The organism is Cupriavidus basilensis, from assembly GCF_008801925.2.
GTDB classification, from domain to species: Bacteria; Pseudomonadota; Gammaproteobacteria; order Burkholderiales; family Burkholderiaceae; genus Cupriavidus; species Cupriavidus basilensis.
This window is the reverse complement of sequence record NZ_CP062804.1, coordinates 623,089-680,759: the sequence shown is the minus strand read 5'-3', so window position 1 is coordinate 680,759 and position 57,671 is coordinate 623,089. Positions and strand designations below refer to the sequence as shown.

Sequence of the window (57,671 nt, the reverse complement as noted above, 5' to 3'; positions counted from 1 at the left end):
TGCGCCTCAGCCTGGAGGTTTCGGCTTCGCAGCCCCCGGCAGACGCCCCGCCTGCCGGCAATGCGGCCATCGCGCTGTTTGCGCCGGGCACCCGCGTGCTCGTCGTGGACGACCACGCGCCCAACCGCTTGTTGATGGCGCGCCAGTTGGAGCGGCTTGGCATTGCCGTGGAGACGGCGGAGAACGGCGCCGTGGCCTTGGAGGACCTGCAGCGGTGCCCTGCGGACCTGATCATCTGCGACTGCATGATGCCGGTGATGGATGGCTTCAGCCTGGCCCGCGCGATACGCGCGCGCAAGGATGCGCTGGCCAGCATCCCCATCATCGGCTGCACCGCGAGCGCGCAAAGCGAGGATCACCTGCATGCGCTGGCCGCGGGCATGAGCGAAGTGATGGTCAAGCCGGTGGGGCTAGCCACGCTGGAACGCGCGTTGCGCGGGCATCTGCGCAGCGGCACTCTCACAGCCAAGGGCAACGCTTAACCGGCCTAGCTGCCGGGAGCCCCCGTCATGGGGCCGGTAGCGATCGGGATCGCAGTTAGCGTAGAGATAGCGCTCAGGCCGCTCAGGCCGCTCGGGGGGGCGGGCGCAGCGCCGCCAGCCTCGCGTCGAGGTGCGCCAGCGTTGAGGCAAGAATCGGCAGCAAGGCTTGCGCGGTGGCAAGGTCGCCGAACTGGGCAACGGACTCGAGCCGGCCGCAAAGCGTGACCAGGGCCGCGCACTCCAGGATCCTGGCCGAGCCCTTGATACGGTGAGCCCCGCTGCCGAACTGCTGCCAGGCGCCATCCGCCAGCGCCGTGCGCATCATCTCGAGATCGCTGCGGTTGGTCTCGACCAGGCTGTCCACCAGGTCCCTGACGATATCCGCGTCACCGCCCGCGAGCGTATCGAGCAGCGTGCCGGCGGCCGCGCATTCGCCGGGCGACACCGCGACAAACCCGTGCCCGGCCAGCGCGCGCGCCAGCGCGCCGACGTTGACCGGCGCGCTCAACGTGGCATCGAAGGCGGCGCCATGGGCGGCATCAACCACGCTCGCGTCCGCGCCGGCCTGCACCACCGAAAACAACAAACTGTCCGGCGGCAGGCCGAAGTCGCCGCGCGCGAGCTCGCCGGCATGGTCATGGGCCAGCCAGACCAGTGCCAGCCTGGGCGGCTCGCGTTGGACGCGCCGCGGATCCGGGCTGGCCAGGCCCACGTGCTCGACGGTAAAGCCCAGGCCCGCAAGCAAGGCCGCCAGCCCGCTGATCTGCAACGCTTGCACGCCACTCTCGGTAGTGCTGAGTAATAGCGCACGGATCATGGTTTGGCCTCTGTGAACATTTGCATATTGTTCCCCCACCGCCGATGAGCGGCCACCGGCTGGCGTCATTGCGAAGGCGTCAGGCGGCAGCGCCGGGCTAAGTCGACCAACTCCACCAGCGAGGTGGCCCGCAGCTTGCCCATGATGCGGGTCTTATGGCTGCTCACCGTTTTATTGCTGATAAACAAAAGCTCTCCGATGGCCTTGTTGGACAAGCCCCTGACCAGCATCTGCAGGATGACGATCTCCTTGTCCGAGAGCAACGCGAGCCGCTCTTCATCCGACCGCTGGTTGACGAGCGGCAACTCGCGCTCATAGCGCATTTCAGGAAACACCGTGTAGCCGGCCATCACCCACTCGACGCAGCGCACGATTTCCTTCATGTCCTGCAACTTGCTCACGAAGCCCTGTGCGCCCGCGCGCCGCACCCGCGGCGCGAAGACGGCCTGGTCCTGCCCCGAAATCACCAGGATCCGGATCGGCGGGTAAATCCGCTTCAGGCGCGGGATCACGTCCAGCCCGCTGATACGGGGAATATCCAGGTCCAGCACGGCAACATCGGGCTCGAACTGCCGCGCGGCTTCGATCGCAGTCTGGCCGTTGTCGGCTTCCAGAATATGGCTGACCCCAAGCACTTGCGACAACTGGGCCTTGATCACAAGGCGCAGTGCGGGGTGATCGTCGACGATCAGGATAGTTGCCACTCACGCTCTCCCCCAAGACTGCCAAGAAACGAACCTACCTGCGCCGGGCGACAGCCGCCAATCGGCAGGTGAAGCGCGGATTATGTGGTGAAGTTGCCCTCGAACTGGCGCGATACTTCCGAATCAGCCGCCGGAAATTTCCCAAAGGAGGGGAGAGACTCAACCCTGCACCGTGCGCAGGCACATCGTTCCGGCCGATTGGAATGCCTTAAAAAGTACTAAATGATCACTTTTTTGGCGTTGGACCGCACAACGGATGGCGAACGAATGGCGACGTCGCTCCCCCTTGCGTTGGGAAACTTCCCAGGCAATCAGAAGAACGGCCTGGGGCGTGGGACGCCGATGACGTGCCTCGGGCTGCCGCGCGGTTTCCGGCCCGCCCCCGCAATTGCAGCGAAATGAGGAAATTTCTCAAACCAGCTTGGCGTTCCCGGCGATACAGTCAGCAGTCACAAATTCAGTACTTTCTTCGGCGCGCCGCGCCGCCATTTCAAGAGCGCAAGGAACTCTGCCATGAGCGACGTCACCCCTCTTTGCCCACGCCAGATGCCGCGGCCAACGGAGCGGCCCCCGCGATGCATGCGCTGCCGCCATTCGTGGTCGTGGACCCATGCCCATGCCGGCTAACCTCTCGCTCTCCAAATCCCACATCGTCATCGCCGATGACCATCCCGTCATGCTGCTGGGCTTGCGAGGCTTGCTGGCGCAGTTCGAGGGCATGGAGATTGCCGGCATCGCGCGGAACTCGACAGAAATCCTCGCCGCGCTCAGCCGGCGACCGTGCGACATCCTGCTGACGGACTATGCGATGCCAGGCGGCGTGCATGGAGACGGCCTGCCCATGATCGAGTTCGTGCGGCGCCGCTATCCCGCGCTGTCGATCCTGGTGGTCACCATGCTGGAAAACCCCACGCAGATCGGCAGGCTGGTCCGGTTCGAGCGCTTATCGGTGGTCAGCAAGCTCGACGATGCCTCGCATATCGCGGTTGGCCTGACGCAAGTGCTCGACGGCATGCGCTACCTGTCGCCGACGATCCGGCACCTGCTGGACAGCACCGGACCGGACATGGACGTGCGCGCCCGGTTCAGCGCGCTCAGCCCGCGCGAGACCGACGTGATCCGGCTCTACCTGTCAGGCATGTCGGTCAGCCAGATCGGTTTGAGTCTCGGGCGCAGCGTCAAGACCATCAGCACCCAGAAGGTGTCCGCCATGCGCAAGCTCGGGCTGCGCGGCGACCTGGATCTCTTCAGCTACGCTGTCTCCGTCGGCCTGCTCGGCCGGCCCCGCAAACGGGCCGCGGGCAAGCTGGTGCCACGGCCAAAGAACAGCGGCCCGCTTTAGAGCGGTAGAGCGGTACAGGGTCGAGGAGCAGGAGCGCGGGCGCCCAGGCATTGGGGGAACAAGGGACACCCGCACAGGGCGTTCAACGGATTCACTGGACTTTCCCATCAGGGGCGACGACCATGGACGGGCACGCAACCCCGCTTGACGGCTGCCGTGGCGATCCGTTGAGTCCTGTCACGAACCATTCATCCAGCAAGCGCCTGTCATGCCGCGCGGGCAAGGGGGCATCAAATGAACCGTCTTCGATACTCGGTCGACCTGTCGTACGAAGTCCTGGATGCCGAGGCTGACTTCCTGTTCAACATCGAAGCCGCCCGTACCGCCCGCCAGCGCATTGTTTCCGAGCGCCTGACGGTGCCGCCCGTGCTGCGCATGGACCAGTACACCGATGCCGTGCTATGCAACCGGCTGATCCGGCTGCGCGCCCCCAAGGGGCATCTGGCGATCCACTATGAAGCCGTGGTCGATATCGACCACCGCCTCGACGATCCTTCGACCTTGCACGAAGTGCCGATCGCGCAACTGCCCTTCGAGGTGCTGCCCTACCTGGCGCCTAGCCGCTACTGTGAATCCGACCGCCTGATGGAGTTTGCCCTGCGCGAGTTCGGCAGGGTGCCATGGGGCTACTCGCGCGTCGTGGCCATCCGGGAATGGGCGCGCAACCATGTGCGTTTCCTCTCGACTTCCACCAATGAGCGCACCTCGGCCGTGGACACGATTGTCGAGCGCACTGGCGTGTGCCGGGATTTCGCGCACCTGATGATTGCCATCTGCCGGGCGCTGAGCATTCCCGCGCGCATCTCCAGCAGCCTGGACTACGGCGCCGATCCCGCGCTCGGGCCGCCGGATTTCCATGCCTTCGTGGAAGTCTTCCTGTCGGGCAGGTGGTATCTCGTCGACCCCTCCGGCACCTCCATTCCCACGGGCCTGCTGCGCATCGGCACGGGACGGGATGCGGGTGAGATCCCGTTCGCGGCGATCTTTGGCAAAGTGGAGTCCGAGCGGCCCTTCGTGCAGATCCATGCGGTGACAGATACGGCGCTCGGCCTGGAAATGCCGCTGTACACCGACTGGGGCATCTGCACCTGGTAGGACGTGGCGGCCGACCTATTCATGCCTGGCCGGCACCTGGGGCGGCGTCAGGGGTGGCGTCAGGGGTGGCGTCTGGGGTGGCATCTCCTGCGATATGCAGGGGGGCGCATCCGCGGCCACCTCCGCCAGCAGCCAGGCAAGGAAGACCCCGACCAACGGGCTATGCCACTTGTCCTCAAGGCAAACAAAGTAATAGGACTTGGGCGAGACATAAGTGGCGTCCAGCAAGCGCACCAACCGACCCGCCTTCAGGTCCTCCCTCACCACGTAATCGGGCAACAGGGCGATTCCCATGCCGCTGAGCGCCGCCTGCAGCCCCATGGCCAGCGAGGCATAGCGCGGCCCGCGCAGGGCCCTGCGCGCCGCCATGCCGATCACGTCGAAGTAGCCCGCCCACGCTTCCAGCGCCTCCGCCTGGTGCAGCAGCGGCAGGCGCTCCAGCGCAGCCTGGGCGGACTCCGCCTGCGCCAGCAGTTCGGGCACGCACACCGGAAACAAGGCCAGTGGCATCACCTTGACGCCGACATGCCCTTCGGGCGGGCCCGTGCAAACCTGGATCGCGCCGTCCAGGCCGGACGCACGCAGATCCACCGTGCCTGCCTTGGCGGTGATGTTGACCTGGATCTGGGGATGGGCCTTGGCAAAGCCTGCCAGCCTCGGCAGCAACCAGATATTGCCTAGCGAAACCGGCACGCGCAGATCGAGCCGGCCACCGCTGCCCCTGCTTGTCAGCACCTCCAGCGTGGCTTCCTCCAGCTCGGCTATCACCTTGCGGACCGCGCGCAGATATTGCTCGCCGGCCTGGGTGGGCGAGACGGCGCCCTTGCGGCGGATCAGCATGGGCACGCCGAGGTACGCTTCGAGCTCGGTCAACTGCTTGCTGACCGCGCTCTGTGTCAGGCATAGCTCGTCGGCCGCGCCCGTCACGCTGGCTAGCCTGACGGTAGCTTCTAGCGCCACCAGGTGGGACAGCGCGGGCAAGTGCCTGCCGTTCGTGCTTCTCATGAGGCCGTTCTGGTCGATAAAGGGTGGAGAGGATGGCGGGCATGCCGTGTGCCCGCACGCATGCGCGGGCACGCGGCGGCGCCCGTGGCCGCTACGCCGGCAAAAGTCGAAGGTGGCGGGTCAGCCGATGCGCCAGGCCGGCACCGTGCCATCCTCCGGCGCGCTCGCGCGCAGGTAGTCGCTGGTCTCGGCACAGCGCTCCCGGTTGCTCCGGCGCACCTGCAAGCCATTGAGCACGCCGCCGATCACGTTCGCATGGGCCCGGTCCAGGTACTTGAGCGCCTCCACCACCTTCTCCTGCGGGGTGTTGCCGGCGCGCACGAACAGCAGCGTGGCGCCGGCTACGCGGCTGACCAGCGCGGCGTCGGCCACCGCGAGGATGGGGGGCGTATCCACGAGGACCAGGTCAAAGCCCGCGGCGCAGGTGAGCAGCACCTCGCGCAGGGCGGGCAGCATCAGCAGCTCGGATGGATTCGCCGGCCGCGTGCCGGCCGAGAGCAGCCACAGCCCGCCGACAGCGGTGGGCTGGATCGCATCATGCAGCGTGAGGGCCCCGCCCAGCAGGTCGGCCAGCCCCAGCGTGCCCTCCAGGCCGAACTGCCCGGCCACGCGGGCACGGCGCAGGTCGGCGTCGACCACCAGCACGCGCATGCCGGCCTCCGCCGCCAGCACGGCCAGGTTGACCGCGCCAAAGGTCTTGCCCGCCCCCACGGAGGCGCTGGTAATGGCCACGATGTGGTTGGCAGCGCCGTCCATGGCGAAGTGCAGCGACGCGCGCAAGGTGCGCAGCCCCTCAACGGCCGGGGCGTGCGGATACTGCCGTGCGAGCAGGTACCGGTCGTGCAGCACCGTGTCTTCATGCGCCGCGCCGGGGCGCACCGAAGCGGTGGACACGCAGTGGCGCAGGCTCGCCCGCGCCGCGTCGTCCGTGCCGCGTGCGAGCCGTACTGCCTGGCCCGGCTCGCACACGGACAAGACCGGTGCGCGCAGGGGCCGCGGCTGCGCCAGGCTCTTGCGTTCCAGCTCAAGCTGCTCGGGGCTGAACACGACCTCGCCCACCATCGGCAACGCCAGGCTCCCTTCGATCGCGGCAGCGCTCTCCATGCCCCGGGACGCGCGGCTCTTGAGCGCGGCCACCCCGGAGCCAGCCAACAGGCCCAGCAGCGCAGCCAGGCCCGTCACCAGCGCCCGATCCGGGCCGACCGGCAGCGCAGGCGCCACCGCAAGGTCCACGAGCCGCACATCGCTGCTCTGGTCGGACTGCGCCAGCGACAGCAGCTGTGCCTGCCTGCGCAATGACATGTACATGTCCTCGGCCACCTTCACGTCGCGGCTGAGCGCGCCCGACTCCCGCTCCGCCTCGGACAGCCCTTGGCGCCGGCTATCCATGCTGCGCCTGTCGCCGCGCAACTGCTCGATCTGCTCGTCGATTGCCCGCACTTCCTGGCTCTGCGGCATGAAATTGCGCAGCAGGCGCGCGCGCTCGAGCCGCAGCCCGGAGATCTGCCGCTGGTACTCGATGCTGCCGCTGAGATAGGACTGGGACTCCTGGGAAGGCTGCAATGACCCGGCGCGCGCGCGGTACCGGGCCAGGGCCGCCTCGGCCGCCTCCAGCTCGGCCTTCACGCGCGGCAGCTCGCTGGTGACGAAATCCAGCTGCTGGTTGTCCTGCTCGCGCCGATGGCCAACCTGCGTATCGACAATCGAGCGCGCCACGGCATTGACCACTGCGGCGGCATGCTCCCGGTCGGCGTCGCGCCAGGCGATGCGCACCGCGTCGGCGGCTGCACCAGCGGCGGCGCCCGCCGCTGCGCCATTCGGCGCGGTTGCCGTGGCCGCGCCACGCTGCGGCTCCAGCTTGAGCCCGCGCGCCAGCAGCTCGACCGCCGTGATGGCGTCGCGGCGCATCACCACGAACTCGGTCCCCGCGCGCGCGGTGAGCTGCGCCAGCTTGAGCGAAACGCCACTGCCCCGCGCGATGTCGCCGACCTTGCCCGTCAGCAGCACCGCACCGTCCTCGCCCAGCAGGCGGAAGCGCTGGTCGCCCTGCGCCACCAGCGTCAGTGGCTGGTTGAGCAGCGCGTCGGGCACGTTGAGGGCGATCAGGTCGATCCGCTCACCGCCCCAGGCGTAGGCGGACAGGCTCTCCAGCGGCGCAGCTAGCGGTGTAGAACGTGGTCCTGCCTGCGCGCCACCGGCAAACCGCGCCCATAGCGCGCCAACCACGGGCACCGTGCGCGGGGCCGCGGCGATATCGAGCCGGGTTTCCCGCACCACCGGCGTCAGCACCGCGCGGCTGGTCATCGCATCCGGGCGCAGTTCGTCGGCGGGCTGCCCCGCGTTGGCCGTACCCTGCGCATTCAGCGCAAGCCGCCGGGCAGACTCCGGGCGCACCAGTACGTCCGCCTCGTACATGGCCGGCAGCGACCACGCATACAGCGCGCCGCACAGCGCGCCGAACAGCGTGGCGGCAAGGATCCAGCCGGCATGGTCAAGCAGTGCCCGGACCGCGCCCCAGCGCACGCGGGAACCCGGCTGCCGCGATGCCGCAGACAAGCCCACTTCGGTAAAGGTAATCACGCTCAGCTCCCCGTCATGCACTCCATGCCCTTCATGCGCTCAGTGCGCTCAGTGCGCGTGATGCGCGCACACAGCCAGCGCACGGGCGTGTCCCAGCCGTTCCGGCAAGGCCGGCCCGCCATCCCCGTTGGACAGCAAGCGCCCGTACTCGCGCCGGACGAGGCCATAGCACTCGCAGACGTGCAGCTCCAGCCGGACCCGGTCGATCACCGTGATGTGGCCGCGGCTGTAGTGGATCAACCCGAGATCCGCCAGTTTCCTGGCGGCTTCGGTCACGCCCTCGCGGCGCACGCCCAGCTTGGTGGCGATGACCTGCTGGGTGATGGCGATCTCGTTCGAGCAAAGCCGGTCGACGGCGAGCAGCAGCCAGCGGCAAACCTGCTGGTTCAGCGAGTGATAGCGGTTGCACACCGCGGTCTGCGCGATCTGCGTGAGCAACGCCTGCACGTACAGCAGGGTCAGCCGCAGGATTGCCGGCGAGCGCAGCAGTTCTTGCCGCAGCTTGTTCGCCGCGAGCCGGTAGCCAAACCCGGGCGTGTGCACCTCCAGCCGGTAAGGCATGGCATTGCCCCCCGTCACCACCGGGATGCCAACCATGCCCTCGTTGCCGACCGTGGCGATCTCGACGGTGGTGGCGTCCTCCAGGAAGGACAGCATGGAGACGACCGCCGTGGTCGGGAAATACACATGATTGGTATGCTGCCCGCAATCGGTCAGCAGTTGCCCGGGGCGCAGGCGCACCAGTTCGAGGTGGTTGGAGATGGCCTCCCAGTCATCGCGCGGCAAGCCGCGCAGGAGGTGATTGACGTCCGGAGCTAATCGCTGGCTGTACATCACGTATTACCCCTGCAAGACCCCAACTGCCCAACTGCCTGCCCCGCCAGCCCTGGTTTATTTGCCCAGTTGCTTGGTGAAGAACAGGGTCTGGATGGTCGGCGTAATCTGCTCGAGCACCCGGTTAAAGCGCACGGCATCCGACGTGCCCACATACACCACGTCGAGCGGCTCCATGCGGAACTGCGTCGACAGCAGCAAAGCATCCACCTGTGTCATGTCAAGCCGGTACACGGCTGGCTGTGTCGGGTTCTCGCGCGCGCCGCGGATCACGAAGACCTGGCGCGGGTCGGCAGCGCGGATGTCGATGCTGTTGACGCCGGCGAGCGCGTCAGCCAGCGAGAGGCGGCCCTTGTTCATCAGCAGCGAGGTCGGCTTGACCACTTCGCCCATCACGAAGATCCGGCTGGAGAGCCGGTCGGGCACATTGATGATGTCGCCGCCCTGCAAGAGAAAATCGCCAACGCCATTGCGCCGCTCGGTCAGCGTATCGAGATCCAGCTCGTAGACCTTGTCGCCGCGCGTCAGCCTGACCTTCTGCACGTCCGCATCGGGTAACGTGCCGCCCGTGCGCGCAATGGCGTTGATCATCGAGAGCGGCACATCGGTGACCTGCAGTGACCCGGGGTTCTTCACCAACCCCGTGACGTCGACCCGGCTGTTGCGGTACGACACCACGCGCACGTCGACCCGTGGGTCGCGGATCTCCTTGGACAGCGCCGTGGAGATCATGCTGCGCACCTGCTCCACGGTCTTTCCGCCAACCCGCAGCATGCCCACGGGCGGATAGTAGACCTCGCCATTGGCGCCGACGCGAAAACCGTTCTGTTCCAGCGGCGCCTGCTGCTGCGCGCCGTCGGCGGCGCCGGGCGCGATCGGCATGGGCTGCATGTTCGCCGCGCTGGAGCTCAGCTGCGGGTTGTACAGCACCGTGACGCCCAGCAGGTCCTGCGGGCCGATGCGGTATTCGTACTTCGCGATGCTCTGGGCAAGGTCCGCGCCCGTGGCGGGTGTCACCTTGCTGTTGGTCGTGGCAACCGCGTCGATCTGGCGGGAGATCACCTCCGCGTTGATCAGTTGCACCGGGTAGGCTTGCGTGCCAGTCTTGGCGCCGATGTCGTCATGCAGGCGACTCGAGTCCAGTGCCGGACCCGGCGCCCACGCGCATCCACCAAGAACGGCAACGAATGCAAGAGCGGGAAAGATCCTGATTGCCATGGCAGCGTCTCCTTGTCGTGAACCGCATTCAAGTCGTTTGAGGGCGCTGCGCCTGCAACGATCCATCTGGGGTTCCGCCCCCGGATAGCCGCAAGATTCACGCCAATACCTGGTCTTTATGTACGTTGGGCCACGGTGGCACAGGCACGCCCACACCCAGCCGTGGCCCCCTAAGTCACTCCTCGCGCAAGGGCACCAGGCCCTGCGCTGCGGCCGCCATGCCCGCGCCCGCCAGCGTCATCGCTTGCTCCGGCTCGCGCGCAGGCGCCTTGTGCTGCGGCGTGCCGTCGCTCGCGTAGGTCGCGCACGGCATGCCGAGCTCCCGTGCGATGTGTCCGCCCAGGCGCAATGCCAGCGCAGCAATGGTGATGGTGGGGAAATTCGCGCCGACGGTCGGGAACACCGAACTGCCGGCCACGTAGAGATTCGAGATGCCATGGACGCGGCTATTGCGGTCCACCACTCCCATTGTTGGCGAATCATGCATGCGCGTGGTGCCCATGTGGTGCCAGGTACCTTCGAGCGCGGCGGGCCAGGGCCGGCCCTCCACGGGTGGATCCAGCGTGACTTGCGCCACGCCGCTGCTTTGCAGTTCCTGCGCCAGCAGCGCAAAGGTGCGGTCAAAGGTACGCTGCACCAGGCTGCCCACGCGCCAGTGCACGCGCACTCGCGGCACGCCAAGCCGGTCTCGGTGTTCGGACAGCGTCACCCGGCTGTCCGGGTCGGGATCGGCCTCCACGATAGCCTGCATCTTGACGTCGGTGATCAGCGAGCGCGGCTGCATCAGCCGCGTCAGCCCGAAGCCCACGGTGTCGACCGGGTGCGCGGCCATGGTCAGCAGGTCCCGGGCGAGGCTGTGGCCTGGCTGGTCCTTCTTCAACAGTGCCTGCTTGGTGCGGAACAGCGCCTCCGCGCCTTTGCTGCCTTCGCCGTAGAACATCGAGAAGAACCACACCCGCGCATTGAGCAGGCCTTCGCGTTCCAGCACGGCGGGCTTGAGCGCGAACTGCGAGGAGACATAGGTGCCGTTGGCACTCACGGCCGCGTTCTGGTAGTGGTACTTGATGTCGTAGAGCTTGTTGCGCGCCCATCCTTTGTTGAAGCGGACACTGCCGGACATCAGCCGCGGATGGTCCATGAAATAGCGGCCCACCAGGTCCGCGCCATTGCCCAGGCCGGCAGGCTGCACCTTGTTCGATGCCAGCAGCAGGCGCGCGTTTTCGATGCCGCCCGTGGCCAGCACGAACAAGCGCGCCGCCACCTTGATATGCCGCCCGCTGAGCGTGGCGACCGAGACCTCCGTCACTGAAGTGGCATCGGCATTGGTGCCGATGTCGACCACGTTGGCGTAGAGATACACCTTGACGCGATGCGATTGTTCCAGCGGCTCGCGGTACAGCTTGCCAAAGCGGGCCGGCGGGCTGAACTGCGAGATCGTGTCGCGGATATGCTCACCGATCAGCGGCAGGCGCCGCACGTCGGGACGGCGGATGGCGGCCTCCCAGTAAGCGGGATCGAAGTTGTTGGGTCCGAGCTTGAGCAGCGCATGGGTGCGCTCGTAGTAAGGGGTGAGCTCATCGAGCCCGAACGGCCAGCCGCTGTGCGCCACCCAGCTGCGCTTTTCCAGGTCCCACGGGTCCAGCGGGCGGCACCAGCCGCCCCAGCAATTGCTGCTGCCGCCGAGAAAGCGGCTGCGGCTGCCATCGGCGAAGGTATAGGGCAGCCCGATGTTCTCGCCGCGATAGAGGTCGCGCGTGTCGTCATCGGCCTTGTAGCCGCCACTCTCCAGCAAGCAGGCATCGATGCCAAGCCGCTGCATCTCCAGTGCCAGCGTGATGCCGGCCACCCCGGCGCCAATGATGCAGACGGTGGTGTGCACCACGGCGTCCTCTTCTAGCTTTCTGGTGTCGATAAACATCTACTGCTCCCCCTGTTGGCCGGTTTCAAGACGGATTGCCACTACCCTTCCCGCTTCCATCTTCGTACGACGCCCTCGCTCGCGTGCGCCAACATTGCGCTAACCGCGGCCAAGCACGTGCGTTGCCGGACGCATCGCGCATCCCGCATCAGGCATCGCGGCCCAGCCACTCGGGTTCCATCACGGCCTGCGCCGGCTCGCCGGACTGCAGCACGCGCAGCAGGTCGCGAGCCATGCTTTCCACGGTGAAACGCCGGTTGAACGTTGCCTTGGCGCAGGCGCGCATCTGCACGCGCTGGGCGTCGTCCATGGAGAGCCAGCGCCGCAGCAGCGCCTCGCATCCCTCGACGGTGTCGGGCGCGGCAAGTCCCGCGCCGTCACGTTCGATCTCGCGCCAGATGTTGACCTTGTCGGAGATCAGCGCGGGCACGGCACAACCCAGCGCCTCGGCCACCGCGATGCCGAAGTTCTCCTGGTGCGAGGGCAGCGCGAATACATCGCTGGCATAGAACGCGCCCCACTTCATCTCCGCGCGCAGCATGCCGGGCCAGCTCACGCGTGCGCCGATGCCACGCGCTGCGGCCTGCGACTGCAGACGGGGCACCCATCCCGCGCTATCGGGGCCCGCCATCACGAGGTGCGCCTGCGGGTCCAGCGCCGCCACGCGGGCAAAGGCGTCGATCAGCAGGTCGCAGCCTTTCTTCTCGTGCACGCGGCCAAGAAACAAGACGATGCGCTTGCCGCGCAGCTCGGGGTATGCCGCCAGGAAGCGCTCGCGCAATGCCACGCCGTCGGCGTCGTGCTCCGGGGGCGGCGACTGCGTGCCAAGGCTCACGACCGATTCCCTGGCGCGGTACAGCCAGAAAGACTGGCTGGCCAGGCGTCGCTCCTCCTCGGCGGTAAACAACACGGCTCGCGCATCGCGCAGTACGCGGTACTCGGCCCACGGCCAGTAGAGCCACTTCTTCAGGTGCTTGCGCGGGTAGGCGCGCTTGAACCAGGGATCGAGCATGCCGTGCGGGTAGACGTAGTACGGCACCTGCAGCTTGCGCAGCGCGCGCCACGCGCCAAAGCCATGGTATTGCCACAGGCCGTTGATGATGACGGCGTCGAACTCCCGCGCATGCTCGCGCAGCCAGGGCACCAGCCGGGGCGAGTAGTGGTAGTAGCCGCGCGCGGGCCCCAGCACATGCAAAGGCAAGGGGAAGTCGGCCAGGTAGGGCGCATCCGGCGGATCGAGCGACAGCACCTCCACGCGATGGCCCTGCGCGACAAGCTGGGCGCTGCCCTGGCGCACGCATTCCACGGGTCCGCCCAACCTGGGATCGATCGATGAAAGCAGGTGAAGGATGTTCATCGGTCGACTCCTTGCGGGGCAAATCGCAGACGCTTGGGCGCGCGCTCTGGCTGGTCGTTGCCGGCCGCGTTGGCAGCCGGCGCGTGGGCTATCGTTGTGAGCATTGGCGCATAGGTTCCGGGCCTGAGCGCGGGCGCCCCCGCCAGCGGGGCTCGCCTGGGCCTTCCCTGTTTGGCCTGTTGCGCCTGCCGCGCACGTTCGGCCGCCGCCGCGCCTTGCGCGGCGAGCTTCGCGGCCGTCGAGCGGGCCAGCTGCGCGTGCGTGGCCACCAGCAGGCCCAGCGCCACGCCGTACACCACGCCGGAAAAGCGCGGGCCCAGCGGATTGCCGCCGATCGACGTGGCCGGCAGCGCCGCCAGCACCAGCAAGGCGCGGCCCATCACGGCCAGGTTGGGCGCGTTCGGCGCCACGCGCCGCCAGTGGCGATAGGCCATGCTGCCGCGATAGAGCGAGAACAGCACGATGGCGGGAAACGCGATGCCAAACAGCAAGCCGCCCGCGAACAACTGGTAGACCCAGAAGTTATGTCCCGCCGTCCACTCGTTGATCGCGTAGAACTCCTTCTCGCTCATCTGCCCGGAGAGCGCCTTCAGGTAAGCGGGCGAGTAGCGATAGAAATGCCCGTAGCCTTTGCCGACCATGAGCGACGTCGTGTTCGAGGTGACCTGGTCATACTGGTCCTTGAGCTCGGCGAGCCGGGTGGCGGTTGTCGGATCGATGCCGGAAGCGGTGGCCTTGCCCGCCGCAATCCGCTGGGTCCAGTGCGCGGCGACGCTCGGGAACAGCTCCGAGCCAACCAACGCGGTGCCGCCTACCAGCACCGTCGTGATGACGACCGCGCGCAGCACCGCCTTGAGCAGATGGCGCAGCGACGCCGCGCTCAGCCACGTGGCAAAGCAAAACAGTAGCGCCGTGCCGATCAGCAAGCTGCGCGTGACGCTGAGCATTTCGATGAGCACGGTGCCGATGAACAGCAGCACGGTGAACTTGGTCACGCGCCTGGCGATGACGAACTCGTGCAGCAGCACGCCCTGCGTCGCCAGGAAGACCACCGAGACAATGCGAAAGCGCACCGTCTCCAGCCCGCCTCCCACCGCCATGCCATAGGCAAAGCTGAACAGCAGCGACGTCACCATGGCGGCGAACATCGCCGACTCGATCTGCTTCAGGCGCTCTTGCGGCCACGGATGGCGCGCGGCCAGGTAGCCGATCAGGAACAGCATGAACGGCAACAGCACGCGCAGGTAATTGCCAACATCGTTGCCCTGGATCAACTGCGGGACGATGCTGCCCGGCACGGTCAGCAGCAAGGCGGCCATGACCGTCGAGCTCAACCGGGTGCGCGTGACAAAGCGCGGCGCGATCAAGGCCAGGGCAATGCCCGCTGCGATCACCGGCAGGGTCAGCAGGATCTGCGTCAGGCGGCTACCGTTTTCATCGACGCTTTTGAAATCCACTGCCAGCGGGCATAGCATCAGCCATATCCAGATGGCCGTGAAGCGGTTGCGCATGGCGGGCCCTCCTTCATCCGTTGGAGGCTTGCACCGGCGCGGCCGGTGCCTGGGGCGCCGATGCGGGCGGCGCCCCAGGCACCACGGACAGCACTACGGGCAACACTACGGGCAGCACTACGCGCGGGCGCGCCAGCCGGCGCCGCAACTGCCGGCGCATCGGTTCCTCGACATAGCGGTAGATGGCCAGGCTCAGCAAGATGGCCAGCGCCACCGCCAGCCAGCCGGCCTGCTGGCGCCAGCCGGCCAGGTAAGCCATGCGCGCCAGCGGTACGTGAATCAGGTAGAGCGCAAAGCTGGCTTCGCCAAGCGACACCAGCCAGCGCCGGTGCAGCACGCCTGCCACCGGCCGCTCCAGCAAGGCAAGGCCAAGGATCAGCGCGCCAAAAAACGGCGCCTGCAGGTAGAAGGCGGGACTAAGCGGGCGTAGCACCGCCAGCGTGCCGACCGCGCAAACCGCCACCGCCACCAGGCCCATGCCGAGCGTGTGCCGGCTGCCGCCGGCGCCACGCAGCCGCGCGTAGGCAATGCCCGCGCAGACACCGAGCACGAACTCGAACAGGTGGGTCAGCGGAAACTGCGCCACCAGGAAGCCATGCCGCGATGGCGGCAGCACCGCCATCAGCAGCGCGATCCAGGCACCTTGCAACAGCCACAGCGCCAGGCACAGCAGTGCCAGCGCGCGGCTGCCACGCTTTTCCAGCCGGCGTAGCAGCAACGGAAACAAGGCGTAGAAGAAGGCCTCGCAGGAGATGCTCCAGGCGGGTCCGTTCCAAGGCTGGTTGAGCGCCGAGAACGGCAGCCACGCGGTCAGCGCCAGCAACTGGGCCACGAGGCTCACCGCCAGCATCGCGACGTACGAGCCCTTGAGCCCATACCACTCGCGCAACAGCTCGCTGTCGCCCGTATGCAAGAGCCACAGCGTCACCGGCAGCGACAACAGCAGCGACAGCACCAGCACCGGGTAGATCCGGGCGAAGCGCGCGGCGTAGAACGCGGCGGCGCCGCCTGGCAGGCCGATCTTGTCCCGGTAGGTGAAGGTCAGCACAAAGCCGGAGAGCACAAAGAACAGCGAGACAGCCGGCCGGCCGCCGTCGGCCAGCTGCAGGAACCACGCCGGGCCGTTGAGCACGCCGATCTCGGTGAAGTGGCAGAGCACGACGGTCAAGGCCGCCAGGAAGCGGATGCTGGTGAGCGCGGGCAATGTCGCCACGGCGTGGCTTGCCATCGCCGTGCCGTAAGGCCGCGCTGCCGCCCGGCCTTGTGCCGGCGCCGCGCCTGATTGTGTCGCTGACATGCCTCACCTCCCCTGTCTTTTTCGCTTGGTTGCGCGCCTGCTTTCTTGTTGTTGCGTACGCGATGCCCGGCCTGCTCCGCCTGCTGCACCCACAGCATCCACAGCACCCGCAGCGCCTACTCCGCCTACTCCGCCTTCTCCGGCTGCAATACGTTGGCCGGGAGCTCCTCCCCAACGCGAGGCTCCCCGGCCGCGGGCCGGGCCGCGCCTTCGCCGCACAAGGCGCGCAGCCTGGCGTCGAAGCGGGACAGCACGGCGGCGGCGGACAGCGTGGCCTCGGCGTAGCCGCGCGCCGCGGCCCCCAGCTCCGCACGCAGCGCGGGCGATGCCGCGAGCCGCTTGATGGCGCCCGCCAGGGCCTCGACGTCGTCCGGGGGCACCGCGACCCCGCGCGGCGATACCGCCGCGAACAGCTCGGTCCCCGGCAGCGCCATGGCAACGATGGCGCGGCCGCTGGCAAACATGCCGGTCAGCTTGGAGGGCATGACCAGGTCGGCCGCATCGCCGCGCTGGGGCAGCACATGGATGTCTGCCAGGTTCAACAGTTCGTTAAGCCGGTCGACGGGCTGCAGCGGCAGGAAGCGGCAGTTGTCCAGCCCGGCGCAGTGGGTTTCCAGCATCGCCCTGGCCGGGCCGTTGCCGCAGAAGACAAAGGTAATGCCGGCATTGCCGGCCAGTGCGGCAACCGCGCACACCAGGATTTCCAGGCCTTGCTTCTCGCCCATGTTGCCGGCATAGAGCACGACCTTCTGGTCCGGCGGGATGCCGAGTTCCTCGCGATAGATGCTGGGCCGCTCCAGCGGGTAGATGGCGGTGGTGTCCACCCAGTTGGGCAGGCGGAACACGCGCGTGCTGGCCACGCCCTTGCGCACCGCATGCTCGGCCATCTTCTCCGAGATGGTGGATACCACGTCGAAGCGGCGCATCAGGAGGCGCTCCGTGGCAAGCGCCGCGCGCCGCAGCCTTGCGCCTTTGAGCATGCCCAGCTCGAAGGCTGCGTCGACTTCATAGTCCTGCACGTGGAGCCAGGTCCTGGCGCCGGCCAGGCGCGCCACCACCCATGTGGCGGGCACGCTCATCAGGTTGGGCGCGATCGCCATCACGGCATCCGGGCGCCATAGAACCTGCCTGAGCAAGGACGGCAGCGCGCCCAGCGCGAAGCTGGCGAGGTGCAGCAGGCGCGTGGCGCCGGTCGGGCGCGCCGGCACCCACAACGGCGCGCGATGCACCTGGACGCCGCCGCGCAGCTCGCGCGTGTAGCGCCAGGCGGAATAGCCCTCGCCTACGCGCCAGCCGGGGTAGTAAGGGGGCGCGCAGACCACGCGGACCTCATGCCCGCCGGCGGCCAGCGCTTCGGCCATCTCGGCGGTGTATTTGCCGGTTCCGGTCAGCTCCGGCGCGTAGTTCTGTCCGCAGATCAGGATTCTCACGGGACTCTCCATTCGGTTCTGCGTGTGTCATTCCGGCAACGTGACGCCTTCCTCCCTGGCAGCCGGCCGACCGGGGAGCGCCGCGCATGCGGCGATCGCGCGCAACCCTGCCTGCAATGGCCGCACAGGTCATCGCAAGGTCAACACATGCGGCAGGAAGGAAGGCGGGCTGGGCCCGGGTCCTGGGTTCCGGGTTCCGGCTCAGGTCTGCACGCCCGTTCGCTGATGCACCTCCGGCTCGCTCAGCATCGCGGCGCAGCCGCGCGCGATATTCGACGCGGCGTTCGCCGGATCGAAGCGCCGGATCACGGACAGGCAACGCTCCGCGGTGGCCTGGGTATCCGCGAACGCCGCCAGCGCGCGGGTCATGCCGGCCTGCAGCGCAGCGGCACTGCGCGCCGGCACCGCGAACCCGGTCTCGCCCTCGAGCACCAGCTCCGGCACGCAGCCGCAGTTCTCGCTGACCACCGCCGGGCAGCCATGGGCGAGCGCCTCGTTGACCACCAGGCCCCACGGTTCGCTATGGCTGGGCAAGACCATGCAGGCCGCCCGGTAGTACTCCTTGGACAGGCCTTCGTCCTGCAGGCTGCCGACCTGGCATACCGCGGCCTCAAGGCCGAGCTCCGCCGCCATCTGGCGCAGGGTGCCTGCCATCGGCCCGGTGCCGACCAGCCGCAGCGTTGCCGACGGCATCGTCTTGTGCAGGCCCGCGAAGGCTTCCAGCAGCGTGTCCAGCCCCTTTTCTTCCGACAGGCGGCCCACATACAGGAACACGGGCGCGCCGTCCGCACGATGTTTCAGGCGCTCCTGCAGGGCTTGCTCCGGCTTGTAGGTGGCCGGCATGGCGGCCGCCTGGCAGGGCGTGAAGATCCGCTCCGGCTTGGCGCCGAGCGACATCAGGTACTCGCGGCTGCGCTCGCCAAAGCCAAAGTAGCCGTGGCACAGCGAGAAGAACACGCGCTTGGGAATGGAGGTCAGCATGCGCCGCGGCCGGTCCCGCCCGGTGGAGTCGCAAAACACCGCGCGCCGCTTGCCGGTGACGATGCAGGCCAGCAGCATCGCCCAGTATTCCGGGCGGTGGTAGCCCGGCAGCACCACCAGCTCGCCCTTGGCCTTGAGCACTTCCCAGGTCAGGCGCGCCGTCATCTTCCAGCGCGGCACATCCTCATAACAGCCTGCATACAGCTGGTGCATGGGATAGTTGTGAAACGAGTAGTCGACATCGGAGAAGCCGAGCCGGAAGTGCTCCGTCTCCGCGATCTGCACCATGTCGTAATGGATCGAGCTTGCCGCAGACTGGCTGTGCAACGCCGAGAACACCGCGCCCTTGTGGCGCGACCAGACTACGTTGTGGAATATCGTGACTGAGCCTGACATTGTTATCTCCTGTTTGCGGTCACTCGATAACGGCACTGGAGAGCGCTGTTGCCCCTGCCTGCTCGACCCTGGGCAACCCCTCTTCCATGCGCCGCGAATACTCCTGGTAGATGGCGGAAATCCCTTCATCAAGGCCGATCGCGGGCCGCCAGCCGATCTGCCCCAGTTTCGAAACATCAAGCAGCTTGCAAGGCGTGCCGTCAGGCTTGGAGGTATCGAACACCAGTTCGCCCTCGAAACCGGCAATGCGGCAGATCCGCTCCGCCAGCTCGCGGATCGGCAAGTCCCGGCCCGTGCCGACGTTGAATACGCCATGCGGCACCTCGCGCTCCAGCAGGAACAGCGTGGCCGACGCGAGGTCATCCACATGCAGGAACTCCCGGCGTGGCTTGCCGGTGCCCCAGATGGTCATGCTTGGGGCGCCTTGCCGGGTTGCCGTGCAGGCCTTGCTGATCAGCGCCGGCAGCACGTGGCTGGTGGCGAGGTCGTAGTTGTCGTTGGGGCCGTACAGGTTGGTCGGCATCACCGAGAGATAGCGGGTACCGAACTGCCGGTTGTAGGCCTCGCAGAGTTTCAGCCCGGCAATCTTGGCGATCGCATAGGCCTCGTTGGTGGGCTCCAGCGCGCCCGTCAGCAGGTACTCCTCGCGGATGGGCTGCGCGCAGTCGCGTGGATAGATGCAGGAGGAGCCAAAGAACACCAGCCGCCCCACGCCTGCCTGGTACGCGGCGTGAATCACGTTGGTCTCGATGACCAGGTTCTCGTACAGGAAGCTGGCCGGCCGCGTGGCATTGGCCAGGATGCCGCCAACGCGCGCCGCGGCCAGCAGCACCACCTCGATGCCCTCATCGGCAAAGAAGCGGTGCACCGCGCCCTGGTCCGTCAGGTCCAGCTCGGCGCGGTCCCGCGTCACCAGGTTGCGATAGCCATCGGCCCGCAGCCGCCGCACCAGCGCGGAGCCCACCATGCCGTTGTGGCCTGCGATAAAGAAGACGGTGTTCTTGTCCATGGTGCTTACTCGTGGTGTTCCAGCGCCTGGAAGCCGGCCAGCGTCACCAGCGCATCGCGCCGAGCTATCTGGAAGTCGGAGCGGACCATCTCCTTGACCAGCTTGGAAAACGGCGTACGCGGCGCCCAGCCCAGCTTGGCGTGGGCCTTGGACGGGTCGCCCAGCAAGGTCTCCACCTCGGTGGGCCGGAAGTACGCCGGATCCACGCGCACGATCACCTTGCCCGGGGTGAGCTTGGTTTCCTTGCCCTTGACCGACTCCACGATCCCGACCTCATCCACGCCGCTGCCCTCGAATCGCACGGTGACGCCAAGCTCGGCGGCGGCGCACTGAACGAACTCGCGCACGCTGTACTGCTCGCCGCTGGCAATCACGAAGTCCTCCGGCTGGTCCTGCTGCAGCATCAGCCATTGCATCTCCACGTAGTCGCGCGCATGGCCCCAGTCACGCAGCGCGGACAGGTTGCCCAGGTAGAACTCGTCCTGCAGCCCGACCGCGATGCGCGAGATCGCCCGCGTGATCTTGCGGGTGACGAAGGTCTCGCCGCGCACCGGAGACTCGTGATTGAAGAGGATGCCGTTGCAGGCGTACATGCCGTAGGCCTCGCGGTAGTTGACCGTGATCCAGTAGGCATAGAGCTTGGCCACCGCGTATGGGCTGCGCGGATAGAACGGCGTGGTTTCCTTCTGCGGGATCTCCTGCACCAGCCCGTACAGCTCGGAGGTGGAAGCCTGGTAGAAGCGCGTCTTTTTCTGCAGCCCGAGGATGCGGATGGCCTCCAGGATGCGCAGCGTGCCGAGGCCGTCGGCATTGGCCGTGTACTCGGGCTCCTCGAACGACACGGCCACATGGCTCTGGGCCGCCAGGTTGTAGATCTCGTCGGGCATCACCTGCTGGATGACGCGCAGCATGCTGGTGGCATCCGTCAGGTCACCGTGGTGCAGGAAGAAGTGCCGGTCGGGATCGTGCCGCTCGCGGTAAAGGTGATCGATGCGGTCTGTATTGAACAGGGAGGTGCGGCGCTTGATGCCGTGCACGTCGTATCCCTTTTCAAGCAGCAACTCAGCCAGATAGGAACCGTCCTGCCCGGTAACACCAGTGATCAGAGCAACCTTGCGCGTCATTGTCGTTCTCCCGCCTTGCGTTGGTAATGCTTGTTAGTGCCTTGGTATGGATGTCGAGTCAGCGGCCCCCCGCGGCCCTACTTCACCCGTCCGTCGTAGCCGTAGTACTCGGTGTAGCCCGTGCGCAGCAGCAGTGGCGGCTTGGGGACGTCGGTCAGCAGCACGCCATGCAGCGTCACGCCGCCGTTGGTCAGGCGCCGCGCGGTCTCGGTGACCTCGGCCGCGGAATGCCGGCCGTGGCGCACCACCAGCAAGGTGGTGCCCGCGTGCCGCCCGAGCAGCGTGGCATCCGTGACCGCGAGCACGGGCGGCGTGTCGATGATGACCATGTCGTAGCGTTGCTTGAACAAGTCCAGCATGGCGTGGAAGCGATCGCTCATCAGCAGCTCCGCCGGATCGGGCGGCAAGCTGCCGCGGGTCAGCACATCCAGGCCCGGCAGCACCTCGCGGATCACCACGGAGTCGATGTCCGTGCCCATCAGCGTGTCCGACAGTCCAGGCACCTGCGATAGCCCGAAGTGCACGTGAACCTCGCCGCGCCGCATGTCGCCGTCGATCAGCAGCACGCGCTTGCGCCCTGACGCGACCAGCGCGGCCAGGTTCACGGACAGGAACGACTTGCCGGCATCCTGGCGCGAGCCGGTCAGCATCACGACGTTGTTGCGGGCGGTGTGCAGCGCGTACTGCAGCGTGGTGCGCAAGGCGCGCACGCCTTCCACGGCGATGTCGTCCGGCGCGCGTGCTGCCAGCACGCCCAGCCCGCTGCTGCCGGAGGCACGCAACTCGCGCTGCAAGCGCAGCTGCGTCTGGCTGCGCGGCACCACGGCGCAGACCGGCACGCCCAGCATCCGCTCGATCTCTTCCGGATGCTCCACGCCGCCATACAGGGCTTTGCGCAGGAACGCCAGCAAGGCCCCCAGCACCAGGCCGATGCCGCCGCTGATCAGCACCAGCATGGCGCGTTGCGGGCGGATCGGGTCGTCCGCGGGTTCGGCGTAGTCCACCACGCGCACGTTGCCGACCTGGCCCGCCTTGACGATGCGCAGTTGCTGCGCGTTGTTGAGCAGGTTGGTATAGAGCTCGGTATCCACGCGCACGTCCCGCTCCAGGCGCAGTGCGGTCTGCTCGGTATCGGGCAGCACGGAGACACTGCGGCGCAGCGTGCTCTGCTGCGCGCTCAGCGTTTCGATCTGCGCCATCAGTGCCACCACCGCCGGGTTGGCGTCGGTGTAGTGCGTGCGGATCTCGGCCAGCCGCGTCTGCAAGCGCGCCAGGCTGGTCTTGTTCTCCACGATCTGCTGCAGCAGCAGCCGGCTTTCCTCGCCGAGGTTGACGGTACCCTGCCGATTGCGAAACGAGTTGTAGCGCTCCTCGGCCAGGTCGAGTTCCTTGCGCAGCGCCGGCAACTGCTGGTCCAGGAACGCCAGCGTGTGCTCGGCTTCGGCGGAGCGCCGGCCAATGTCCTGCTGCACGAACTGGCGCGCGACGGTGTTGACGATGTCCGCGGTGAGCTTGGGGTCCGGCCCCTCCAGGCTGGCGCGGATGATGCCGGACTGCAGGGCGGACTCGGCCACCACGAGCGCGCGCTGGATACGCTCCACCGTGCCGATGGTGGATGCGCGCACCAGCTCGAACTGCGACCCGTTGCGCCCCACCAGCGCATCCACGCGGATGCGCACCGGGCCCAGCGCGGTGGTGCCGGCGGCCTCCTCGCCAACCCGGCCCTGCAGCACCGTATTGCCTTCGGGATCCCGCAGGGTATAGGTGTGCTCGCTGTCGGCGATCAGCCTGAACACCTTGCCGTAGTACTTCTGCGGCGTGTCGAGCAGCGAGACCGTGATGGCTTCCGCGCCCCATGCGTACTGCGACAGGCCGAGCAGTTCCGTGGGCGGCGCCAGCCCGCTGTTGTATGCCGCCAGCCACGCGCCGATCACGGGGAAGTAGCGCGGCCTGGCCGCGATATCCAGATGCAGCTTGCGCACCGCCTCCTCCACCACCAGCCGGGACCGGATCAGCTCGATCTCGGCCGCCGTGGAGGAGTTGGGATCGAAGATCGACGACAGCGTCTGCAGCGACGAGCCTTGGTTGGCATTGGCGGCGTTGCCGCCTTTGCTCTCCTCCACCTGGATCATGGCGTCGGCGCGGTAGACCGGTTTCTGCAGCAAGGCATAGACGGTGCCCAGCACCAGCGCCAGCAGGGTGATGGCGGCAATCATGCGCCAGTGGTCGACCAGCGTCACCAGGTAGTCGGACAGCCGGAGCTCGGCCGGGCCGGAGACATCGGTGTATTGGGTTTCGAATGAGGTAGCCATGTCTTGTTGACTTCCATCTAACTATCGCTTCGCGCCGGCAACGCGCTAACGCGCGCCGCGGCCCCGTCCTTGCGCTCCGTGCGACTCAGTAAGCGTTGCGATGCACCAGGCCCTTGACCACCGTGGCGGCAATGATCCGCATATCGAGCGCGAACGACCAGTTGCCCAGGTAATACAGGTCGCAGGCGATGCGGCCTTCCATCTTCTCGATGCGATCCGTCTCGCCGCGATAGCCGTTGACCTGGGCCCAGCCGGTAATGCCGGGCTTGACGCGGTAGCGGTGGATATAGCCGCTGACCAGCTTCTGGTACTGGTCGTCATGCTCGATGGCATGCGGGCGCGGCCCCACCACCGACATGTCGCCGCGCAGCACGTTGAAGAACTGCGGCAACTCATCCAGGCTGGTGCGCCGCAGGAACGCGCCCACGCGAGTGATGCGCGGATCGTTGCGCGTGGCTTGGGTCACCACGCCCGCCGCCTCGGCATGCGTGCGCATGGAGCGGAACTTGTAGATGGTGAAGATGCGCCCGTCGGTGCTCTTGCGCTTTTGCTTGAACAGCACCGGCCCGCGTGACGACAGCTTGACGGCGATGGCGATCGCGATCAGCAGCGGCGACAGGCCGATCAGCGCGGCCGCGGCAAAGAGGCGGTCGAACACGTCCTTCTGGCGCAGCGCGGAGGCCGATAGCGGCGACGCCACCAGGTTGATCGCGGGCATGCCGATCAGCTCGATGGTGCCGCTGTCGAACAACGCCAGGCTGTGCAGGTCCGGCATGAAGCGGACATTGACCAGTTCGTCGCGGAACTCCTCCACGAACTCCAGGATGACGCGCTCCTCGGACAGCGGCAGCGCCAGCCACAGTTCGTGGATATCCTGCGAGCGGATATAGCGGTGGAAGGCGGCGCGATCATCGAACGTCGGCACCTTCGCATTGAGGCTGCCGCCCTGCGGCGCCACGTTGAACGCCGCCACCACGCGAAAGCCGGAGGCTGGCGCGGCCACGCCGCGCCGGATGACCGCGCTGCAGTGCGCACCGCAGCCAACCACGGCGACCTTATGCAGGTTCATGCCTGCGCTGCGTACCTGGCCCAGCACCGCATGGGTCATCAGGCGCGACACGATCAGCATGGCGCCGGTGGAGCCGGTCCAGTAGACGAACCACAGGCGCGAGACGATGTCGATATGGTGCAACGAGAACAACACCATGACGCCGCTGAACTGCACCAGCAGCCAGGCCAGCGCGATATGGCCGGCCAGCCCGATCTTGGAGCGTCCGCGCCAGGACTCGTAGATGCCGAAGGCAGGAAACAGGGCCAGCGTGAACGCGACGGAGAGCGCGATGAACACGTCGTAGAACGTGCGCTGCGACATGTCGTTGAAGCGCATGTGCGAGGCAATCGCAGCACCGGCAAACACCAGCGCGACGTCCAGAAGGCGCGCCAGCAATCCTTCGATCTTGAGCATGTTCCTCTCCCCGTTCTTCCCAGCCCTTCGCGTTTCTTCACCACTCGTTGCCTGACTTCCTTCTTTGCTTCACATCACTTTGCAGCGCCACGCCATGCATTCCTGGCGCGCCGCACGCGAGCTCCCCGTGGTCGCGTCCGGCGGTCCTTCCTTCCTTGTTCCTTGTTCCTTGTTCCTTGTTCCTTGTTCCTTGTCCCTTGTCTGTTGCTCGTTACGCTTGTGGTCCCGGGCAACGGCCATAGGTATCGTCGACGCGCACGATGTCGTCTTCACCCAGGTAGCCGCCGGACTGGATCTCGATGATCTCCAGCGGGAGCTTTCCCGGGTTCTCCAGGCGATGCAGCACGCCGAGCGGAATAAAAGTGGACTGGTTCTCGCTGAGCAGGAATTGCTCCTCGCCGCGCGTGACCATCGCCGTGCCGCTGACTACCACCCAATGCTCGGCGCGATGGTGATGCAGCTGCAGCGACAGGCGCGCGCCCGGCTGGACCACGATGCGCTTGACCTGAAAGCGGTCGCCATGCTCGATGGAGTCATAGAAGCCCCAGGGCCTGCGTACCTTGCGGTGCGTGTCGGCCTCCGGCGCGTGCAGGATCTTCATGCGCGCGACCACGTCCTTGACGTCCTGCACATGCGAGCGATCCACCACCAGCACCGCGTCGGCCGTCTCCACCACCACGATGTTGCTGGTCCCGACGCATGCCACCAGGCGCCCGTCGGAATGGACATAGCTGGAGTGCGCGCCTTCGAACACCACGCGGCCGCGCCCGGCGTTGCCTTCGGCGTCCTTGTCCATGGCATCCCACACGGCGTCCCACGAGCCCAGGTCCGACCAGCCCGCCTCCAGCGGCACCACCACGCCCCGGCATGGCGAGGCCGGGTGGTCCAGGCGCTCCATCACGGCGTAGTCGATCGAGTCCGACGGGCTCAGGAAGAACTGCCGCGACGCGGGCCGGAAGAACTGGCCCTCTTGCTTGCCTTCGGCCACCGACGCGACGCACATCTCGTGGATGGCGGGATGCAATGCCGCGATCGCCTTCATCCAGACCGTGGCGCGCACGACAAAGATGCCGCTGTTCCACCAGTAGTTGCCACTGGCCACGTACTGCGCGGCAAGCTCGATGGCGGGCTTCTCGACAAAGCGCTCCATGTGGCGCACGCCGTCGGGCAGCATCTCGCCAAGCTTGATGTAGCCATAGCCCGTGTCGGGCCGCGTGGGCGGCACGCCAAGGGTGACGATGGCCCCCTCGCCGGCATGCGCGGCCGCGATCGACAGCGCCCGGTGAAAGGCGCCGGTATCGGGAATCGCGTGGTCGGCCGGCATGACCACCAGGATTGCGTCCTCTCCGTCGGCCAGCGCCAGCGATGCGGCCAGCGTGAGCGCGGGCGCCGTATTGCGCCGGACCGGCTCCACCACCAGCCGGCCTTGCATGCCGCTGGCCTGCAATTGTTCACTGGTGATAAAGCGATGCTCGTCGCCGCAGACGATGATGGCGCCGGGCTCGATCTCGTGGCCGGCGGAGAAGCCCTGCATGCGCAGCAGCGTGGACTGCAGCAGCGAGTCCTTGCCCACGAGGTCGATCAGTTGCTTGGGGAAATGCTCTCGCGACAGCGGCCACAGCCGCGTGCCCGCACCGCCGGCCAGCACCACGGGCGCAATGCGCAAGCGCACTGGCGCGCCCGGCGCCACCGCTGCGGAGTCCCCGGGTTGCACGGCAACAGGCTCCAGCACTTTGTTCGACATGATCCAGCCCTCCCTGGTCGGGCGCCGCGCGTTTGCGCAAGCGGCCCGTGGCGCCAATCGTCTACGCGGGGCAATGCACGGACCCGCGGGCCCGCGGATACGCCGCCGGTCTGCCTGCTAACCCACTGCGCTGATCTTGCTGCGCTGGCGGTATTCCGTTGGGGAAATCGACATGCGCTTGCGGAAAATCTTGGCCAGACGGTCGCCATTGCCCATGCCGCAGCGCCGCGCCACCTTGTCCACAGGCAGCTCTGTCTCGGCCAGGAAACTGCACGCGGTATCCAGGCGGGCATGCAGCAGGTAGTCGGAGGGTGTCACGCCCATTTCCAGCTTGAAGCGGCGCAGGAAGTTGCGCTCGCTCATGGCCGCCACCTGCGCGGCATCGGACACCGAGATGGACTGCTCGCAGTGCTCATGCAGCCAGCGCGCGGCCGCGCGGATCTTGTCGCCCGCGCTGGTCGCGCCGGTATCCGCGAGCCTGGGCATCAGGCGAGCGGTCCAGGCGGGCATCACCCGGGTACCGACCGCGCGCGCCACGTCCAGGCCAAGATCGCGCTTGATCAACGTCAGCGCACCCCTGACAAGTTCGTACTGCTCGCCGGACTCGTCCGAGGCCTGCAGCCCGAACACGGGATGGCGATGCTCGTCCTCGTGCGGCTTGAGCACGCCGGCGGCCGCCAGCACGGCACGGCCTTCGGCGATGGGGCGTACCGTGGGCGTGCGCGGGGAGACAACGCGCAGCCAGCGCAGCAGCCGCTCGTCCGCCGCGGCGGCATGAGCGCCCGCGCCACCGGCGATGAAGAGCACGTCGAAACCGATGAACTGGCGCGGATCGAGTCCGTCGGTCCAGACCCGCACGGACGCAGAGCAGGCGACGCTGCCTCCGTCGACGGAAAGCAGGCGCACGTCATAGGCGGATTCTTTCGCGGGATCGGACGCCGAGCATTCATTGGCGGTCTGGAATAGTTCAGCCACCAAACCCGCCCCCAATAATGAAAAACCATCGAACAGCAGAATGCCGACGCGCCGCACGGCGCACTTTGAACGGTTAGTTGAGGTATGAAGCCAACTAACCGTTGCGGGCTCGAGTTGGGCGTACGGCATGATTTTCCCCCAAAGAATTGTTGATCCGTTCTTGCGCGAATTTATTGGTGTTGCAATGCATCGTAGCGATCCCGAATCCGAGAAATGCGTCCGTGTCGGAAAGTAGCGAGATGTTGGCGGAAGGTGTCCGCCCGCTCCAAAAAGTTCATGCAAGACGTTGTAAATACAGCTTTTTCGGGTTGCGACCTCGCCTCAAATCGCTTGTCCCAGCGCGCTGTTTTGCAACTAGTTCCTACTTTATGCATAATGATGCATCGCAGCAAATCATGCACCAAACCGTACGTTACCTACCGAACACAAGGGTCGCAAAAGGTGCATGAGAGTGGGAATCCGACATTAATCCCACGATTTCCGCCGGGCCCGCATCCACACCAGATAACATAAAAATCATTTCTAAACATTAAAAATTATGACAAATTAATTAATGAATCTGATCAGCAACGAGGATATATCGCTCGATGGCCACGCCGGATTTTCTCTGTCGCGACTTCGATTAATGAAATAATTGCGCCTGGCCGGGGCGCAAGATGGCTTCGCCGCCACAACACAGACGGCTTGCTTGACCTGGGGGACTGAAAGAAGGTGCGCGCGGGCGCTGGCACGCCAGGTACCTGGCCTGGCGCGGCCGGTGATTTGCAAAGTTGATGCAAGCGTGCGGGACTAGCCTGTTGGCGCCGTGGTGCATAACACTGCCCCTGGCGCGCGGCCGTGTGCATGCGCAGATTTGGGGCAGCAGGCCGATCTCATCCCGGCCAGCGCGCGCGCATGATGTGCAGCACCTCCGCCAGCACGAAGCCGGCTTCCGCACCGCGCCACTGCGCCAGCGCCGTAACGCCTTCGATGCTGACCAGGTGCCCGGCGCCCTCATGCATTTGCGAGCGGTGCCTGCGCAACGCCTCCACCTTGCGCGCCCACGTGGCGCTCACATCGATATAGAGCGAGCCACCCAAGGGATTGACGATGCCGCCACCGCCCCAGCACGTGGCCGGATATTCATAGGCCGCCACCAGGCGGGGGGCATGCTTGGCGGGGTTCAGGCGCGTGGCGGCAACGCCGGTTTCCCAGCAATAGCGGTGATCCTGGTGCGACGACGACAACGGAATCAGCACCTCGTCCGGCTCGAAGCGGTTCTGCAGCGCGTCCAGCATGCCGACCATCTGCGCGCGCGGGAAGCTGTCGAGCACGCCGTCAAGTCCCCTGGTGAGGACCTCGGTCGTCTGCACACCAAGCACGGCCATCGATTCGGAGAATTCGTCCAGCCGTTCTTGTTCGGTCACCTCGCGGCCAAGGCAGAGCGACCGGCTCCTTCCTACCGTCGCCAGGGCCACCATCACTTCGCCGCCGGCATCGATGACACGTGCCAGGTAGGCGCCCACGCCCAGTTCCGCGTCGTCCGCGTGCGGGCTCAGCACCAGTACACGTTTGCGTTCCATATCTCCTCCTGCTCTTATCCCGTGATGCCTGGCGCCCGAGGGCTGGCTTCACGCAGTGCTGATCAGCCTGCGCGCCAGCGCGCGGTACTGGTCGGCCGTGTCCTTGAGCGTCAGGCCATCGAGCGAGCGCGCGACCCGTGGCTGCGCCAGCGCCACGGTCAGCGCCGCGCCATAGGCTGCGGCGTCGCTGGTGTCCAGCAGTTGCACACCGGCGAAGTCGCGGGCGAAGGCAAAGGCGGGGATACCGCTCGCCACCACCGGCATGCCTGTGGCCAATGCTTCGAGAAAGGCAATGCTGTGCGCCTCCGACGCGGACGGCATGGCAAACACGGCTGCGCCCGCCAGCAGCTCCGGGATATTGGTCTGTGGCCCGTTGACCCGCACCTTGTCGGCCAGGCCCAGCTCTTCCACGAGGGCGCAGACCTTGACGTAATAATCGGGATCCTCGATCACGCCATACATCTCCAGCCGCGCGTTCTGCACGCTCTTGAGCGCCTCGCGAAACGCCAGCACGGTATGCAGCTGGTTCTTGATCGCCGCATAGCGGCCCACCTGGATGACGAGCCGCGACGCTGCCTCGCGCTGGCCTGCGGGCCGCACAAAGAAGCGCCGGGTGTCCACGCCATTGGGAATCACCGCCATCAGCGGGTGCGTGCCCACCGAGTTGATGTAATCACGCAGATTCCCCTGCGACACCCCGATCACCGCGCGCGCGCGCGTGGACAGCATCCGCTCGACGTAGCGGAACATGGTGCTCTCGAAATCGTTGGCGGCAGAGTGCATCACGTAGACCACCGGCACCCGCGACGGCAATGCCCGCGCGTAGAAGGCCGGGATGGTGGCGTGCGCGAAGAGGATGTCCGGCTGGTAGTCGCGCAGCACGCCGCGCAGGTGCCAGAGACGGCCCGGCAGGCGCCGGGGCTGGTCTGGAAACAGGCACAGCACGCCAGCTGCATCGAGCTGCGCGCGCAGCGCCGCGAAGTCCTCCTGCTGCGGCATCAGGGCCGACACGCAGACCGTGTCGCCGTGGGCCTGCTGGTAGATGGCCAGGTCTTTCGCGAGCATCTCGGCGCCTGAAAGGCGCGGTGCCAGCACAAGATGAAGAATCCGCATCACACCCTCCTCATTTTCAGGATCTGGTAGAGCATCCATGCCGCCGCGACCGCCAGGCCCGCCGTCATCGACCAGGCAATGCCCTGCGCACCCCAGTAACGGGTGGCGGGCGGCACCGTGGCCAGCAATACGCAGACCTGGAGCACCGAGGCATGCGTGGCGGCCTTGGGAATGCCCACGGCGCGCAGGTAGGCGACCAGCACGGCGATCAGCCCGCCAATCGCCATGTTGATGGTGAAGATGCGGAACAACGGCACCGCGCCGAGCCAGGCCGGCCCCAGCACCAGCAGGAACAGCGGCTCCGCCACCAGCCGCAGCACCAGCACCACGATCGCCAGCCCCAGGCCGCCGATCACCACGAAGCGGCGCAGCAGCACCGCATCGGAGCCATCCTGCTTGCGGAAACGAGCGGCAAAGGTGGGAAACAGGTACTGCGAGATCGCGATGCCCGCATCGGCAAGCAGCATCTGCGCGAGCTTGGACGACATCTGGTAGGCGCCCAGCTGGGCCGGGCCGAGCAGCTTGCCAACGATGACCTTGTCGAACTGGTTGAGCAGCAGGTTGACCACGCTGCCCGCCCAGATCCAGCGGCTGAACCCCACGTAATGGCCGATGCCGGCCCACCGAAGGCGCAGAGGCGGCCGGGGGCGCATGCTCAGCCAGGTGAGCGCGGTCTTGACGGATTCGCCGGCGAGCAGCCCGATCAGGATGGACATGGCGCCCGCGCCCGCGAAGGCGCACGCCAGGCTGACGCCGCAGTCGGTGCCGGCGGCCGCCACCTCGATCCCGGCAATATGCTGGAAGCCCCGGTCGCGCGTCACCACGAAATAGGCCGGCGAGGCCAGGCCGCGGATCAGCGGCAGGGCGGCGGCCAGCTGCAGCAGCAGCAAGGAGCCCGCGAGGTGGAACTGCGCCTCCAGCAGCGGCGCCAGCGCGACCAGCAGCAATGCCACCCCCGCGCCCCGGCACGTCAGCGCGGTCCAGAGCGCACTAAGCTGGTCGGGGGTGGGCGTTTGCTTGTCCTGCACCACCGCCTGGGGCAAGCCGGTATCGCTGAGCGCCTCGGCAATCGCCACGGCCAGCAGCGCCACGGCGGCGATCCCGACCGCCGACGGGCCGAGGATGCGCCCGACCATGAGGAACTTGATGGCCACCAGCCCCCGCACCAGCACCTGCTGCCCCAGCACCCACGCGGCCGAACTAGCATGCAGGCCGGCCAGCGGCAGGAAGAAGGCATTCCTCAGGGATCTGGCCATATTGCCCCACCATGGGTTGAGCGCCGATGCCAGGCACCGGTGCGGCCGCCACGGGCATCCGTGCCGGTCCGGCCGGCGCCGGGCGCCAGCCATGAAGCACAACTTACCGTAGGCGGGGCAACAGCAATCGCCATCGCCTAGCGTTAATCCGTCACTTGCCGTCACTTGCCGTCACTTGCGCGCGCCGCCCGGGTGGGCTTGCGCAATACAGCCTTTATCCGCCAGGCCGGCCCGCAAATTGGCGGCCGGCGCAAAGACGGCGGTGTTAGTGTGGCAACATCCGCAACCCGCAGCACACCGGGCTCGCCCCACCGTGCCTGGAGACGCGATGTCCAAGCCGACCGCACTGATCATCGAGCACGATTTCACCGGCCACCGCTGGCGCTACGTCGAATGGGCGGTGCAGGCCTACACGGAAGCCGGCTACCACTGCATGGTGGTGACCGACCCCGGCAACCAGGCGCATCCGCTCGCCCGGCGCATGCTGGCCGCGCAGGATCCCGCCGCCGGCATCGTCGCCAGCATCGTCTTTACACAGCCGCCGCCCGCGGTGGGCAGCGGCCTCGGCAAGCTCAGCTATGTGCGCTTCTGGCGCACTTTCCGCCATGCCTTCCAGGTTGCCGCCGGCCTGCGCGACATCTCGCTGGTGCTGGTGCCCTATGCCGACTACTTCCTCTACGTGCTCCCGCTGCTTGGCTCGCCATTCGCCAAGGTGCCTTGGGTTGGCATTACGATGCGCGCAAACTTCCACCACAGCAAGGTGGGCGTGAAATCGCCGCACCAGCCGCTGGTGAACGCGGTCAAGACCTGGCTGTTCCGGCGCGCCGTCGAGTCCGGCGGCATGAAGACGCTGCTGTCGATCGACCCGACCTTGCCGCAGTGGTATCCACGCGGCAATGGCCGCACCGCGCTCGCCTACCTGGCCGATCCCTGTCCCGACGCGCTGCCTGCCGATCCCGTTGCCGCCAGGCAGCGGCTGGGGCTGGGCCAGGGCCCTGAAGGACCGGAAAGCCCGGGAAGCCCGGAAAGCCCGCGACACGGCGCCGGCACCTGCCTGCTGGTGTACGGTGCGGTCACGCAACGCAAGGGCATTTGCGAGCTGGTCACCGCGCTGGCCGGCCACCCACGCGCGCCCACGCTGGTGGTGGCAGGGCAGCAAGACCCGCAAACGCGCGCGTTCCTGCAGGCGGCCGCGTCCACGCTGTCGCCGCCGCCCGTGATCTTCGACCGCTTCATCACCAACGAGGAAGAGGCCGACCTGTTCTCCGCCTGCGATGCCGTCTGGCTCGGCTACAAGGGCCACTACGGCATGAGCGGGGTACTGGTGCAGGCCTACCGCTTTGGCAAGCCCGTGATCGCCACCACGGACGGCCTGATCGGCTGGTTCTGCCAGGGGCAGGAACTCGGGCCGGTGCTGGAAGATCTGTCCGGCCCCGCCATCCAGCGCGCGCTGGACCAACTCTCACGGCCCGTGGCGGCATCGCCGCAGGCCGCATCCGCCAGGGCCCACTTGCTGGCCCGGCATACCTTGAGCGAATTCAAGCAAACCCTGCGCCGCGCGGCTGCCTGACGCTCGCTTCCGATACAAGCCGTACCCGTTCGGGGTGCCGCTGCAGGCGCAGCCATGGCAACGCCATGGCCACGAATCCATATCACCCAGGGTCGACAGCACGCCGTGCGCAAACGCACCGGCAGGAGGCCCTTTGCATGCATCGCACCACAGACGCGCACGCGCGTTCCCACAGCCGCCTCGTCGAACTGGATTTCGTCAGGGGCCTGGCCATCATCGCCGTCATGGGCATTCACTTCCACACCGTCGACACCGGCAGCCGCCTGGTCTGGCTGCTTGAATATCCCCTGAAGAACTTTGGGCGGGAAGCGGTCACGCTGTTCTTCACACTCAGCGGATTCCTGGTAGGCGGGTTGCTGCTGCGGCAGTACGCGCAGACCGGCACCGTGGACACGCGGCGCTTCTTCATTCGCAGGATCTTCAAGATCTGGCCGGCTTACTACCTGCTGATCCTGGTCCACGCGCTGGCCGGCCATCACGCGCGCAGCACATTTTTGCTGCAGAACGCGACGCATCTGCAGAACTATCTCGGCAGCTCCATCGCGCAGACCTGGAGCCTGGCGGTGGAAGAGCACTTCTACCTGCTGCTGCCGATTGCACTGCTGCTGTGCGCGCGCTGGCGGCTGACGCCGCAACGGTTGCTATGGCTGCTTGCGGCGGCGTGCGTGCTGGTCTTGCTGGCCCGCAGCGCGGCCGTCGCCGGCGGCGACATCCGGGGCGCCTATGTGTACACGCAGTATCGCGTCGACAGCATGCTGTTCGGCGTGATGCTGGCAGTGCTGTACTGGCTGAAGCCCGGCATCTACCACAAGCTGGCGGCACGGCGCGGCTGGCTGGCCGCGGCGGTGACGGGACTGCTGGCATGGTTGTTGTTCTGCCAGACCGATATCGTGGTCGAGGAGAGCATCGGCTTCACCATCCAGTCCATCGGCTTCATCGCCCTGATCGTGCTGGTGCTGGAGCATTCAGGCCGCCTGCGCGACAGCGTCGCGTACCGGGCCATCGCCTGGATCGGCGTGTACTCCTATGGCATCTATCTGTGGCATACGGTGGCGCGCACGCCCGGCGCCCTGATCATTCATGAGGCGTTGGCATATGGGCTGCCCCCGGCGATGGTCTGGGTGCTGGCGCTCGTCATGCAGTTCGCCATTGCGATCGCGGCGGGCTACCTGACCACCCGCGCCGTTGAATTGCCTTTCCTGCGGTTGCGCGACGCCCTCTTCCCCGCGGGCGCGCGCGGCAACGCCGACATGCTTGGCAAGGGCAAGATCGGCGCCTGACCTCGCGGCCAAGCCGCGCTGCGCGCCCGGCGTAGTGCGGAGCCGCCAAAACGCCCCTTGCGAAAGGCCAATCGCGCCAAATTGCGGGCCAGCCACGTTTTCACGTTCGATAATTTTCCCGACAGGAACGTAATGAATGAATTCGCGTTCCTGCGAATGCAGGATGCAGGATGCAGCGCGCAATACGATGGATTCTTCCGCGCGGCGATGCCCAGCATTGCCGACAGCGCCGCGGGGCCACCCAGTGAGAGGCGGAACATGGATACCGAAGCTTATGCCGATTGTCTCGATGTGGTCGGCGATCCACGCGGGGCTGGCCGTGACAGTAGCCGCGAGGCCAATCGTGAAAGCGGCCGCGAAGGCAACCGCGATGCCAGCCGTGACAGCACGCCGGGACATCGCGTCATCGATCTCACCCGCGCCGGCAAGGGCAACTACGTGCGCCGGCGCAGCCTGCTGGTCGAGGCGGCATGGTTCCTGGTCGAAGCCGGCATCATCAACAACAAGCTGAATCCGTTCTCCGGGCTGCGTGTCGCCCTGCTGCGCCTGTTCGGTGCGCGTATCGGCCAGCACTGCCGGCTGGTCCACCCGCTGCGCGTCAAGTCGCCCTGGAACCTGGAAGTGGGCGATGGCTGCTGGTTCGGCGTGGATGTGTGGATCTACAACCAGGCCAATATCCGCATCGGCTCCAACGTCTGCATCTCGCAAGGCAGCTTCCTGACGGCGGGCTCGCACGACCTGGACAGCAACATGGACTTGCATGTCGCGCCGATCGTGATCGAGGACGGTGTGTGGATCACGTCCAAGTGCGTCATCCAGAAAGGCATCACCATCGGCCGCTCGGCGGTGGTCACGCCGCTCTCGGTGGTGCATCACTCGCTCGAGGCCGAAGGCATCTACGGTGGCAATCCGTGCCGGTTCATCCGCAAGCGATTCGACCCGCCCGGCCCCACCGCCATCACGAACCCGTCCGGCCCCCTATAAGGAGAACAGCATGGACTACCAGGCAAGCCGCGACGTCAACCCGACCAGCCGGTCCATCGAACTCGATTTCGTTCGCGGGCTGGCCATCATTGCCGTGATGGGAATGCACTTCCACACGGTCAGCACCGGCAGCCAGTGGGTCGCCCTGATCGAGTATCCGCTCAAGAACTTCGGGCGCGAAGGGGTCAACCTGTTCTTCACCCTGAGCGGCTTCCTGGTCGGGGGGCTGTTGCTGCGCCAGTACGCGCAGAGCGGCAGCGTGGATGCGCGGCGCTTTATCATCCGCCGCATCTTCAAGATCTGGCCCGCCTACTACGCCCTGATCCTGTTCCATGTGCTGGCCGGCCGCCACCCGACCAGCACCTTCCTGTACCAGAATCTCACGCACATGCAGAACTACCTCGGCTCCTCCATTGCGCAGACCTGGAGCCTGGCCGTGGAAGAACACTTCTACCTGTTCCTGCCGGCGCTGGTGCTGCTGTTCGCCCGCTTGCGCGTGCGCGCCAACACCATCCTGTGGACCCTGGGCACCTTGTGCGTGGTGGTGCTGGCCGCGCGCTGCGCCGCGGTCGCCAGCGGCGAGCTGGAAGCGGCCTCCGCCTACACGCAATATCGCATCGACAGCCTGCTCTTTGGCGTCATGCTGGCCACGGTCTATTGGATGAAGCCGGAACTGTACCGCCGCATCGCCGGCCAGAAACTGCTGCTGCTGGCCGTGGTGGCAGGCACGGTGGTCTGGCTGGTATTCCTGCAGCGCAACCTGGTGCTCGAGGAAAGCATCGGCTACACGATCCAGGCCATCGGCTTTGCCGCGCTGATCGTGCTGGTGCTCGAATACTCCGGGGCGATACGCGGCGCCAGGCTATACCGTGCGGTGGCATGGGTCGGCGTGTATTCCTACGGCATCTATCTGTGGCACTCCGTCGCGCTGGCTCCGGGCGACGTGTTTATTCGCAAGGCAAGCACGTTCGGCATCCCCGTCATGGTGGCCTGGGGGCTAGCCCTTGCGCTGCAGTTTGCCGTTGCGATCATCGCCGGCTATGCCGCCACGCGCGCGATCGAGTTCCCCTTCCTGCGCATCCGCGATGCGCTGTTCCCGGCCCGCCGCCGCGGCACGCCCGCCGCACAGCCAGCCGAGCAGCACGCCGCGTGAGCTGACCCGACGCCGTCCCCGCGGGCGTAAGCCACGTGCAGCGCGGGACTCGAGTTACCGACCGCCAATACCCCAGGGCCATGGCCTTGCCCCCGGGGAAGGAAGGACAGCAACCGAGCGGCAACAGAGGAATCAAGGTGAATCACAGTGGCTAGATATACACAGTCCTTCAAGGAACGCGCCGTTGCGCGGATGCTGCCTCCCGAAAACGCCAGTGTTGCCCAGGTGTCCGCCGAGATGGGGATATCGCCGGCGGCACTGGAGCGCTGGCGGGCGGTGGCCCTCGCCCCACCTCCGGCCAACCCGCCCGGCGCCGGTGAGGCGCGCCTGGATGCCGTGCTTGCCACCGGCGCCATGGGCGAGTTGCAGAAGAGCGCCTGGTGCCGCGAAAATGCCATCGACCCGACCGAGCTGGAATGCTGGCGGCAAAGCGCCGCGGCGGCGCTGGCGGACAACCGCGGGATTGGCGCGGTGCGCAGGCGGCATGAGCAGGACCAGAAGCGGATTCGGGAGTTGGAGAGGGAGTTGAGGCGCAAGGAGCAGGCGCTGGCCGAAACCGCGACGTTGCTGGTGCTGACCAAGAACGTGACTTCGTTGTTTGCTGCGCCTGAGGATAAGACCAGCTGACAAACGCCAACAAAGATTGAACAAAAACCCGTTGTCCCTGTTTGCCTCTGCTTGCCTCGGTCTATCTCTACTTGCGCAGGGCGGGCACGACGTGCGCCGCCGCCTGCGGCTCCCGGCCCACGAAGATCCGCGTTGGCAGCACAAAGCCCCGCAGCGCCAGCAGCTCCAGCGGCCCCTGCCCGACCTCGGTGCGCATCAGGTAGCGCACCGGATAGGTCACGTCCGCCGCAACGGGCGCCTGGGCGCTGCGCGCGGTCAGGCTGTCGGGATCTTCGGCGAAGGTCCGGCCGTGCGCATCGGCCTGGCGCTCGGCAGAGGCCTTCGGCGCGCCGGGCCCCTCTAGCGCTTCCGTCGCATCCAGCGCGTCCGGCCTCGCCTGCCACGTCAGCTGGTAGTTCGCGCTATCCACCGGCTCGACGTGCGCCCGCTCCAGCATCCGCACCAGCCCCCAGCGGCCGCCGAACTCATAACTCTTGCTGGTGCCGGCGCGCTCGGTCTGCCACTGCAGCCGGGTGCCCGGGTCCTGCAGGTTCTTGCCCGGCCACGTCAGCGCCTGCCACGTCTCGCGCTGGTTGTAGTAGTGCAGCGTCTGCCCATCGAGGGTCAGCAGCGTGTCGGTCAGCCCCGGGGTGGGGATCGGCTTGAACTCGAAGCGGTACTGCGGCTCGCCCTGTGCCAGCAGGTGCGCCGCCATGCGCTGCAAGGTGTTGATCGCGTTGAGGAAGGCCGGATCGAAGGATTGCGCCTGCCCGCCGGTGGCCGCCGGCAGCCACTGATCGCCCTGCAGCTCGAGCACGCCCGCCAGTTGCGTGCCGAGGAAGGACCCGATCAAGCCGCTGTGCGGGCGCAGGAAGCGCGCCAGCTCGGCCAGCGAGGCATCGTTGGCGGTGTCCGCAAACGGATAGCGTCCGGCAAAGGAGCGGCTCCACGTCATCGCAATGCTCTGGCGCCACGCGTCGTTCAGGCTTGCCTGCGCCGGTTGCAGCACCGTCTGCGTCGCCTGCGCGATGGGCCGCACGAACAGCGTCTCGCCCATGCCCGCCCACTGGCTGCCGAGGCTCGCCGCCATCAGCTGCGCATAGGCCTGGGTGTCGGCCAGTTCCGAGCCCTTGCCCTGGAACAGCGCCTGCGCCATCTGGCGGGCCTGCGCATTGGCATCGGCGCTGTTGCCGACCTGCTGCAGGCGCAAGCGCAGTGCCGTCGCGCGGTCGAGGAACCGTTGCAGGCTCAGGTCACCGCTGGCGCCCGCATGGGTGCCCGCGCCCGTGCCCGCGTTGCTGCTGCCGGGCTGGCCCTGCGCCACCAGCCGCAGCACCGGGCCAAAGGCCGCGCCCAGCGGCCCCGCCGCGTCCGGCTTCGCCACCTCGGGCCCCGCCGGCTTCCTGCCCAGCAGGTCCTGCGTCTTGGCCACCAGCGTATCGGACAGCGAGTCCTTGCGGGCGCCAGCGCCACCCTGGTACTCGAGCGACTTCATCAGCGCGATCACCGGCGACTGGCGCGCATCGGCCATCAGCTTGAGCTGCCCGATCGCGGCCGGCAGCGTCGGCGCCGGCTCCCATTGCAGGCTGTTCATGAAGCCCTGCCAATGCTCCGCGTAATCGGCGAAGTACTGCTCGGTCAGCGCCGCCTGCAGTGCTTCGGCCGAACGGCTCTCAGTCTGCAACGGCGGCTTGCCATCGGTCAGCACCCAGTCATTGGCGATTTCCGTGCGCCTGGCGGCCTGCTCGATCGCCGGGGCCACATAGCCCTCATAGGCCTGGCGGGTGAAGACCCCGGGCACGATGGCGGTGGCTCGCACCAGCCCCCGGGGATCGGTGCCGGCGGTCAGCGCCGCCAGGGTCTGGTCCGGATACTTGCTGCCAGCGTGCTCGCCAAAGGCCTGGATCACGCCCCGATAGACGGTGTCCTCGGCATTGCGCTCCCCGATCACGGCCAGCAGCGTCTGGCGGGCCCCGGCGACCAGTTCGGGCCGCGGCTCGATGCGCCCTGCCGGGTTGGACTTCAAATGCTCCGCATAAAACTTGAGCAAGCGCTCGGCAAGGTCCTGCCGCTCGCCCGGGGTCATCCGGGCATCGGTGGACCAGTGCTGCACCAGTTGCGGGACCAGGAAGGCCGGCTCGGCGCGTTCGGGGTTGGCCAGCATCAGATAGGTCTTGAGCGCCTGGTGGCCGCTCAGCGCCACCCGGTTGGTCGTGTCATCCAGCACCGTGGTGCGCAGTTGCGCAAGATCCACCAGCGACGCCTCCAGATCCCGCTGCACGGGCGCGACGAGCAACTCGCGGCTGGCCTGCGCGTAGGGCTTCCACAGCGCGGCAAGGACCGCCGGATCGCGATTCAGGCCAAAGCGGGTCGCAAGCGGCGCGTGATGCTGGGTGCGGTACTCGTAGCGCTCGATCTGCTGCTGCAAGGCAAGGAGCGCGCGCAGGCGGGCCGCCGGGTTGGGAGCCGCCTGAAAGTCGTTCACGGATTGCCGGGCGGCGTGGATGTCCCGCCCGTTCAGCACGCCGGAGACCAGCATGCCCGCACTCCACAAGCCGATGGCCGTCAGGCCCACGATGGCAGACACCGTAACCGGGTGCCAGCCAACGCGCTGTCCCGGCTGGCGGCGGGCGGCTTCGCCCAGGTAGTGCCAGAGCGGCAGGTCGATGCTGCTCTGCACGTTCGCATCGCCGGCGACAGGCCGTGGATACGGCGCAAAGACGATGCCCTCCACGGCGATGCGCCGGCGCTGCCGGCCCCCCAATCCGGCGATCCAGTCAGCGAGCGCTTTGCCGCGGGTGTCGAGCCGCTGGGAAAGCTCTCCCATATAGCGGTCGCGGTTGCCCGCCATCAGCTGCGCGACCACGCGCTGCGCCAGCTGGTCGCGCAGCGTGCGCAGCGCGCCATCGATGGCGTCCGCGTCCGCCTGGCGCGGCAGTTCGCAACTAATGACCGGCATGACGCCGTGACCCACCGTTCTCGCCTCCGCCACATCCAGCAGGTAGACCGGGGCGGACCAGCGCAGCAATTCGGCGATGCGCGCCAGGCGCATTCCATGGGGATGGGCGCCACGGCGCTGCGCCTGCAGATTCATCTCACTATCCGTTGTGAGAATCACCGCGTCCACCGGACGGCGGCGGCGTAGTTTGTAGAGTGCCTTGAGCCAGTCGGCGTCCGGCCAGCCCTCCTTGTTGGCCTTGCTCCATAGCAACACCGCGTCGGGGGTGATGAGCCAGCCTTGTTCTGCCAGTTCGGGCAGGAGGCGGGCGATGGCGGCGTCGTCGCCGGTGAGCAGCAGCCAGGGCTGGCGGTAACGCCAGCGCCGGCCGTGATGCACGTGAAGCGCCTCGCGTATTGTGGCCAGTTTCCCGGGACGCGCTGCCAGCTCGCCGCCCCCCGCCGTCGTCGCCTCGCCCCGCTTGCTGGCATCGTAGTTGGCCACCCACAGCCTGGCGCGCAGCAACTGGATCTTTAGCGCCAACCATTCGTAATACCTGGCCAGCAGCAGCGACACAATGCACCCGATCGCCAAGGAAATCTCGAACAGCTTGACTTGCTGCCGCGACAGCCCCTGCCCCGGCCCCTCGAACCAAACCGCGAGGCCGACTGCGACAAAGAGGATCAATATCGCGATACAGAGGTAGCGTGCTACTGGCTGTGGCTTGTATTCATTCATGATGGCTTGCGGCACACGAGGGCGATGCACCGATCGCCCTCCTGGGTGAGGACGAGTTGCGATTGGGCGGACAGGGCAGCATTCTCGGCAGCGAGGACAGTCGCGAGCCATGCACCCGCACTACCAGAGTTGCCGATGGTCTTCGCAAGATCCACCCATGTGACGGCATCGCCCAGGGGCGACGATGACTTGAGATGCGTGACCACCTCGTCGGAAAGCGCTTGGTCCCAAACCGCACCGATGCCTTCGGTGCTGGTTCGCCCCCAACGCATTGCGAGCGCCACGCAATCCGAGGCGGACTGCGCGCTGTCCTGGGCTGGACGGTGCAAGTGCAGCGCGGAACCATGCCGCGAGGCCCCGGGGCGGCCCACCAGCAAAGCGACGCCAGCCTCCGCCACGCCGCCATCCAGGCGTTCACTGATGGCACGCCTCAACTGGAGTGCGATGAGTAGCTGCACTTCGTCTGCGGACATGCGGTCCGCCCAGGCATCGACATCAAACAGCGACAGATGATCCGTATCGTCCGTCGTGGCAACGGGCAACTGCGGGAGGCATGCCAGTATCTTGGCTTCAAGTCGCGCGCGGACCTCATCCGCCCCCACGGATGACGCAGAGACGAGCCGTACACGTAGCCGGGTCTGCGCCGGCAAGGACTCCAGACTCGCAATAACCGGGCGGAGCAAGCGGTCAAGCAGCCAGTCAGTGACGACTTTATGCCTGGCGTGCTCCGAGAGTTCATTGCCCGGGTAGAACGGCTTCTCGGGTATCGCGATCCAGCGGGCGATCACATCCGTTTCAGGGTATGCCGCACTTGGCCGGGCAGCCATTTGCATGCGCCCGCTCGCAATGCCCTCAACGCCGTTCTCTGCGTCGTCAGCAGAAAAGCACCAGGCGTGGGCCAGAATCGCAAGTGGCTTGCTAGCGCGCGCATGGCAGTCCTGTTCCTCGGCATCGCTCGCCCGGTTGACCGCCATGGCGTCACTGCGCCGCGCATACGCGCCGGCCATGGCCACGCTCCACAGAAAGGCCCAAGCACCCAAGGGATAGCCGATGACGCAGAGCCAGAACCAAAAGGTGTTTGTCGGCTTTGTCGCGGGCCAGAGGGAGATGACAAACGCAGCGCCCCCACCCACAATGGCGACAAACAGGAACGTCCACCAGGCGACCGACGGGCGCGGCAGGTCTGGCACCGTGGCTCTGGGCGGTACCCGCTGAAAATCGATGGGCATTTACCGAACCGTCGCGCCGCGCCAGTGAGCAATGAGGATACTGCCGCACTGGGTCCGGTCGCCGTCGCGCGCAAGCGGCACGCCCGCATCGGTCATGCTGGCTCCGCCCTCCACGATCTTGTTGTTGCCGTGAATCGGACACGACACGATATCGCCGATCCGCGCGGCTCGTCTCCCCCGGACCTGAATGCGGTCCGATCCCGACAGGATCTTGCCGCCATGACTCGTATCGTCGTCTTCGTAAGCTAGTTCTTTCATAAGTTTAAAAATCTCCTAAAACATGAATTAATTTACTCTTATTAAGAACCCCACAATCCACCTCGCCCCCCAAATCTACGCACTAAAAATCACTTACCTCATCCGTCTAATGAAATTCTTGACATCGAGAGCCGTCTTCAGGCGAAAAGTGGAAGCTTGGTGCTCAACATAGCCCTCCACACCCGTCATCTCGCTGTTTTCTGTGATATTTTTGTTCTCAGCCAGAGAACCGTTTTTGTCACTCTCGTATGCATATACCTGATAGAGGTCTCCATATGTTCCCAGCCCACCGTGCCTCAGCTCCCAGCGGACAATAACAAATAGATTAACTACTCCTTTTATTCTCCCAAAGAAAAGAGAATCAACCCGAGGCGCCGCCCCCTCGATTGAGTATTTTGCAACCAACTCTTCCCGGCAGAAACCGTTTTCAGATTTATACAACACCAAAATTACAGGGTAATCATCATCCCCTGCCTGAACTGCAACTAGCGCACCCTTTTTAATCTGCGCGGCAGAGAACACTCCCTGAGCAGGAGACACCACCGGACACGGAACATGCCTGCCCTCAGCATTCGCAAGAGACACAAACAAGGAAATTTTAAAAATCAATATATATTTTAAAATCATTTACGATCATATAATTTTCGTCCAAACCTATTTTAGATTCCGCGTGGCCGCCATTATGCTCAACTCAGTTATCTATGCCATCTATCGGCGCGACTGTCTTGATACCCCTCAGTGCTCGAGGGCTAATCGGCTGATAGTCTCCGGGATCGCAGGTACGGTTTGAAATCAACTTCCCATTCCGCTTTATATATATTCCACTTGGAGAGCCTTGATACAATACATAGTTATACTGTCCAAAATTAAATTTCAGATGCGTAAACGTTATATTTCCTTCCGATATATCGCTTATTGAAAGCCATCTTCTCGGTGGATACGGCTTTTTTGGAAATTCGAATTCGATTTCACCAACTCTTCCAAATCGATACTGAACGTATCCATTATCCGGAGATATGTTTCCCGAAGCGCAGACCGAAATCAATTTTCCTTCACTTCCACAGCTAAAATACACCTCCTCATGAGGCTGACAAAGCGTTATCTCTTCGGCCTCCGCGCTCACCCCGAACAAGATTAATCCCGCAAGAGAAATCGCTCTTGCGAGCGCATTCAGATCGCATTCCGCCCTCTGCCTCATGAAAAACTATGCCCCCTTAATTTCTCGAAACAACCAACCCAACTCCTTCTCCGCAGGAGGAAGATAAAAACAACCAAGCCCGGTTAAATTGGAAGTGATATATAACCCCTATTTCATTCGATCAACAACCCTTTTCGGCACCATTGCCTTCAATTTTCCAGATACCATTTCGCGATAATATTGCCCATATAAAATAGATGCTCGATCGCCAAATCCAATATTCCAATAAGCATCTGCCAAATTCAATTTGGCAACGATTCGCCTTGGAAATTTCTGGACTACAGAATTCAACAGTGGAATAGCATCATCTGATCTTCCGCTCTCAACAAGAAAGTATGCAATGTCATTTAGGCTTCCAACACGTTCGAAGCTAACGTACTCAGAAAACTCAGATACATCGTAGGACGTGATTGAGAGAATATATTGATTTAGATCTTCCTTATTTCGACTCGCCAGTCGAAATTCCATGATGCTTCTCTCTATTTCTCTAGAAGCATCCGCGCTGGATTCATAACTATAAGGCCCCATAGATCCGATGGTTGAGCAACCGGTTATTCGAGATACTCTCTCTAACGGCACAAATTTTCCTGATGCAACATCGGCTCGCCCTCCGGTTATCTCTCTAATTACGCACCAATTTGAATATTCACCCCTCCATTCGTACACATATCGGTATACCTGACCTCCTTGGCTTAGGCAGCTTCCATCAATTGCTATTTTTCGAGTACGCGGGATCCTATAGATCGCCATTGAACTGCACTCGTCAAATTTCTCCACAGAATAAAAAATAATTTTCCCGAGCGATGGCGAATAATATTCCACCGAAATGCCTTTCGAAGTATCTTGGAAAGAGAATCGCCCTATTATCTTATCGCCCTCGAACTCACCTGATAAATTTACTTGTGCCGCACACACCATAGCCGGCAAGAAAAAACCGAGTGCCGCAATAAAGAGAGCAGAAACAATGACTTCAAGATAATTAAGATTCCGTCTCAACTCAATACCCATGAACCGACTGATATTTTCAATCCACTCTTAATGAAGAACTTAACCACCACAACATATTCTGAAAGAAGGCAATCCCTGAATTTTCACCCGGAGATTGATTATGTAAAAACTCAGATTTTTACAGATAACAAAAAACCAGATATTCACTCTATAGATTCGCCCTTAATCCATTTACGGATCGCCATCTTATTCTTGCCTTTGTACTCGACATACACCCACCCCGACGAACCTGGACTTATTACCTCTATCTCATCCCCCTTGATCAGGTACATTCGTGTTCTAGCTTGATCTTCTGGACCATCATATAGCCATGATTTATCCGCTTTAACTCTATCGACACCATTATTCTGCTTGGCACCGACATTCGATTTTCTCCTGAGGAACTTAGCTTCAATACCTCTTCCCTCAACCTCGAGTTGCCGAGCAACCAAAAGATACGCCCCCCTGTTTTTTGCCGATGGTGGATCACAAGCCAATATATTGTTTAAACCAAAACTTCGGACAACCTCATCATTTATTTTTGGCTCGAAGTGCCAGTCTACTGACTTTGCGAAATTTTCCGATTTTACGAAAGATCCCCATATATCTTCGGCCTTAAAAGATGTCCACTTAAACATAGTATCCGTACGATCATCTACCCCATATCGCCAAAGATCTTTTTTCCCCTCCCAGTGGCCACCGCAGACCTCTCCTGTATTACTGCTCAAAATGCAGCCAGATTCGGTGGAAATAACTGGGCAATATGCTCTGCTGTGGATGTTTTTCCCTGCCTGCGCAGGGCCGTCGCCCACCACCCCTGTGTTGATAGTAGAGAGAAAGACATACTTCCGGCTAGGCGACACGCTGGAATAAAATGCGCCAGAAAAAATTGTGCCTCCTATGGAGGTCAACCTCTCAGAGGGCAGCAGTTCCACAATCTCTCCACTCGGCTTGATCAATCTGGCGCGCTTCCACCCCGCTCCATAGGTATCTCTATCCCAACCCTGAAGGGGATCGGAAAATTCGATTCGCGATTGCCTATTTATCTGCAAGACGTCGTCACCCGCCATGGCATGCGATGCAAACAGGGCTGTAATGGATGTTATCGTCACCAGATTTTTTATGCGCATGGTCATATCAGCCGATCCTTTTTTTCAAAGCCACGTAGCGTGGTGAAGCAACGCCGATCGCCATTTCTCGATGGTGACCATAATGCTCAACAATCTTCTTCTCGTGTGCCGATCTTTGCGCACCCCATTCGGCTGGATTTCTCGATACATTTGGATGATTTGCAAAAAATCGATCCAGTGATCTTCCGATATCTCGCTCAACATAGTGAGGGCGATTCACGTGGTGATCGAGTGCCGTAGCTCGCCCAAGATCCGATTGAAAGTAACTAGCAATGCTATATTGATAGCCGTTCGGCTTAAATGGCAAAATTCTGACTCGGAGGCGAACCAGAAAATCCATCACTTGCCTGCGTTCGAATCGGGGATCCGAAATGGCATGTACGATCGACGCCAACGGAATATTGGCAATTTTCTTGCCAAAGTTCTGTGCCGAACACCCTTTTCGAATAATATCCATCAAATGGCCGCCAGTTTCGGCTGACCCTCTGTCAAGGAATGGTGCGTATAATACATGCGAACAGAATTTCCGCTTCTCTCAACACTCCATCCGCATTTCTCGAACAATTCCCGATAAGCGGCGTTATCATCTTCACGAAACTTTAAAACCTGAATTGGAAACTCTCCGTCACCAACGGGATTGATGGTCTTTTGCATGGCACCAGCCGTAAGTACTTCACTGTCATAGGACTGTACGGCGTCCAGATTCCCCTCATTGGGTGACATTGCAACCAATATTCTCCGCTCGCTACCAGTTATTTCACCGCTATCTGCCAGCTCCACCAGCACGGATGATTTCTCCAACGGTTTATTTCCCCAATATACCGGTCCGTAAATGGGACCCAGTTTTGTTACGGAAAATTGGCTCACATAGCAACAGCCACATTTACAGTCCTCCGTATTCAGAAAATTCCCAATCATCCCAATCGGATGAATATGAAACACCTGCGGAGCCGGAAGGGCGGGGAAATCTTCCTTCACAGCGTCCCACCAGGCCAGCGCCTGGATGCGCTTGCGTTCGGCCTCATGAGCCTCATCCGGCCCGACCTTTTTCTCGATCTCGGAAATGAGCTGCTTCCATTTGTCCGGATTCGCCCATTCGCTCTCATGCTTGACAATGAGCCGCGATGCCCGCATTGCCGCCCATGCGTCCTGGGAGGCAACGCAAAGGTCGTTCGCCGCCTGGCTGCCATCGCCTGTCGCATATAGCTGCCGACAAACGGCTTGCATCAGCGGGTTGAGTTTGTCGATGGCGCCGGCGTTCGGGACGTCTGCGCCGGTCGCGTAGTCGACGTACGCCTGCGTCGAGGCAAAGATGGTGTGGGTGGAATCGTGCGGGTCATGCAGGATCTCGAAGTCCACCCATTTCTGCGCGAACTCGCGCGAGATCCGCCCTCCCGCGAAGTTTTGCTCGCGCACCCAGCCGGTGATGTCCTGGCGACGTACGTCCGCGCTGTCAACCTTCCACCAGCGCATCTTCTCGCCATCACTGCCCGCGCTGGTCTCGGTGTGTGGCTTTTCGTTACGTTGGCCGAGTTCCGCCAGCGTATATGCCTGCACAACATCGGTCAGAGGCGCGTCCTGGCCTTGCTGGTTCGGGTTCTTGTAGAGCGTCGTCCGCCGGTCGATCCGCAGAATCGTGGGGTCGGCCGGCAACTCCAATTGCTCCCACGCTTTCGGCTTTGCGCCGTTTTCGGTCACCCATGCGCGGCTCGTCTCGATGAACGACTGGATGCTGTCGCCGCAGAACATCTCCAGATGGACCATGCGGGCTGGGACCCGTTCGCTGAGCGAATCGAACCGTCCGATGTGGCCGATGAGATCGCCTGCGTTGATTGGAACCGGCTTGGGTGGTGCGACCACGCGATCCAGCGAGGTATCAGGCATAACGGTCTCGACGACGTAGGCCCCGCTCTCCTTGCCGAGATAGATCCATCCCTTCTCCGCAGCGTCCGGCGCGACATACCCGCCGACTTTGGGCGGAACCATGGCCGACACATGCACGGACTCGATCTGGCCCCAGTTCCCGTCCCGCTTCAGAAGACTGAACTGCGCCCCACGAGGCAGAATGCCAAGGATCGTTCCTCCTGGCTTGGAGGTGCGGACGCGCAATCCGGTTTGCTCGGCGGGAGCGCCCACCCCACTCGCACTGGCATCGGGCTTGTCGCTGGCGGCATCCGTGACCCGGAGCCATGTTATCCAGTACGAAGGCCGTGGCAATGCCTTGTCCGCTTCATAACTGGCGAAATCCTGCAGATGCATGTACAGGCTGAAGAAAGTCAGCGTGTTGTCTTTCGGAAATTCCATCACGTGGCGCACCAGTGCAAAGCCCGTGCTGAATTGGGCGCTGAATGCGGCCTTGTCACCCTGCGCCGGGATTGCGCTGGGCAGGTAGGTCCGGTTGACGCGCCAGGCAACCACCTCTCCGTCGGCCATGCAGCGCACGCCATGCGTGAGGTCGAGTGACTGACCGGCGCCTGCGTCAGTGATGTGGATGCCGCCGTGCCACATCCCTTTCCGGCTGACGGCGTATGCGCCACCAGGCTCTTTGCGTAGCAGCCGGTGAAATTCGTGCTGGTCGGCAAAGTCGGCCGATGGCTTGCCGGGGGCTTCGGGAGCCTTGCGGAACGGGTATGCAAAGTTCAGTGTCTTCACCGGCGTCTTGGCTGGCTGCTGTGGTGTCGTCGTTGCCATGGCCTGCTTATTCAGAGAACCCGAACTTCATGTTGCGCTTCACGTCTTGCAGCGGGGCAGCCTCCCAGGCGGGGAAGGCAAAGTTGCCGCCGGCGGGATCGTCGGTACGCAAGTTGCCCTTGACGTTGACCTCCCCGCTGGGGCTGGCGAGTTCGATCTTCCCGTTGGCAATCCGGATGTATGCGCCCGCGCCATCGCCGAGGGTGATGCCCTTCGAGGCGGTGATCATGACTTCGCCAGTCGAGGAACTGACAGCAACATTCTTGAGTGCCATCAACTCCAGCGCATCGCCTTGGGCTTGTATTTGCACCTTGCCCTTTGCAGCGAAGATCCGGATACCCAGCTTTGCCGCGAACAGGGAGATGGCCTCGCCGGCTGCGGCGGTGATGCGCTTCATTGCCCCGATGTCCAGGCCACCGCCAGCCGTCATGAAGATTTGCTGGCTCGCAGCGAGTTGCATGTCCCGCCCACTGGCAATGCCAATGCCTTTCGGCGCGCTGGCGAGGATCGCAGGCGCCTTGAGTTGCGTAAGCGTCTGCTCGATCAAGGCGCGCTGCTGGTCGATCTGCGCAAGCCACGCTTTGGCGGCATTTGCGGAATCGTTGAGGCTGCGCATCATGTCCATGGCTTGCCGCAGCGTAGCTTCGGCATCTGACATGGCAAGTTGCTCGCCGCCAGCATTCGGCTGCCCGTCCGCCGAAAGGAACAACCCCTTGCCACCCCGGATCGCTCCCCAGGCGTCTGTACGCAGCTCAAAGCCCTCGCCCCGCTTCTTCTTGTTGCGATCAACGAGGTAGCCAAGGTTGAGCTGGGTCTTGCCACCATATTCGGTGGAAAGCTTGATGCTCTCCTCTCCCTTCCAGTCCTCCATGCACAGCTTGTTGTTGCTCTGCGTCCTGATCAGGTTGCGCGACAGCCACCGGTCCTGGCTGGTGATCAGGTCCTCTTGCCGGCTGTTATGCAGCGCGTGCGCGATATAGGGCTTGTTCGGGTTGCCGTCGCGAAAGGCAATTGCGACTTCGGTGCCGTCAATGAGCGGGAAGTGGAACCCGGTATGCAGACCGCCGGCATACGGCTTGGCCAGGGGTATGGCCGCGCTTTCCATGCCCTTCGGCCATGACTCAAGATCAAAATCGAAGCGGACGACGTAGTGGCCCGCTTTTGTCAGGTACGCGTACTTGTATTGGCCGGGCGAGGTGATGCGCGCGCTCAGCGTGCCCTGGATTTTCGGCCAGCTTTCCTCGTCCAGCGGCAGGCGAAAGCGCCGGTCCGACGGAATGGCCTGGTAGGTGTTGCAGTAAGCGGCATCACGCCCCCCGGTATGGATGACTTCGGTGATGACCTGGCCGTTGGGGGCCTCGGCCAATGGCTCATCCATGCGCAGGATGCAGCCGGAGTGCAGTCTGAGCACGTTGCTCTCGCCCGCATAGACAAGCTGGCCGGCAAGCAGGGCCTCATGGCGCAGCTGCGCTTCCCACTTCGCCTCGGCTATGTCCAGATGATGCGTGCCGTAAATATACTGCTGGCCGTAAGTTGTCTTGTCCTTGCGCGCGACGTTGGCCTCGCCCTTGATGGGTTCCCACGCCTGATCCGGGTTGTAGTCGGCGACCAGGACCGATTCGGGCACGGTCCTGGCGTGCACCTGGATGTCGGATACCGCCTCGATGCCGGCTTCGAGCCCGGCGGTCTCGCGATAGGGCACGCGCAGTTCGGGCTGGTAGACGTAGTGGTCGATGTCGTCGCCGAAGACAATCATCTCGCCGAACTTTCCCGGGATGAAGTAGCAATACAGCCCTTCCTGGCGCATCAGCAACTGGACATATTCCCAGTCGGATAGCTGGTACTGGAAGCGGAATTTGTGCTGGGTGTACTTGCGGCGCACCTTGAGGGCAAACTGGTGGCCCCGGAGCTCGTGCCGGCGCAGGATAGCCTCGATGATCTCGGGGGCCGTCTTGTTCTGGTAGATGCGCGTGGTCCGGACAAGTTCGAGCCGCGCGGCCAGTGGCCGGAGCACGATTTCGTAAGCGAAGAAATCGCGCGTGCGTTTCGTGCGTGAGAACGCCGATATCCACCCCGCGAACCGGCGCGGCTCGCTACCGTCGCCGGGGTCGATCACGAAGGTCGCGTCACGATTGAGGTATTCCGCCCGATCGAGTTCCAGCGGGTGGGTTAGCCGGATCGTGACGGTGTAGAGCTCTCCCAATCGCTCCACTGCCTCGAACGACACCACCGACAGTTCCGCCGCGCTGGCCGCGCGAGGAACGTCCAGATGATAAGCCTGGCGCCCGGGCATCCTTGTGCCGTAGGCCTCGAATTTGTCGATAACGTCCATGTCTTCTCCGTTGTCACGCCTGCCGCTTCGCGGCAAGATTCCTGGCGGATTGGTTGCGCACGCCAGGAACGACAAGTGACTCGATGCTTGGCATCGTGGCTCACCATGCAACCACGTCTGTTCGAAGTTCGGGCTGCGAAACGCTGTGAGCTCGGTGCTCTGGCCCGATTCGGAAAACATGCTACTGGGTGAGTGCGGAAATGATCAATCGGACGTGTCCTATTCTTTGAAGAAATTTAAAAAATTTTTGTGATGAATCACCGAGCATTGGCAATGCCAATATTCGGAAATTTCCTATTATTCGATGGGCCGCGCCGGGCAGCAGCGGGAAGTACGCCTGGCGTGCGCCACCGCAGGCGTGCCGTTGTTCAACCGGATCGTTGCCGCAAGCACCGGAAATCGTTTGAATCCGTTGTGTGATGCAGCGCCACGACAAGCGATCGCATAGGGCCTGCAATGCCGTCCCGATTGCCTCGGACGGCGGCGAAACCTGTCGTGTTTGTGGTCTGATTGGAGCCGGCGTGCAGCCGGAATGCAGCCGGTCAAGACCGGCTGAACAAGACCGCCCCATGAACGTGGAGCAGATAACGGTGCAGATCAGCCGTCGTTCAATGGCATGATCTTGTTAGCAGTCATCCGTCATTGCGGGTTTAGCCAGAGCCTCGGAAAAATCCGAATACCGGCATGGTCTCCTACCTCCCCACATACCCCTCCGGCGTAGTCACATTCCCCTGCGCCACGGAAGCATTGGTGGATATCACATAGACCGGCGTCTCCGTCAGGGCCAGTGCAACCTGTCCATTCGAGTAGGCCACGGACGCGGCATTCCCCATCATGTCGACCACCGTCACCTGCCCGCTGGACCCGGGCACATCCACCTGCAGGCTATAGGCAACGTTATACGTCGCGCTGAACCCCGTATCCGCGCTCCAGTTGGCATTGTTGTGCGCCCACAATGCCGTCACCACGTTGCCATTGTTGAGCCGCTGGAATGCATAGCCATAGACTCCGAACGGCAGCCCATTGAGCGGCCCCAGCGTATTGGTGCCGTCGATCAGCCGGGTCATCGCCGCGACTGCCAGCGCGGCAGGCTTCGGGCTGATCTTGGCGGGGCCGTAGGTGCCTTGCGGGTTGACCAGGTCGAAGAACAAGCCGTAGCCGGCAGCGTCGGTGGGGATGTCCGTGGCGTAGAACATGTAAGTCACGTCCGCGCCTTCTCCTAGCAGTATCAGGTGCGTGCGGGCAACTACCGCGCCATGTGCGTACAGGACGTTCTGCGTCGGGTAGTTCGGGCCATAAGCGGTGCCAAGGTCGTAGCTGATGCCAGTCTCGGTGACGAACAGCCGCGCGCCGCGCTTGAGCAGGGTCGCGACGGCATGGCGCAATTCGCGCATGGCGGCGGGCAGCGCGTTGGCGGCGTTGGAGGGATCGCTGTTGCCGACCAGGCGCTCCGGCGGATGCGATGGCGATGTGCCTACGTCGTAGTAGCCGTGCGCCGTCACGCCGTCGAGATACTGGGCAAAGCCCAGCGGCGCCAGCCGGTTCAGCCAGATGGTGTTCTCGCGCACCATGGCGTTGGTGGTGCCCATGATCACCGCGCTCGGGTCGGTGCTGTGGACGCCCTGGAAGGTGGCCTTGTACATCGCGGTGAAGTTGGCATCGGTATCCAGCCACGGCAGGCCACCGTTATAGTCGGGTTCCCAGGTAACCTGATAGTAGTTGGCCGATTGCGCGGGGAAATACCGGGTCCGCACCGTGTTCGACTCCTGCCCCACCCGGGTCATGTAGTCCTGGTAAGCGGGCAAGGATTTCGGCGCGTAGCTGTGGGTGGCCACGCCGGTGGGACTCGCCCAGGCGGGAATGCCGTCGAGCTGGATCAGCCGCATCAGGTCGCCGGGCTTGAAGTATGAGGCGAGGTGGTCCACCGCGGGATTGAACGTGTTGGGGCCGTTGGGTTCTTCCACGTACCAGTTGCGGTTGTCGTTGGCCCACGACAGGCCCAGCGCGGGATAGAGCGGACGATAGCCGTCGCCATCGCAGCAGCCTTGTCCGGGCAGCAGGTAGGCCGCGCCTTGCCCGCCGAAGCGGTGCAGGTCCTGGCTGGCGTAGCTGACCGCCGGGAGCACCGAAGAGACGTCGGGCAGTACACCGAACGTCGCGATGCCGCTGGGCCGCGTGCCGCGTGCGAGCAGCGAGCCTGCGCCGGAGGCCAGGCTTGCCGATCCGGCAAAGTAGCCTGACAGCGTGGACGTGCAGTTCAGCGTCGACACGATCGCACCGGCGGCGACCGGGAACTGGCCGCTGGCGCGCACCTTGTTCCAGGTGTCGGAGATCTGCCAGTTCACCGTGTCCGCGCTGCCGGCGCGGGTGGTCACGCTCACCTGGAAGGTACTGCCCGAGGCGAACATCCGCGTGCCGTCGCCGCCCGGGGTATCCATCTCGATGGCATCGCCACCGCCCGCGGCGGCGACGCTACCGGCTGGCGCGGTGCAACTGAGCGTGCCGGTGCCCGTCGGCATCACTGGCGTGGTCGGGGTGGTCGGTGTCGTGGGCGTGGTGGGCGTGGTGGTGCCGGTGTCCTCATACGAACACGTCTTGCCGAAGCCGGGCGCGGGGTCGCCGAATACGCCGTTGTTGCAGGCCACGCCATTGGTGAAGGTCAGGGTGACGTATTGCGTGGCTGTCCCGTAGCGGACCGGGAGCGTGCCGGTAAAGCTGCAGAAGCCGTTTTCCGAGCTGCAGGCAACCCAGGTGCCGGTGGCGGGCGGCGTCGTCGCGCCGCTCGTGCCGGAGTCGTACCAGCAACTCTTGGCGAACCCGGACGCGGGGTCCCCGAACACGCCGTTGTCGCAGCCGGTGCCGCCGGTGAAGGTCTTGATCACGTACTGCGTATCGGTGCCGTACTTGACCTGGTGGGTGCCGGTGAAGGCGCAGGTCTGGTATTCCGAGGCGCACAGCGTCCAGGTGACATCCGCTGGCTGCAGGGTTGCAGCGGGGGTTACGCTGGTGGCGTCGCCGCCGCGGTCGCCGCCGCAACCCGCGATGGCAAACAACAGCAGCAACAGGATACCGGCGCGCTGCAAGGCAACACGTATCCAAGGACTCCCCGCAGCCGGGGCCGGGTTCGGGCTGGTAAGCGTCGACATGGCTTCCCCATCGATTGGCCTGCGTCGGGTCGGCAGGGTTGAGTGAGCCCTCCGGCGTAGCTGGCAGGGTCCGGGCCGGACGACGCCTGGCGCACCACTGTGGTGAGCGCGCCGGATAGAAGCTTATCCGCACGCCCCTGGCTCTGGCCGCCAGGATTTAGTGCTTATCGGACGAAGCCGGAGCCGCAGGCATGGCCGGTGCGCGTCTTGAACACGCGGCGCCCCGGCGGCCCTGGCGGCACGACTGGCGGCACTAGTAGCAAATCACCGGGGCGTAATACGGCGAGTAGTGCCAGATGATCTGCTGGAATGGCGCATGGCGTCCGTAAGCCACGGTACAGAGCCCGAGCAGGGCAACGCCGGCGATCAGGCATTTGCCCAGCCGCTTCGGCGCGCCCTGGCAGGCGCGCAGCACCCAGAACGCGACGGCGCCGCCCAGAAGCCATCCGGCGATGACCTCGGCCGGTGTATGGGCGCCCAGGCGCACGCGGCTAAAGCAGATCAAGGCCGCCAGCAGCAGGCCGAGCACGAAGCCGGCCTGGCGCCACGCGGCCCGGAAGCTGCGCAACAGCAAGCCGAGGAACACGGACCACACCGCCGACGAGAGCATCGCGTGGCCGCTGATCACGCGCATGTCGAAGCGCTCCAGCACCGTGCCGCAGCCGGTGTGCAGCAGCTTGCTGGCCAGCACCAGCGCTGCGGCCGCCGCCAGGCACAGGGCCCAGCGCAGCGCCACCCGCCACCCGTTGCTTTGCAGCAGCCACAGGCCGGTGGTCAGTGCCAGCGGCAGCGTCACCGCGGCATCGCCGAGATCTGTGATCCGGTACCAGTTCATCGAGTTTCCATCTGCTTGCGTTGGCATACAGGCGAGCGCGCCGCTGATCTCGCCATCGATCACCTTCGATGACGCCGCCGGCTACCGTGTTGGCGCCTTCCTGCCGGCGCCTCCCATTGGCCACAATGTATGCCCCTTGCGCGAAGCCAGGGCGGCGCGATGCATGCGCTGTCGGAATACAGCGAACTGTTGGCAGATGGCGCGCGCTGCGCAGCGATACGCTGGCTTCGCCACGGCTCGCTCCGGGACCATGCCATGCGGCAGGCGCCGCGCGCCAAGGCAGCCGGCCGGCAAGACGCCAAGCCTTTCAAACCAGACAACGGGGGTAGTTTCATGCTCAAGATCAGGAAAGCCGTATTCCCGGTGGCCGGCCTCGGCACGCGATTTCTGCCGGCCACCAAGGCCAGCCCGAAAGAGATGTTGCCAGTGGTCGACAAGCCGCTGATCCAATACGCCGTGGAAGAAGCGATGGCCGCGGGCATTACCGAGCTGATCTTTGTGACGGGGCGCAGCAAGCGCGCCATCGAGGATCACTTCGACAAATCCTACGAGGTCGAGGCCGAGCTGATGGCGCGCGGCAAGCAGCAATTGCTGGACCTGGTGCGCAGCATCAAGCCGGCCCACGTCGATTGCTTCTATGTGCGCCAGGCAGAGCCCCTGGGACTGGGCCACGCGGTGCGCTGCGCCAGCAAGCTGATCGGGGACGAGCCCTTCGCCGTGATACTGGCCGACGACCTGCTCGACGCGCACACACCCGTGCTCAAGCAGATGATCGAGGTGTTCGACCACTATCACAGCTCCGTCATCGGCGTGGAGGAGATCCAGCCGCAGGATTCACGCTCCTATGGCGTGATCGACGGCAAGCCTTGGGACGAGCGCATCTTCAAGATGTCCGGCATCGTGGAGAAGCCCGCGCCGGAAGTGGCACCGTCCAACCTTGGGGTGGTGGGGCGTTACGTGCTGATGCCCAGCATCTTCGAATTCCTCAACGCGCTCAAGCCGGGCGCCGGCGGCGAGTTGCAGCTCACGGACGCCATCCAGGCGCTGCTGGCGCGCGAACAGGCGCTGGCCTACCGCTATGAGGGACGCCGCTTCGATTGCGGCAGCAAGCTGGGCTACCTGAAGGCCACCGTTGAGTTCGCGCTGCGCCATGCAGAAGTCAGCGCACCGTTCGCGCAGTATCTGCGCACCGAATGCGCCATCGTCGCGCAAGCCCTGGCCCACGGCAGCGAGCGGCCAACGCAAGCGGCAATCGCGACTCCCGGGCCGCAAACCGACGAGCAAACCGAAGCACAGGCCGAAGCGGAAACCGAGAGCGATGCGCGCTTGATTCCGCTGGCCGCCTGACCCTGGCGGACGCCATCCCGGCGCGCAGCACCGGGGCCGTCTTGCAGCCGGCCCCGGTCAGCGGAAATATGCCCTTGTGTTCTCGTGCACCTCGCCATGCGCCAGCAGCTCGGCCGGCGTCATCCAGCAATACTCGCTGTGCTGGTCAGGTTGCCCGAGCGGCGCGGCGTCGGGCATGGTCCACGCATAGGCGAGCACCACGTAGTGCGTGGAGATGCCGGGCGCTGCGGCGAAGTTGTCCGGATAGTGATGTTCGAACACACCGCGCGGCGCGGCATCGCCGCGCTCGACCCCGGTAAGGCCGAGCTCGTCCGCCACGATGCGCCGGAACGCGGCATCCAGGCTCTCGTCCTTGCGGATGCGCCCGCCCGGCACGAACCACGACCCTTGCGCCGGCCGGTTACGGCGCCGGCCAAGCAACACCCGGCCTTGCGCATCGGTGACGAGCAGGTCGATCGAGACCAGCGGGGTGTTGGCGACCACGGAGAGGAAATCCGGTTTGGCAAGCATGGCGCGAGCGACTCCAAAATCGAGAGACTACCATCTGCTTGAACCTGCTTGAATCTGCTTGAACCTGCTTGAACCTGCCGGAGCCTGCCTGAGCTCGCTACGATCCGCTTCATCCCGCAGCAGGTGTGCTGCCCCGAAAAAAGAACAGCGCCGGCATGCATGTCGCGCGGAGGTCCGGGAACAGTTCGTTCCGCCTTGGGCCTGGACCGAAACCCGTCGACACGACCCTGCCGGCGCAGAAAGACGCCTCGCCCACCGGGGGATAGGCGAGGCGCAAAGCACGGGCAAGTGGGTCAGACCTGTCCGCGACGTATGGAGCCTACCCGCGGCGAGGTGATTCGAAGGTGGGCTAGCGCACCAGGCGTTGGGTCCGGCGAACTAATGGCGGATGGCGACTGCCTGGCGCACCTGCGCGCCAGGTGCAGGCAATGCCTTAAAATTCTCCCGCCGATGCCGTTATTTCACTGGCGGCCAACTGTCGCTGGCCGCGCGCCCGACTGCGCCACCACGCGCGACGATGCCCAGGAATTCCTATGCAATACGATCCGATACAGCTTGCCCAGCTCGGCTGCATCCTTATGGCAGTGCTGTGCACGGCACTTGCAATCCGGCGCAACCGCAAACGGACCCGTGTCGACCATCGCATCTCCGAACTGGAGCGCCAGCTCCGCGAACGCGCACCAGCGCGCCACGACGCTGCGGGCGACGCGCGCATCTTCGGGTAACACGGTGTGCGCGGTGAAGCACGCTCGGCAGCATGCCGTGTACCACGATGCACACCGCAGCGCGAATGAGCGCGAGAACAGCGAGGGAAAATAGGGGCTTTTCCCCATACGATGCCCCGACGCTAGTACGTATCATCCGTCGCGTGACAAGTTGCAGCGCATAAGTTAGTAAATCCGAAAGCTGGGCCACAAGCGGCTTTGCCGCCTGGAACGACTTGCTTGCCGGTCTTCGCAGCGTGACTCCAGCATTGCCTACACAGGCCATAGAGCCAATGGGGCAGGAGCAACGTGGTGTGGATGTCGCGGGGTGTAAAAGGCCATTCTTCGGAATGGCTTTTTTTATGGGCCGGCGCGTCCATGTGCCGCCCCCTGCAAGGCGCCGTAGCCGTCCTTATATACTCGGCCACATCATCAAGCGCCCGCACGGGCCGGGAGAGAGCGCGTGGATCGACTGCAGGCCATGAAGACCTTCGTCACCGTGGTGGAG

General features: G+C 64.7%; 44 protein-coding genes (2 of these 44 only partly in view). 11 read left to right on the top strand and 33 right to left on the bottom strand.

Annotation, left to right across the window (positions count from 1 at the left end; genetic code table 11):
- Positions 1 to 482, top strand: partial view of an ATP-binding protein gene (locus tag F7R26_RS24000; protein ID WP_241754706.1) — the 3' end only. The gene continues 2,893 nt to the left of window position 1, outside the view; 482 of the gene's 3,375 nt are visible here — the last part of the coding sequence; the start codon falls outside the window, past its left edge; its stop codon occupies positions 480 to 482.
- Positions 483 to 564: 82 nt separating this feature from the next.
- Here the strand turns inward: F7R26_RS24000 and F7R26_RS23995 are convergent, their stop codons facing one another.
- Together F7R26_RS23995 and F7R26_RS23990 are read right to left on the bottom strand one after the other, a co-directional pair.
- A complete protein-coding gene (locus F7R26_RS23995) occupies positions 565 to 1,299 on the bottom strand; it encodes an Hpt domain-containing protein (RefSeq protein ID WP_170301810.1) in 735 nt (244 codons plus the stop codon).
- A 65-nt stretch (positions 1,300 to 1,364) separates the two neighbouring features.
- Positions 1,365 to 2,003: a response regulator transcription factor gene (locus F7R26_RS23990; protein WP_150985007.1), complete on the bottom strand. Its 639-nt coding sequence runs from the start codon at positions 2,001 to 2,003 to the stop codon at positions 1,365 to 1,367.
- Positions 2,004 to 2,619: 616 nt separating this feature from the next.
- Between F7R26_RS23990 and F7R26_RS23985 the strand changes: the two genes are divergently transcribed.
- Both F7R26_RS23985 and F7R26_RS23980 read left to right on the top strand, forming a co-directional pair.
- Positions 2,620 to 3,345, top strand: a complete 726-nt coding sequence (locus F7R26_RS23985; protein ID WP_170301809.1) for a response regulator — start codon at positions 2,620 to 2,622, stop codon at positions 3,343 to 3,345.
- A 234-nt stretch (positions 3,346 to 3,579) separates the two neighbouring features.
- Positions 3,580 to 4,440, top strand: coding sequence for a transglutaminase-like domain-containing protein (locus tag F7R26_RS23980; RefSeq protein ID WP_150985005.1), 861 nt, complete (start codon positions 3,580 to 3,582; stop codon positions 4,438 to 4,440).
- 15 nt (positions 4,441 to 4,455) lie between these two features.
- Here F7R26_RS23980 and F7R26_RS23975 read toward each other — a convergent pair whose 3' ends face one another.
- From F7R26_RS23975 to F7R26_RS23885, 19 genes are all read right to left on the bottom strand, one after another.
- Complete coding sequence (locus F7R26_RS23975) at positions 4,456 to 5,445, bottom strand: LysR substrate-binding domain-containing protein (protein WP_150985004.1); 990 nt, start codon at positions 5,443 to 5,445, stop codon at positions 4,456 to 4,458.
- A gap of 120 nt (positions 5,446 to 5,565) precedes the next feature.
- Positions 5,566 to 8,025, bottom strand: a complete 2,460-nt coding sequence (locus F7R26_RS23970) for a polysaccharide biosynthesis tyrosine autokinase (RefSeq protein WP_170301808.1) — start codon at positions 8,023 to 8,025, stop codon at positions 5,566 to 5,568.
- 48 nt (positions 8,026 to 8,073) lie between these two features.
- Entirely contained in the window at positions 8,074 to 8,859 is a 786-nt protein-coding gene (locus F7R26_RS23965; RefSeq protein ID WP_150985088.1) for a Crp/Fnr family transcriptional regulator, read from the bottom strand.
- A gap of 57 nt (positions 8,860 to 8,916) precedes the next feature.
- Positions 8,917 to 10,077 (bottom strand): polysaccharide biosynthesis/export family protein, encoded by a 1,161-nt coding sequence (locus F7R26_RS23960; protein ID WP_170301807.1) that lies wholly within the window; start codon positions 10,075 to 10,077, stop codon positions 8,917 to 8,919.
- Positions 10,078 to 10,252: 175 nt separating this feature from the next.
- A complete protein-coding gene (locus F7R26_RS23955) occupies positions 10,253 to 11,995 on the bottom strand; it encodes an FAD-dependent oxidoreductase (protein ID WP_150985001.1) in 1,743 nt (580 codons plus the stop codon).
- Positions 11,996 to 12,143: 148 nt separating this feature from the next.
- The gene (locus F7R26_RS23950) at positions 12,144 to 13,352 is read right to left on the bottom strand and encodes a glycosyltransferase (protein WP_150985000.1); all 1,209 of its coding nucleotides are present in this window, start codon (positions 13,350 to 13,352) and stop codon (positions 12,144 to 12,146) included.
- The gene (locus tag F7R26_RS23945; protein WP_241754705.1) at positions 13,349 to 14,863 is read right to left on the bottom strand and encodes a hypothetical protein; all 1,515 of its coding nucleotides are present in this window, start codon (positions 14,861 to 14,863) and stop codon (positions 13,349 to 13,351) included. Before F7R26_RS23945 ends, F7R26_RS23950 begins: the two co-directional genes overlap by 4 nt.
- Before the next feature lie 13 nt (positions 14,864 to 14,876).
- Positions 14,877 to 16,160, bottom strand: coding sequence for an acyltransferase family protein (locus F7R26_RS23940; RefSeq protein WP_241754704.1), 1,284 nt, complete (start codon positions 16,158 to 16,160; stop codon positions 14,877 to 14,879).
- Positions 16,161 to 16,285: 125 nt separating this feature from the next.
- Positions 16,286 to 17,590, bottom strand: coding sequence for a glycosyltransferase WbuB (locus F7R26_RS23935; RefSeq protein WP_150984999.1), 1,305 nt, complete (start codon positions 17,588 to 17,590; stop codon positions 16,286 to 16,288).
- Between the two features lie 201 nt (positions 17,591 to 17,791).
- On the bottom strand, positions 17,792 to 18,967 hold the full coding sequence (locus tag F7R26_RS23930; protein WP_150984998.1) for a glycosyltransferase family 4 protein: 1,176 nt from the start codon (positions 18,965 to 18,967) through the stop codon (positions 17,792 to 17,794).
- A gap of 19 nt (positions 18,968 to 18,986) precedes the next feature.
- Entirely contained in the window at positions 18,987 to 19,976 is a 990-nt protein-coding gene (locus F7R26_RS23925) for a GDP-L-fucose synthase family protein (RefSeq protein ID WP_150984997.1), read from the bottom strand.
- A gap of 5 nt (positions 19,977 to 19,981) precedes the next feature.
- Complete coding sequence (gmd, locus tag F7R26_RS23920) at positions 19,982 to 21,100, bottom strand: GDP-mannose 4,6-dehydratase (RefSeq protein WP_150984996.1); 1,119 nt, start codon at positions 21,098 to 21,100, stop codon at positions 19,982 to 19,984.
- A gap of 77 nt (positions 21,101 to 21,177) precedes the next feature.
- Positions 21,178 to 23,412 carry a polysaccharide biosynthesis tyrosine autokinase gene (locus tag F7R26_RS23915; RefSeq protein WP_150984995.1) on the bottom strand — a complete coding sequence of 745 codons (2,235 nt, stop codon included), beginning with the start codon at positions 23,410 to 23,412 and terminating at the stop codon, positions 21,178 to 21,180.
- 85 nt (positions 23,413 to 23,497) lie between these two features.
- Positions 23,498 to 24,877 (bottom strand): undecaprenyl-phosphate glucose phosphotransferase, encoded by a 1,380-nt coding sequence (locus F7R26_RS23910; RefSeq protein WP_150984994.1) that lies wholly within the window; start codon positions 24,875 to 24,877, stop codon positions 23,498 to 23,500.
- 211 nt (positions 24,878 to 25,088) lie between these two features.
- On the bottom strand, positions 25,089 to 26,621 hold the full coding sequence (locus F7R26_RS23905; RefSeq protein ID WP_150984993.1) for a mannose-1-phosphate guanylyltransferase/mannose-6-phosphate isomerase: 1,533 nt from the start codon (positions 26,619 to 26,621) through the stop codon (positions 25,089 to 25,091).
- A gap of 117 nt (positions 26,622 to 26,738) precedes the next feature.
- On the bottom strand, positions 26,739 to 27,725 hold the full coding sequence (locus tag F7R26_RS23900) for a GlxA family transcriptional regulator (protein WP_150984992.1): 987 nt from the start codon (positions 27,723 to 27,725) through the stop codon (positions 26,739 to 26,741).
- Between the two features lie 743 nt (positions 27,726 to 28,468).
- Positions 28,469 to 29,158 carry a PIG-L deacetylase family protein gene (locus F7R26_RS23895; RefSeq protein WP_150984991.1) on the bottom strand — a complete coding sequence of 230 codons (690 nt, stop codon included), beginning with the start codon at positions 29,156 to 29,158 and terminating at the stop codon, positions 28,469 to 28,471.
- A gap of 48 nt (positions 29,159 to 29,206) precedes the next feature.
- On the bottom strand, positions 29,207 to 30,271 hold the full coding sequence (locus tag F7R26_RS23890) for a glycosyltransferase family 4 protein (protein ID WP_150984990.1): 1,065 nt from the start codon (positions 30,269 to 30,271) through the stop codon (positions 29,207 to 29,209).
- Positions 30,271 to 31,527 carry an oligosaccharide flippase family protein gene (locus tag F7R26_RS23885; protein WP_150984989.1) on the bottom strand — a complete coding sequence of 419 codons (1,257 nt, stop codon included), beginning with the start codon at positions 31,525 to 31,527 and terminating at the stop codon, positions 30,271 to 30,273. The genes F7R26_RS23890 and F7R26_RS23885 overlap by 1 nt, the downstream gene beginning before the upstream one ends.
- Before the next feature lie 328 nt (positions 31,528 to 31,855).
- Here F7R26_RS23885 and F7R26_RS23880 point away from each other — a divergent pair, with 328 nt between their 5' ends.
- The 5 genes from F7R26_RS23880 (at position 31,856) to F7R26_RS23860 (ending at position 37,141) form a co-directional block, all read left to right on the top strand.
- Complete coding sequence (locus F7R26_RS23880; protein ID WP_150984988.1) at positions 31,856 to 33,097, top strand: glycosyltransferase; 1,242 nt, start codon at positions 31,856 to 31,858, stop codon at positions 33,095 to 33,097.
- Between the two features lie 137 nt (positions 33,098 to 33,234).
- On the top strand, positions 33,235 to 34,377 hold the full coding sequence (locus F7R26_RS23875; protein ID WP_150984987.1) for an acyltransferase family protein: 1,143 nt from the start codon (positions 33,235 to 33,237) through the stop codon (positions 34,375 to 34,377).
- Positions 34,378 to 34,635: 258 nt separating this feature from the next.
- Complete coding sequence (locus F7R26_RS23870) at positions 34,636 to 35,361, top strand: LbetaH domain-containing protein (protein ID WP_150984986.1); 726 nt, start codon at positions 34,636 to 34,638, stop codon at positions 35,359 to 35,361.
- Positions 35,362 to 35,371: 10 nt separating this feature from the next.
- The gene (locus F7R26_RS23865; RefSeq protein ID WP_150984985.1) at positions 35,372 to 36,514 is read left to right on the top strand and encodes an acyltransferase family protein; all 1,143 of its coding nucleotides are present in this window, start codon (positions 35,372 to 35,374) and stop codon (positions 36,512 to 36,514) included.
- A 147-nt stretch (positions 36,515 to 36,661) separates the two neighbouring features.
- Positions 36,662 to 37,141, top strand: coding sequence for a transposase (locus F7R26_RS23860; protein WP_150984984.1), 480 nt, complete (start codon positions 36,662 to 36,664; stop codon positions 37,139 to 37,141).
- 67 nt (positions 37,142 to 37,208) lie between these two features.
- Here the strand turns inward: F7R26_RS23860 and F7R26_RS23855 are convergent, their stop codons facing one another.
- The 11 genes from F7R26_RS23855 to F7R26_RS23805 form a co-directional block, all read right to left on the bottom strand.
- Entirely contained in the window at positions 37,209 to 40,826 is a 3,618-nt protein-coding gene (locus F7R26_RS23855; RefSeq protein ID WP_241754703.1) for an ImcF-related family protein, read from the bottom strand.
- Positions 40,793 to 42,025 (bottom strand): hypothetical protein, encoded by a 1,233-nt coding sequence (locus tag F7R26_RS23850; protein WP_150984983.1) that lies wholly within the window; start codon positions 42,023 to 42,025, stop codon positions 40,793 to 40,795. Before F7R26_RS23850 ends, F7R26_RS23855 begins: the two co-directional genes overlap by 34 nt.
- On the bottom strand, positions 42,026 to 42,283 hold the full coding sequence (locus F7R26_RS23845; protein ID WP_150984982.1) for a PAAR domain-containing protein: 258 nt from the start codon (positions 42,281 to 42,283) through the stop codon (positions 42,026 to 42,028). It abuts the gene before it with no gap.
- A gap of 93 nt (positions 42,284 to 42,376) precedes the next feature.
- Positions 42,377 to 42,910, bottom strand: a complete 534-nt coding sequence (locus F7R26_RS23840) for a hypothetical protein (RefSeq protein WP_150984981.1) — start codon at positions 42,908 to 42,910, stop codon at positions 42,377 to 42,379.
- Positions 42,911 to 43,589: 679 nt separating this feature from the next.
- On the bottom strand, positions 43,590 to 44,489 hold the full coding sequence (locus F7R26_RS23835) for a tetratricopeptide repeat protein (RefSeq protein WP_150984980.1): 900 nt from the start codon (positions 44,487 to 44,489) through the stop codon (positions 43,590 to 43,592).
- A 143-nt stretch (positions 44,490 to 44,632) separates the two neighbouring features.
- Positions 44,633 to 45,604 carry a hypothetical protein gene (locus tag F7R26_RS23830; RefSeq protein WP_150984979.1) on the bottom strand — a complete coding sequence of 324 codons (972 nt, stop codon included), beginning with the start codon at positions 45,602 to 45,604 and terminating at the stop codon, positions 44,633 to 44,635.
- 1 nt (position 45,605) lies between these two features.
- Positions 45,606 to 46,055: a hypothetical protein gene (locus F7R26_RS23825; protein ID WP_150984978.1), complete on the bottom strand. Its 450-nt coding sequence runs from the start codon at positions 46,053 to 46,055 to the stop codon at positions 45,606 to 45,608.
- Positions 46,055 to 48,289 carry a chitinase gene (locus F7R26_RS23820; protein ID WP_193692232.1) on the bottom strand — a complete coding sequence of 745 codons (2,235 nt, stop codon included), beginning with the start codon at positions 48,287 to 48,289 and terminating at the stop codon, positions 46,055 to 46,057. The genes F7R26_RS23825 and F7R26_RS23820 overlap by 1 nt, the downstream gene beginning before the upstream one ends.
- A 7-nt stretch (positions 48,290 to 48,296) precedes the next feature.
- On the bottom strand, positions 48,297 to 50,621 hold the full coding sequence (locus F7R26_RS23815) for a type VI secretion system Vgr family protein (RefSeq protein WP_150984977.1): 2,325 nt from the start codon (positions 50,619 to 50,621) through the stop codon (positions 48,297 to 48,299).
- 692 nt (positions 50,622 to 51,313) lie between these two features.
- A complete protein-coding gene (locus F7R26_RS23810) occupies positions 51,314 to 53,767 on the bottom strand; it encodes a hypothetical protein (RefSeq protein ID WP_150984976.1) in 2,454 nt (817 codons plus the stop codon).
- A gap of 253 nt (positions 53,768 to 54,020) precedes the next feature.
- On the bottom strand, positions 54,021 to 54,602 hold the full coding sequence (locus tag F7R26_RS23805) for a phosphatase PAP2 family protein (RefSeq protein ID WP_170301806.1): 582 nt from the start codon (positions 54,600 to 54,602) through the stop codon (positions 54,021 to 54,023).
- Positions 54,603 to 54,935: 333 nt separating this feature from the next.
- Between F7R26_RS23805 and galU the strand changes: the two genes are divergently transcribed.
- Complete coding sequence (gene galU, locus F7R26_RS23800; protein ID WP_241754769.1) at positions 54,936 to 55,949, top strand: UTP--glucose-1-phosphate uridylyltransferase GalU; 1,014 nt, start codon at positions 54,936 to 54,938, stop codon at positions 55,947 to 55,949.
- 57 nt (positions 55,950 to 56,006) lie between these two features.
- Here the strand turns inward: galU and F7R26_RS23795 are convergent, their stop codons facing one another.
- Positions 56,007 to 56,459, bottom strand: a complete 453-nt coding sequence (locus tag F7R26_RS23795; RefSeq protein ID WP_150984974.1) for a GDP-mannose mannosyl hydrolase — start codon at positions 56,457 to 56,459, stop codon at positions 56,007 to 56,009.
- 533 nt (positions 56,460 to 56,992) lie between these two features.
- Here F7R26_RS23795 and F7R26_RS23790 point away from each other — a divergent pair.
- Both F7R26_RS23790 and F7R26_RS23785 read left to right on the top strand, forming a co-directional pair.
- Complete coding sequence (locus F7R26_RS23790; protein ID WP_150984973.1) at positions 56,993 to 57,184, top strand: hypothetical protein; 192 nt, start codon at positions 56,993 to 56,995, stop codon at positions 57,182 to 57,184.
- A 442-nt stretch (positions 57,185 to 57,626) separates the two neighbouring features.
- A protein-coding gene (locus tag F7R26_RS23785; protein WP_150984972.1) for a LysR family transcriptional regulator crosses the window boundary here: on the top strand, positions 57,627 to 57,671 show its beginning. Its footprint extends 867 nt past the window's final position; 45 of the gene's 912 nt are visible here — the first part of the coding sequence; it begins with the start codon at positions 57,627 to 57,629; its stop codon lies beyond the right edge, outside the window.

What these genes read in the sequence shown, in the direction of transcription:
- F7R26_RS23955 (WP_150985001.1), bottom strand. Translation starts at nt 11,995, where the DNA reads ATGTTTATCGACACCAGAAAGCTAGAAGAGGACGCCGTGGTGCACACC.
- F7R26_RS23930 (WP_150984998.1), bottom strand. Translation starts at nt 18,967, where the DNA reads ATGTCAGGCTCAGTCACGATATTCCACAACGTAGTCTGGTCGCGCCAC.
- F7R26_RS23975 (WP_150985004.1), bottom strand. Translation starts at nt 5,445, where the DNA reads ATGAGAAGCACGAACGGCAGGCACTTGCCCGCGCTGTCCCACCTGGTG.
- F7R26_RS23820 (WP_193692232.1), bottom strand. Translation starts at nt 48,289, where the DNA reads ATGGCAACGACGACACCACAGCAGCCAGCCAAGACGCCGGTGAAGACA.
- F7R26_RS23835 (WP_150984980.1), bottom strand. Translation starts at nt 44,489, where the DNA reads ATGGGTATTGAGTTGAGACGGAATCTTAATTATCTTGAAGTCATTGTT.
- F7R26_RS23895 (WP_150984991.1), bottom strand. Translation starts at nt 29,158, where the DNA reads ATGGAACGCAAACGTGTACTGGTGCTGAGCCCGCACGCGGACGACGCG.
- F7R26_RS23925 (WP_150984997.1), bottom strand. Translation starts at nt 19,976, where the DNA reads ATGGACAAGAACACCGTCTTCTTTATCGCAGGCCACAACGGCATGGTG.
- F7R26_RS23940 (WP_241754704.1), bottom strand. Translation starts at nt 16,160, where the DNA reads ATGTCAGCGACACAATCAGGCGCGGCGCCGGCACAAGGCCGGGCGGCA.
- F7R26_RS23945 (WP_241754705.1), bottom strand. Translation starts at nt 14,863, where the DNA reads ATGCGCAACCGCTTCACGGCCATCTGGATATGGCTGATGCTATGCCCG.
- F7R26_RS23965 (WP_150985088.1), bottom strand. Translation starts at nt 8,859, where the DNA reads ATGTACAGCCAGCGATTAGCTCCGGACGTCAATCACCTCCTGCGCGGC.
- F7R26_RS23790 (WP_150984973.1), top strand. Translation starts at nt 56,993, where the DNA reads ATGCAATACGATCCGATACAGCTTGCCCAGCTCGGCTGCATCCTTATG.
- F7R26_RS23815 (WP_150984977.1), bottom strand. Translation starts at nt 50,621, where the DNA reads ATGGACGTTATCGACAAATTCGAGGCCTACGGCACAAGGATGCCCGGG.
- gmd (WP_150984996.1), bottom strand. Translation starts at nt 21,100, where the DNA reads ATGACGCGCAAGGTTGCTCTGATCACTGGTGTTACCGGGCAGGACGGT.
- F7R26_RS23980 (WP_150985005.1), top strand. Translation starts at nt 3,580, where the DNA reads ATGAACCGTCTTCGATACTCGGTCGACCTGTCGTACGAAGTCCTGGAT.
- F7R26_RS23890 (WP_150984990.1), bottom strand. Translation starts at nt 30,271, where the DNA reads ATGCGGATTCTTCATCTTGTGCTGGCACCGCGCCTTTCAGGCGCCGAG.
- F7R26_RS23805 (WP_170301806.1), bottom strand. Translation starts at nt 54,602, where the DNA reads ATGAACTGGTACCGGATCACAGATCTCGGCGATGCCGCGGTGACGCTG.
- F7R26_RS23900 (WP_150984992.1), bottom strand. Translation starts at nt 27,725, where the DNA reads ATGCCGTACGCCCAACTCGAGCCCGCAACGGTTAGTTGGCTTCATACC.
- F7R26_RS23795 (WP_150984974.1), bottom strand. Translation starts at nt 56,459, where the DNA reads ATGCTTGCCAAACCGGATTTCCTCTCCGTGGTCGCCAACACCCCGCTG.
- F7R26_RS23850 (WP_150984983.1), bottom strand. Translation starts at nt 42,025, where the DNA reads ATGCCCATCGATTTTCAGCGGGTACCGCCCAGAGCCACGGTGCCAGAC.
- F7R26_RS23995 (WP_170301810.1), bottom strand. Translation starts at nt 1,299, where the DNA reads ATGATCCGTGCGCTATTACTCAGCACTACCGAGAGTGGCGTGCAAGCG.
- F7R26_RS23865 (WP_150984985.1), top strand. Translation starts at nt 35,372, where the DNA reads ATGGACTACCAGGCAAGCCGCGACGTCAACCCGACCAGCCGGTCCATC.
- F7R26_RS23875 (WP_150984987.1), top strand. Translation starts at nt 33,235, where the DNA reads ATGCATCGCACCACAGACGCGCACGCGCGTTCCCACAGCCGCCTCGTC.
- F7R26_RS23885 (WP_150984989.1), bottom strand. Translation starts at nt 31,527, where the DNA reads ATGGCCAGATCCCTGAGGAATGCCTTCTTCCTGCCGCTGGCCGGCCTG.
- F7R26_RS23915 (WP_150984995.1), bottom strand. Translation starts at nt 23,412, where the DNA reads ATGGCTACCTCATTCGAAACCCAATACACCGATGTCTCCGGCCCGGCC.
- F7R26_RS23880 (WP_150984988.1), top strand. Translation starts at nt 31,856, where the DNA reads ATGTCCAAGCCGACCGCACTGATCATCGAGCACGATTTCACCGGCCAC.
- F7R26_RS23870 (WP_150984986.1), top strand. Translation starts at nt 34,636, where the DNA reads ATGGATACCGAAGCTTATGCCGATTGTCTCGATGTGGTCGGCGATCCA.
- F7R26_RS23810 (WP_150984976.1), bottom strand. Translation starts at nt 53,767, where the DNA reads ATGTCGACGCTTACCAGCCCGAACCCGGCCCCGGCTGCGGGGAGTCCT.
- F7R26_RS23950 (WP_150985000.1), bottom strand. Translation starts at nt 13,352, where the DNA reads ATGAACATCCTTCACCTGCTTTCATCGATCGATCCCAGGTTGGGCGGA.
- F7R26_RS23840 (WP_150984981.1), bottom strand. Translation starts at nt 42,910, where the DNA reads ATGATTTTAAAATATATATTGATTTTTAAAATTTCCTTGTTTGTGTCT.
- F7R26_RS23845 (WP_150984982.1), bottom strand. Translation starts at nt 42,283, where the DNA reads ATGAAAGAACTAGCTTACGAAGACGACGATACGAGTCATGGCGGCAAG.
- F7R26_RS23910 (WP_150984994.1), bottom strand. Translation starts at nt 24,877, where the DNA reads ATGCTCAAGATCGAAGGATTGCTGGCGCGCCTTCTGGACGTCGCGCTG.
- galU (WP_241754769.1), top strand. Translation starts at nt 54,936, where the DNA reads ATGCTCAAGATCAGGAAAGCCGTATTCCCGGTGGCCGGCCTCGGCACG.
- F7R26_RS23905 (WP_150984993.1), bottom strand. Translation starts at nt 26,621, where the DNA reads ATGTCGAACAAAGTGCTGGAGCCTGTTGCCGTGCAACCCGGGGACTCC.
- F7R26_RS23960 (WP_170301807.1), bottom strand. Translation starts at nt 10,077, where the DNA reads ATGGCAATCAGGATCTTTCCCGCTCTTGCATTCGTTGCCGTTCTTGGT.
- F7R26_RS23985 (WP_170301809.1), top strand. Translation starts at nt 2,620, where the DNA reads ATGCCGGCTAACCTCTCGCTCTCCAAATCCCACATCGTCATCGCCGAT.
- F7R26_RS23830 (WP_150984979.1), bottom strand. Translation starts at nt 45,604, where the DNA reads ATGACCATGCGCATAAAAAATCTGGTGACGATAACATCCATTACAGCC.
- F7R26_RS23825 (WP_150984978.1), bottom strand. Translation starts at nt 46,055, where the DNA reads ATGGATATTATTCGAAAAGGGTGTTCGGCACAGAACTTTGGCAAGAAA.